This is a genomic window from Colwellia sp. MB02u-10, from assembly GCF_014077185.1.
GTDB lineage: Bacteria > Pseudomonadota > Gammaproteobacteria > Enterobacterales > Alteromonadaceae > Cognaticolwellia.
In genome coordinates this window covers 115,343-173,013 of sequence record NZ_JACGVK010000132.1, presented here as the reverse complement: position 1 = coordinate 173,013, position 57,671 = coordinate 115,343, and the positions used below count along the sequence as shown (strand labels likewise).

The 57,671-nt window shown below is 37.2% G+C and carries 46 protein-coding genes (2 of these 46 running past the window's edge); 43 read left to right on the top strand and 3 right to left on the bottom strand.

Annotated elements, in window-relative coordinates; genetic code table 11:
• Both H4J59_RS14190 and H4J59_RS14185 read right to left on the bottom strand, forming a co-directional pair.
• A protein-coding gene (locus H4J59_RS14190; protein ID WP_259369537.1) for a 5-formyltetrahydrofolate cyclo-ligase crosses the window boundary here: on the bottom strand, positions 1–430 show its 5' portion. Its footprint begins 209 nt before the window's first position; the window shows 430 of its 639 coding nt (coding positions 1–430); it begins with the start codon at positions 428–430; its stop codon lies beyond the left edge, outside the window.
• Between the two features lie 481 nt (positions 431–911).
• A complete protein-coding gene (locus H4J59_RS14185; RefSeq protein ID WP_182240394.1) occupies positions 912–2,447 on the bottom strand; it encodes a peptide MFS transporter in 1,536 nt (511 codons plus the stop codon).
• Between the two features lie 561 nt (positions 2,448–3,008).
• On the opposite strand from H4J59_RS14185, the gene H4J59_RS14180 reads away from it, so the two are divergent.
• From H4J59_RS14180 to rfbB, 42 genes are all read left to right on the top strand, one after another.
• The gene (locus tag H4J59_RS14180) at positions 3,009–5,720 is read left to right on the top strand and encodes an SLBB domain-containing protein (RefSeq protein WP_182240392.1); all 2,712 of its coding nucleotides are present in this window, start codon (positions 3,009–3,011) and stop codon (positions 5,718–5,720) included.
• A 523-nt stretch (positions 5,721–6,243) separates the two neighbouring features.
• Positions 6,244–7,524 (top strand): Vi polysaccharide biosynthesis UDP-N-acetylglucosamine C-6 dehydrogenase TviB, encoded by a 1,281-nt coding sequence (gene tviB / locus H4J59_RS14175; RefSeq protein WP_182240390.1) that lies wholly within the window; start codon positions 6,244–6,246, stop codon positions 7,522–7,524.
• 933 nt (positions 7,525–8,457) lie between these two features.
• Entirely contained in the window at positions 8,458–8,910 is a 453-nt protein-coding gene (locus tag H4J59_RS14170) for an REP-associated tyrosine transposase (protein WP_182240388.1), read from the top strand.
• Between the two features lie 570 nt (positions 8,911–9,480).
• Positions 9,481–10,524 (top strand): NAD-dependent epimerase/dehydratase family protein, encoded by a 1,044-nt coding sequence (locus H4J59_RS14165; RefSeq protein ID WP_182240386.1) that lies wholly within the window; start codon positions 9,481–9,483, stop codon positions 10,522–10,524.
• A 342-nt stretch (positions 10,525–10,866) separates the two neighbouring features.
• On the top strand, positions 10,867–11,916 hold the full coding sequence (locus tag H4J59_RS14160) for a Wzz/FepE/Etk N-terminal domain-containing protein (protein WP_182240384.1): 1,050 nt from the start codon (positions 10,867–10,869) through the stop codon (positions 11,914–11,916).
• Positions 11,917–11,927: 11 nt separating this feature from the next.
• Complete coding sequence (locus H4J59_RS14155) at positions 11,928–12,182, top strand: hypothetical protein (RefSeq protein ID WP_182240383.1); 255 nt, start codon at positions 11,928–11,930, stop codon at positions 12,180–12,182.
• 154 nt (positions 12,183–12,336) lie between these two features.
• Positions 12,337–12,654, top strand: a complete 318-nt coding sequence (locus H4J59_RS14150) for a hypothetical protein (protein WP_182240381.1) — start codon at positions 12,337–12,339, stop codon at positions 12,652–12,654.
• A 154-nt stretch (positions 12,655–12,808) separates the two neighbouring features.
• Positions 12,809–13,933 (top strand): non-hydrolyzing UDP-N-acetylglucosamine 2-epimerase, encoded by a 1,125-nt coding sequence (wecB, locus tag H4J59_RS14145; RefSeq protein WP_182240379.1) that lies wholly within the window; start codon positions 12,809–12,811, stop codon positions 13,931–13,933.
• A gap of 61 nt (positions 13,934–13,994) precedes the next feature.
• Positions 13,995–15,275 (top strand): UDP-N-acetyl-D-mannosamine dehydrogenase, encoded by a 1,281-nt coding sequence (gene wecC / locus H4J59_RS14140; protein ID WP_182240377.1) that lies wholly within the window; start codon positions 13,995–13,997, stop codon positions 15,273–15,275.
• Entirely contained in the window at positions 15,272–16,540 is a 1,269-nt protein-coding gene (tviB, locus tag H4J59_RS14135; protein ID WP_182240375.1) for a Vi polysaccharide biosynthesis UDP-N-acetylglucosamine C-6 dehydrogenase TviB, read from the top strand. The genes wecC and tviB (H4J59_RS14135) overlap by 4 nt, the downstream gene beginning before the upstream one ends.
• A 1-nt stretch (position 16,541) precedes the next feature.
• Positions 16,542–17,576, top strand: coding sequence for an NAD-dependent epimerase/dehydratase family protein (locus H4J59_RS14130; RefSeq protein ID WP_182240373.1), 1,035 nt, complete (start codon positions 16,542–16,544; stop codon positions 17,574–17,576).
• A 108-nt stretch (positions 17,577–17,684) separates the two neighbouring features.
• Positions 17,685–18,722 carry an FAD-dependent oxidoreductase gene (locus H4J59_RS14125; protein ID WP_182240371.1) on the top strand — a complete coding sequence of 346 codons (1,038 nt, stop codon included), beginning with the start codon at positions 17,685–17,687 and terminating at the stop codon, positions 18,720–18,722.
• Positions 18,719–19,375 carry an SDR family NAD(P)-dependent oxidoreductase gene (locus H4J59_RS14120; protein WP_182240370.1) on the top strand — a complete coding sequence of 219 codons (657 nt, stop codon included), beginning with the start codon at positions 18,719–18,721 and terminating at the stop codon, positions 19,373–19,375. Before H4J59_RS14125 ends, H4J59_RS14120 begins: the two co-directional genes overlap by 4 nt.
• Positions 19,376–20,031: 656 nt before the next feature.
• Complete coding sequence (locus H4J59_RS14115; RefSeq protein WP_182240368.1) at positions 20,032–21,330, top strand: lipopolysaccharide biosynthesis protein; 1,299 nt, start codon at positions 20,032–20,034, stop codon at positions 21,328–21,330.
• Entirely contained in the window at positions 21,320–22,303 is a 984-nt protein-coding gene (locus H4J59_RS14110; protein ID WP_182240366.1) for a glycosyltransferase, read from the top strand. Before H4J59_RS14115 ends, H4J59_RS14110 begins: the two co-directional genes overlap by 11 nt.
• An 8-nt stretch (positions 22,304–22,311) precedes the next feature.
• Positions 22,312–23,343: a glycosyltransferase gene (locus H4J59_RS14105; RefSeq protein WP_182240364.1), complete on the top strand. Its 1,032-nt coding sequence runs from the start codon at positions 22,312–22,314 to the stop codon at positions 23,341–23,343.
• The gene (locus H4J59_RS14100; protein ID WP_182240362.1) at positions 23,340–24,629 is read left to right on the top strand and encodes an O-antigen polymerase; all 1,290 of its coding nucleotides are present in this window, start codon (positions 23,340–23,342) and stop codon (positions 24,627–24,629) included. The genes H4J59_RS14105 and H4J59_RS14100 overlap by 4 nt, the downstream gene beginning before the upstream one ends.
• Entirely contained in the window at positions 24,622–25,236 is a 615-nt protein-coding gene (locus H4J59_RS14095) for a CatB-related O-acetyltransferase (RefSeq protein ID WP_182240360.1), read from the top strand. Before H4J59_RS14100 ends, H4J59_RS14095 begins: the two co-directional genes overlap by 8 nt.
• Positions 25,233–26,396, top strand: a complete 1,164-nt coding sequence (locus tag H4J59_RS14090; protein ID WP_182240358.1) for a glycosyltransferase family 4 protein — start codon at positions 25,233–25,235, stop codon at positions 26,394–26,396. Before H4J59_RS14095 ends, H4J59_RS14090 begins: the two co-directional genes overlap by 4 nt.
• 59 nt (positions 26,397–26,455) lie before the next feature.
• Complete coding sequence (locus H4J59_RS14085) at positions 26,456–27,595, top strand: N-acetyl sugar amidotransferase (protein WP_182240356.1); 1,140 nt, start codon at positions 26,456–26,458, stop codon at positions 27,593–27,595.
• Positions 27,592–28,209: an imidazole glycerol phosphate synthase subunit HisH gene (gene hisH, locus H4J59_RS14080; RefSeq protein ID WP_182240354.1), complete on the top strand. Its 618-nt coding sequence runs from the start codon at positions 27,592–27,594 to the stop codon at positions 28,207–28,209. Before H4J59_RS14085 ends, hisH begins: the two co-directional genes overlap by 4 nt.
• On the top strand, positions 28,209–28,982 hold the full coding sequence (locus H4J59_RS14075; RefSeq protein ID WP_182240352.1) for an AglZ/HisF2 family acetamidino modification protein: 774 nt from the start codon (positions 28,209–28,211) through the stop codon (positions 28,980–28,982). The genes hisH and H4J59_RS14075 overlap by 1 nt, the downstream gene beginning before the upstream one ends.
• 15 nt (positions 28,983–28,997) lie before the next feature.
• Positions 28,998–31,136: a bi-domain-containing oxidoreductase gene (locus H4J59_RS14070; protein WP_182240350.1), complete on the top strand. Its 2,139-nt coding sequence runs from the start codon at positions 28,998–29,000 to the stop codon at positions 31,134–31,136.
• Positions 31,133–32,776 carry a heparinase II/III family protein gene (locus H4J59_RS14065; RefSeq protein ID WP_182240348.1) on the top strand — a complete coding sequence of 548 codons (1,644 nt, stop codon included), beginning with the start codon at positions 31,133–31,135 and terminating at the stop codon, positions 32,774–32,776. Before H4J59_RS14070 ends, H4J59_RS14065 begins: the two co-directional genes overlap by 4 nt.
• A 2-nt stretch (positions 32,777–32,778) precedes the next feature.
• The gene (locus tag H4J59_RS14060; protein WP_182240346.1) at positions 32,779–33,945 is read left to right on the top strand and encodes a glycosyltransferase family 4 protein; all 1,167 of its coding nucleotides are present in this window, start codon (positions 32,779–32,781) and stop codon (positions 33,943–33,945) included.
• Positions 33,938–34,906, top strand: coding sequence for an SDR family oxidoreductase (locus H4J59_RS14055; RefSeq protein WP_182240344.1), 969 nt, complete (start codon positions 33,938–33,940; stop codon positions 34,904–34,906). The genes H4J59_RS14060 and H4J59_RS14055 overlap by 8 nt, the downstream gene beginning before the upstream one ends.
• Positions 34,899–35,465 carry a sugar transferase gene (locus tag H4J59_RS14050; protein WP_182240342.1) on the top strand — a complete coding sequence of 189 codons (567 nt, stop codon included), beginning with the start codon at positions 34,899–34,901 and terminating at the stop codon, positions 35,463–35,465. The genes H4J59_RS14055 and H4J59_RS14050 overlap by 8 nt, the downstream gene beginning before the upstream one ends.
• Positions 35,466–35,996: 531 nt before the next feature.
• Complete coding sequence (locus H4J59_RS14045) at positions 35,997–37,919, top strand: nucleoside-diphosphate sugar epimerase/dehydratase (protein WP_182240340.1); 1,923 nt, start codon at positions 35,997–35,999, stop codon at positions 37,917–37,919.
• Positions 37,920–38,160: 241 nt separating this feature from the next.
• Positions 38,161–39,063, top strand: coding sequence for a UTP--glucose-1-phosphate uridylyltransferase GalU (gene galU, locus H4J59_RS14040; protein WP_182240338.1), 903 nt, complete (start codon positions 38,161–38,163; stop codon positions 39,061–39,063).
• Positions 39,064–39,220: 157 nt separating this feature from the next.
• The gene (locus tag H4J59_RS14035) at positions 39,221–39,649 is read left to right on the top strand and encodes a nucleotidyltransferase substrate binding protein (protein WP_182240336.1); all 429 of its coding nucleotides are present in this window, start codon (positions 39,221–39,223) and stop codon (positions 39,647–39,649) included.
• A 2-nt stretch (positions 39,650–39,651) separates the two neighbouring features.
• Positions 39,652–39,975: a nucleotidyltransferase domain-containing protein gene (locus H4J59_RS14030; RefSeq protein ID WP_182240334.1), complete on the top strand. Its 324-nt coding sequence runs from the start codon at positions 39,652–39,654 to the stop codon at positions 39,973–39,975.
• Positions 39,976–40,647: 672 nt separating this feature from the next.
• Positions 40,648–42,294 carry a glucose-6-phosphate isomerase gene (gene pgi, locus H4J59_RS14025; protein ID WP_182240332.1) on the top strand — a complete coding sequence of 549 codons (1,647 nt, stop codon included), beginning with the start codon at positions 40,648–40,650 and terminating at the stop codon, positions 42,292–42,294.
• Positions 42,295–42,754: 460 nt separating this feature from the next.
• Entirely contained in the window at positions 42,755–43,654 is a 900-nt protein-coding gene (cysD, locus tag H4J59_RS14020) for a sulfate adenylyltransferase subunit CysD (RefSeq protein ID WP_182138269.1), read from the top strand.
• Positions 43,655–43,744: 90 nt separating this feature from the next.
• Positions 43,745–45,148, top strand: coding sequence for a sulfate adenylyltransferase subunit CysN (cysN, locus tag H4J59_RS14015; RefSeq protein ID WP_182240330.1), 1,404 nt, complete (start codon positions 43,745–43,747; stop codon positions 45,146–45,148).
• A 1,320-nt stretch (positions 45,149–46,468) separates the two neighbouring features.
• Positions 46,469–48,196: an SLC13 family permease gene (locus tag H4J59_RS14010; protein ID WP_182240328.1), complete on the top strand. Its 1,728-nt coding sequence runs from the start codon at positions 46,469–46,471 to the stop codon at positions 48,194–48,196.
• A 164-nt stretch (positions 48,197–48,360) separates the two neighbouring features.
• Positions 48,361–48,963, top strand: a complete 603-nt coding sequence (cysC, locus tag H4J59_RS14005; protein WP_182240326.1) for an adenylyl-sulfate kinase — start codon at positions 48,361–48,363, stop codon at positions 48,961–48,963.
• A gap of 970 nt (positions 48,964–49,933) precedes the next feature.
• Positions 49,934–50,890 carry a DHHA1 domain-containing protein gene (locus H4J59_RS14000; protein ID WP_182240324.1) on the top strand — a complete coding sequence of 319 codons (957 nt, stop codon included), beginning with the start codon at positions 49,934–49,936 and terminating at the stop codon, positions 50,888–50,890.
• Positions 50,891–50,943: 53 nt separating this feature from the next.
• Positions 50,944–51,954, top strand: coding sequence for a UDP-glucose 4-epimerase GalE (galE, locus tag H4J59_RS13995; RefSeq protein WP_182195151.1), 1,011 nt, complete (start codon positions 50,944–50,946; stop codon positions 51,952–51,954).
• Positions 51,955–52,236: 282 nt separating this feature from the next.
• A complete protein-coding gene (gene rfbA / locus H4J59_RS13990) occupies positions 52,237–53,115 on the top strand; it encodes a glucose-1-phosphate thymidylyltransferase RfbA (protein ID WP_182240322.1) in 879 nt (292 codons plus the stop codon).
• A 355-nt stretch (positions 53,116–53,470) separates the two neighbouring features.
• Positions 53,471–54,043: a dTDP-4-dehydrorhamnose 3,5-epimerase gene (gene rfbC, locus H4J59_RS13985; RefSeq protein WP_182240320.1), complete on the top strand. Its 573-nt coding sequence runs from the start codon at positions 53,471–53,473 to the stop codon at positions 54,041–54,043.
• A gap of 14 nt (positions 54,044–54,057) precedes the next feature.
• Positions 54,058–54,933 carry a dTDP-4-dehydrorhamnose reductase gene (rfbD, locus tag H4J59_RS13980; protein WP_182240318.1) on the top strand — a complete coding sequence of 292 codons (876 nt, stop codon included), beginning with the start codon at positions 54,058–54,060 and terminating at the stop codon, positions 54,931–54,933.
• An 84-nt stretch (positions 54,934–55,017) separates the two neighbouring features.
• Complete coding sequence (gene rfbB / locus H4J59_RS13975) at positions 55,018–56,118, top strand: dTDP-glucose 4,6-dehydratase (protein ID WP_182240315.1); 1,101 nt, start codon at positions 55,018–55,020, stop codon at positions 56,116–56,118.
• Between the two features lie 198 nt (positions 56,119–56,316).
• On the opposite strand, the gene H4J59_RS13970 is transcribed toward rfbB, so the two are convergent.
• Positions 56,317–56,838 carry a hypothetical protein gene (locus tag H4J59_RS13970; protein ID WP_182240313.1) on the bottom strand — a complete coding sequence of 174 codons (522 nt, stop codon included), beginning with the start codon at positions 56,836–56,838 and terminating at the stop codon, positions 56,317–56,319.
• 272 nt (positions 56,839–57,110) lie between these two features.
• Between H4J59_RS13970 and H4J59_RS13965 the strand changes: the two genes are divergently transcribed.
• On the top strand, positions 57,111–57,671 hold the 5' portion of the coding sequence (locus H4J59_RS13965) for a Fic family protein (protein ID WP_182240311.1). Its footprint extends 951 nt past the window's final position; only the first 561 of its 1,512 coding nucleotides appear in the window; it begins with the start codon at positions 57,111–57,113; its stop codon lies off the right edge, out of view.

The window sequence follows — 57,671 nt, the reverse complement described above, 5'->3', positions numbered from 1 at the left end:
AGAATCCGCCGCCCATGCCTAAACGATTACCTAATGGGTCAAACGCAACCAAGGGGGTAAAAATAATATCTATTTCGCCGATAGCTTTAATCAAACGAACGTCAAGTTTTGGTTCTAAAATGCCATAGTTATTTTCTTTCATAACACTGCTTTCATCATAATGGAGAAATAATAACTGCCCATGACTAAAAGGGTGAATAACAGGTAAGTAGGTCTTTTTGTTGTTTTGCCAACACCATTTTATAAAGGGCATAGCATCAAGCTCACTGTCATTGGCTAAATAAAGCGCAATATTTTTTGCCGCTAGCACATCGCTACGGGCACTGAGTTGAATGAGTAATGCAGCGGAGAACTCTTGTTGCTCAACCTCACTAAGACTTTGGCGTTTAGTTCTAAGTGATTTTCTTATTTCATTTCGTGTAGACATCATCAATAGCGTTTTCTTATTAGGTTTTAAAAGACAGCGATCAGCATGAAGTTTTTAGCTGTCAGATTTAAAGAAAAATATTTTTAAGTTTATTTGTCTGTTTGGTTTTATCTTACTAGGTTTTGTATTCGCTGTAAGCTTGACGGACTAAAGTCCGACCTACAAAAACAATCGCTTAAATTTATATATCACCCGTATGCTCGATGTAGGTTGGACTTTAGTCCAACAGGTTTTAAAAGACAGCGCTCAGTTTGAAGTTTTTAGCTGTCAGATTTAAAGAAAAACAGCTTTCAGTTTATTTGTCTGTTTGGTTTTATGCCAGTAGGTTTTGTATTCGCTGTATGGTTGACGGACTAAAGTCCGACCTACAAAAAATTTTATTAACTATAACTCTAATATTTTACTGACAGCTTAAACAATTTTCATAGACAAAAAAATAGCCAACATCTAGTTGGCTATTTTTACTGTTAATTATTCAAAATAATTATGCAGTCGATGTTGTGCTTTTACCTTTAACTGGCGATGAAGTGTCATCTTGTTCTTCTGTTTCTAACGCTTCCCAGAATCTAGATTTCAAGCCAATGAGTAAAATAATAATACCAATACCAATACTAAATAGACTGATTTGAATATATAAGGCTGGAATTTGTTCAACGTTGTTTGGATCGTAATTACCAGCAAGCAAACCAGAAATAATATTACCAATTGAATAGGTTAAAACAAATACACCCATCATTTGGCCAGCAAATCTTCTCGGTGATAATTTACTTACCGCACTTAAGGCGATAGGACTTAAGCATAACTCACCCACTGTGTGTAAAAAGTAAGTGGTAATTAGCCAACCGGGCGCAACTTGTAAGCCACTGGCTGCATATTGTGCGGCAAAAAACATTACAATAAAGCCACTTGCCATAATAATTAAGCCAACAGCACATTTAATGCCGTATGCAGGTGTAACCATTCTTTGACCTAATTTAATCCAAAATGCGGCGAAAAAAGGTGATAGCAAAACAATAAACATAGCATTAGAGAACTGAAACCATGCCGTTGGAATTTCAAACGAACCTATCATACGGTCAGTGTAATCACGAGCGAATAAGTTTAATGATGAGCCGGCTTGTTCAAAGCCAGACCAGAAAAAAGCGGAAGCAATACAAATTAATAGTAGTGCCCAAAGTTTTTTCTTTTCATTACCGGTTAAGTCACTAAAAAAGTAAATAATGGCATAATACACCACAAAAATTAAGGTAAATGCAATCGCAACATATTGTGCTGTGGCAATGGGGTCTATCACCACAATGCCTTCAAAGGTTAAAACAGTGACCACTGCAATGGCAACTAGCGAAGCCGCTATAATTATCCAGCTAGTGCGTTGACCTTTTGCTGATAAAGGTGCAACCGGTTCTGCGCCAACACCTTCTAATTTTGGTGTCGTAATTTTATATTGAATAAGGCCTGCTGCCATGCCTATTGCTGCGGCACCAAAGGCATAATGCCAACCAAAATCTGAAGCTAAATAACCACAAACTAAATAGCCAATGAAAGAGCCTAAGTTAATGCCCATGTAGTAAATAGCATAACCACTATCACGGCGCTTATCATTTTCACTATATAATTGGCCAACCATAGCGCCAATATTAGGCTTTAATAAACCTGTACCTAAAATAACTAAGATCAAACCAATAAAAAATGTTTTGTCATTTGGGATAGCTAAAACTATGTGGCCAAACATGATGATCATGCCGCCATACCAAACCGCTCTTTGCCCACCCAGTAATCTGTCTGCTATCCAACCGCCGGGTAAGCCCATAAAATAGACGGTACCTGTATATAAACCATAAATAGCAGTTGCCGATGCAATAGTTAATGCTAAGCCACCTTCTTGTAAGGTTGCGGTCATAAAAAGAACAAGCAATGCGCGCATGCCGTAATAGCTCATGCGTTCCCACATTTCTGTAACGAAAAGTGTTTTCAACCCGCCCGGATGGCCGTAAAAAGCCTCTGAATTTGGGATACTCATATAAAATCCTCGATAGGTAATACCAAACACGGTTTAAAATTATTCTTGTTTCAACATGAATATATATCGGGTTGAACGTGCTTAGATAAATTAAAAGTTTTATTAATCAACCCGCTTTATACCTTTGCTAGCATCGAAAGGCAAGTAAGCGCGGTTAATCTCTATGTTAATTAATGTAAAGTTATACTAAGTCTATTGAATTTCACACCAAGACACTGAAATCAGCAAGCAAGTTTAAAAGCTAAAGGGCACTTGTAGACCAGACGTCAGCATATCAGCCACACCGATTAAAATAGTCATAAGTTTGAAGAGATAGCTATTTCGTGATCAGTTATAAGCTGTCATTAAAACCAAGCATCATTACCACGCTAGGCAGATAACTGACAGTTATCTCTTATATCTTAATGAGTAACATAAAATGGATTGTACTTAAAAAGTTACTTTAATCAAAGTAAACTTACTGGTAGAATCACTTTTTATTAACCCTTAATTTACTTGAAATTAACTTTTGATTGAGGGTGATTTCTGTCCCATCCGTATAAACAGGAAAAACACGCGCCAATGATTCACTTTATCCGTCTACTGACAAGCCTTTTGGTAGCTTTTACATTCTCTTTTAATGCTATCGCGGCGCAAATTAGCCAGCAGCAAATAGAGCAATTTAAAAACTTACCTAAATCTCAGCAGCAGGCATTAGCGCAAAGCATGGGTGTTGATCTTGATGCGGTTATGGGGCAAATATCGGGTAGTAACCAACAAACACAATTATCATCTACACCCGTTGTGCCAAGATCTACAGTTGAAAATAATGTGGTAGAGCAAGCCGAGGTTATTGAATTTGAAAGTGACACTGAATTATTTAAGCCACTAACAAGGTTTGGTATAGACGTTTTTTCGAATGCGCCCAGCACCTTTACCCCTACTATGGACATCGCTATTCCTAATCACTATATATTAGGCGTTGGCGACCAATTGTCGATACAAATATATGGTAAAGAAAATGCCGAGTACATACTGCCGATAACACGCGAGGGCAATATACTTATTCCGGATGTTGGACCGATAAAAGTGGTTGGTTTAGCGTTTGCTGAAATGAAAAAATTTCTAGCGGAAAGAATTCAACAACGCATTATAGGTGTAAACGTGGTGGTCAGTTTAGCTGAGTTACGTTCTATGCGTATTTTTGTTTTAGGTGATGCCTACAAACCAGGCCCATATATCTTAAGTTCACTTTCAAGTGTTACGCACGCTATTTTTGCTGCTGGTGGGGTTAGCGATATTGGCTCATTACGCAATATTGAAGTCAAACGCGCGGGCAAAATAGTACAAACCGTTGATTTATATGACCTGCTCATACACGGCGACTCTTCAAGCGACATTTTGTTGCAATCTGGCGATGTGGTTTTCATTCCAACTCAAAATAAAAATGTGTCAATACGGGGTGAAGTTAGGCGTCCGGCTATATACGAGTTAAAGGCTGGTGATAACTTCAATCAAATTATTGCAATGGCCGGAGGTTTATTACCGTCTGCCTATCCGCAATCAACCATGGTAGAACGCTATAATCAACACAGCTTACTTAGCATTATTAATATTGACTTAACTGATAGCCAAGCGCGTAAACAATTACTGAAAAGCGGTGACTATATTCGGGTGTTAAAAAGCTCGGGTATGTATGATCAGTCAATTACCGTTATTGGTGCCGTAACACGCCCAGGCAAATATCAATGGCAACAAGGTCTTAAAGTAGCTGATTTATTGCCTAATTTAGACTCTCATATCTTGCCTTCTGCCGATTTAAGTTACGGCTTAATTGTGCGTCAAAAAGACCAAGCCAGAAATATTGAAGTATTACAATTTAATTTAGCCAAGGCGGTTAATAAATCAACACCTAACCCAGTTGATAATCTTGTTTTATTACCTAACGACAAACTGTTGATATTTGCTAATGTGACTAAACAGTTGGATGAAAAAATATCATTAGACCAATTGGCTTTTACCCAAGAGCAACTTTTTGCCAAAGAGCGACAGCAGGCTAAAACGTCACATAAAGAGAAATCGTTTTGGAACAAATATGGTGGCAGTTCATCACAATATGCAACATACACCCGAAAAACAGAGCGTTTCGTCAATCAATCTTTAGTGCAGATGACCAATGATAGTGTAGATCAGGAAGTCGATATTCGTGAAATGGGTTTGTTTTCTCGTCCTCGTTTGTTAGCGCCAGTGCTAACAAAGCTACGTCAACAAGGTGCTTCTGGCCAACCCATTCAACTGATTGAAGTAGATGGCCAAGTTAAATTTCCTGGTGTTTATCCGCTAGCGAAAAATGCAAAAGTGAGTGATTTATTAGCCGCCGCCGGTGGCGTGAAAGAATCTGCTTACTTAGCACGAGCAGAGGTTACTCGCAATAAACTTACCGCGTCAGGTGCGACAAAAATTTCTTTAGATGTCGACCTAGGCTTAGCTTTAAAAAGAGATGAAGTTTTCGATATTGCTTTGCAAAGTAAAGATCGACTGAATGTACATAAAATTCCGGCCTGGAGTGAAAATCATGTGGTTGAATTACGCGGTGAGTTTGTCTTTCCTGGCAAATATACCATTCGTCGTGGTGAAACCTTAGCTGACTTAGTCAGTAAAGCCGGCGGTTTAACCCAATATGCTCACCCTGACGCGTCAGTGTTTACCCGCTTAAAGTTAAAAGAACTTGAAAAGCAAAATCTAGTTAAGCTTGCTGGTGACCTACGTATTGAAATGGCCTCTAAATCGTTAACTGAACAAGGTGCTTCAGCTTCTTACGATGATGCCCAAAAACTACTGGCTGATATTACCAATCTAGATCCAGTCGGGCGTTTAGTGATTAATCTACCCAGTTTAATGGCTTTAAATGATAATGATGTGTTACTAGAGGGCGGAGACGTACTTTATGTGCCAACTAAGAACAACTCAATTAATGTTATTGGCCAAGTTCAGGTGGGCTCATCACACTTATATGACAATGCAATGTCGACTGAAGACTATCTAGCACAAAGTGGTGGTATTAAAAAACGTGCTGACGCCGAGCGTATTTACATTATCTCGGCCAGTGGTAGTATTAAAATGGTTGAAGAAAGTAACTGGTTTGCTGGCGCAGAAGATGCGGGATTAAAGCCAGGCGATACCATTGTAGTGCCATTAGATTCTGAATACATGAATGATTTAACATTATGGTCAACAGCCACACAAATTATTTATAATGCGGCTGTAGCAGTGGCAGCAATAAACGGTATTTAACTTGATGGACTAAAGTCCAACCTACAAGAGCTTACGGGTGATAATGTAAATTTAGGCGATTGTTTTGTAGGTCGGACTTTAGTCCGTCAACCGTACAGCGAATACAAAAAATAGTGGGGTAAAGCCAAACAGACAAACAATCTGAAAGCTATTTTTTATAGCTGACAGCTCAAAACTTTAAACTGACAACTGTTTTTTAAAACCTGATGGACTAAAGTCCAACCTACAAGAGCCCACGGGTGATAATGTAGATATAGGTGATTGTTTTGTAGGTCGGACTTTAGTCCGTCAACCGTACAGCGAATACAAAACGCACTGGGATAAAGCCAAACAAACAAACAATCTGAAAGCTATTTTCTTTAAAACTGACAGCTCAAAACTTCAAACTGACAGCTGCTTTATAAAGCCTGATGATAAAAATATCAACCGACAAGTAAACATTAAACAGAAGGTTTTATTCTACTGACAACTAATAACTTAAAAATTTTTTAATAACCGCGATTAAAGGCAAAGGACTCCCAAAATGACACGTGATTTAAATGATGTAAAAATAGCCGTAATAGGCTTAGGCTATGTTGGTTTACCACTGGCAGTAGAGTTTGGAAAAACATATCAAACCTTAGGTTTCGATATCAATCAAGCACGTATTACCGAATTAAATAATGGCACAGACAGTACCCTTGAAGTTAGCGATGAAGAATTAGCTGAAACAACCAAGCTAAGTTATTCGTGCCAACCCGATGACTTGAAAAACTCCAACGTTTATATCGTTACCGTACCAACGCCTATCGACCAGCATAAACAGCCTGACCTAACACCATTACTTAAAGCTAGCGAAATGTTAGGTAAAGTAATCAGTAAAAACGACATTATTATTTATGAGTCAACGGTTTACCCAGGTGCAACTGAAGAAGCTTGTATTCCCGTAGTCGAAAAAGCATCGGGTTTAGTGTACAACAAAGACTTTTACGCAGGTTACTCACCAGAACGTATTAATCCCGGTGACAAAGAGCACAGAGTGACTAATATTTTAAAAGTTACTTCTGGCTCAACGCCTGAAATAGCGACAATTGTAGACAACCTATACCGCTCTATTATCATTGCAGGCACCTATAAGGCGAGCTCAATCAAAGTTGCAGAAGCCGCAAAAGTAATTGAAAACACACAACGCGACGTTAACATTGCCTTAATTAACGAGCTGTCTATTATATTTAACAAACTCAATATCGACACCTTAGAAGTACTTGAAGCTGCGGGTACCAAATGGAATTTTCTGCCCTTTCGCCCGGGTTTAGTCGGTGGTCACTGTATTGGTGTTGATCCCTACTACTTAACACATAAAGCCCAATCAGTAGGTTATCATCCTGAAATGATACTCGCTGGTCGGCGTTTAAATGACGGCATGGGCGCTTATGTTGTCTCTCAGTTAGTCAAAAACATGCTACACAAACGTATTCAGGTAGAGGGTGCCAATGTGCTAATTATGGGCCTAACCTTTAAAGAAAACTGCCCGGATTTACGCAATACCAAAATTGTTGATATTGTTAGTGAACTCAAAGAATACAACATGAATGTTGATATTACTGACCCCTGGTGTTCAAGCGAACAAGCCCAGCACGAATATAATTTAAGCCTGACAGAAAAACCCGAAACTGGCCACTACGACGCTATTATTTTGGCGGTAGCACATAATCAATTTAAGGGCTTAGGTGTTGACGAAATTCGCAAACTAGGTAAACAACACCATGTACTTTATGACCTAAAATATATACTACCAAAAGAATCAGTAGATATGCGCTTATAACCTAGCAGTTAAATCAGCAATGCAGTCCAAGGCTCAACCTACATCGAACCCAAGGGTGATAATCTAGGTTGAGGCGATTGTTTTGTAGGTTGGACTTTAGTCCGTCAACCGCACAGCAAGCTATTAAAGAGATGGGCCAACAAATATTTACAGCGTATTATTTTTTGCAGTTGGCATTATTTTAAAACAGTTAAATTTTATTTAACCTGATGGACCAAAGTCAAACCGACATAGAGCCCACAGGTGACAATATAAATTTAGGCAATTGTTTTGTAGGTCGGACTTTAGTCCGACAACCGCACAGCAAGCTATTAACGAGGTGGGGTAACAAACATTTGCAGTTGGCATTATTTTTTTAGTTCACATTTATGCGAAAACAGTTAAATTTCATTTAACCTGATGGACTAAAGTCCAACCTACATAAAGCTTACGGGCGATAATGTAGATTTAGGCAATTATTTTGTAGGTCGGACTTTAGTCCGACAACCGGACAGCAAGCTATTAAAGAGATGGGCCAACAAATATTTACAGCGTATTATTTTTTGCAGTTGGCATTATTCTAAAAGAGTTAAATTTCATTTAACCTGATGGACCAAAGTCCAAACGACATAGAGCCCACAGGTGACAATATAAATTTAGGCAATTGTTTTGTAGGTCGGACTTTAGTCCGACAACCGCACAGCAAGCTATTAACAAGATGGGCCAACAAATATTTACAGCGTATTATTTTTTGCAGTTGGCATTATTTTAAAAACAGTTAAATTTCATTTAACCTGATGGACTAAAGTCCAACCTACATAGAGCCCACAGGTGACAATATAAATTTAAACGATTGTTTTGTAGGTCGGACTTTAGTCCGTCAACCGCACAGCAAGCTATTAACTAAATTGGCCAACGCCAAAGCGTCAATAAATGATAAAACATGGAGGTTTTATGTCATGGTCTGATTTGCGTAAAGGCCGTTATTCGCATGAGCAAGGTGAGTATTTTGTTACTTTCAATACCCTGAACAGAGAACCATATTTTCATGACTTTAATTTGGCCTGTTTGTTTTCTCAGCAAATAATTGTTAATGAAACTAAGCATAATTGTGTATGGCTCACTTGGGTATTAATGCCTGATCATTTTCATGGTTTATTGCGTTTAAATGTTAATGGCTCAACACTACCTAATGTTATTAAGGGTTTAAAGGGAAGTGCTAGCTTTATTCTTAATAAAGAATGTAATCAGCAAAAGCAATTTTGGCAATCATCGTTTTATGATCGTGCTTTAAGGGTTGATGAAAATAGAAAGAATCTAGCTAGATATATTCTTGCCAATCCATTGAGAAAAAGATTAGTGAATAATATTGCTAATTATTCTTTTTGGAATTCAGTATATTTGTAGGCCACGGTTTATATAAAGGTTAAATTTCATTTAACCTTGACGGATTAAAGCCCAACCGACATAGAGCCCATAGGCGACAATATAAATTTAAACAATTGTTTTGTAGATCGGACTTTAGTCCGTCAACTGTTAAGCGGGCTATTAACGAGATAGGGTCACAAACATTTGCAGTTGGCATTATTTTTTATCGTTCGCATAAATGCGAAAACAGTTAAATTTCATTTAACCTGACGGACCAAAGTCCAACCGACATAGAGCCCACAGGCGACAATATAAATTTAAACGATTGTCTTGTAGGTCGGACTTTAGTCCGTCAACCATACAACGAATACAAAACGTAGTAGGATAAAGCCAAACAAATAATCTGAAAGCTATTTTTCTTTAGATCTGACAGCTAAAAACTTCAAACTGACAGCTGCTTTTAAAACCTGATGGACCAAAGTCCAACCGACATAGAGCCCACAGGCGACAACATAAATTTAAACGATTGTCTTGTAGGTCGGACTTTAGTCCGTCAACCATACAGCGAATAAAATAAAGCTTAATATTCAAAACTAAATGGAATTAATAATGTCAAAATATGAAGAAGTACAAAAGCAACTTAAACAAGCACCAAAAGTTTGGCTTGTTACCGGAGTCGCAGGTTTCATTGGCTCAAACCTTCTAGAAACATTATTACTATTAAACCAAAAAGTTATAGGTTTAGACAACTTTGCTACCGGCCACCAACATAACTTAGACGAAGTAAAATCTGAGGTGTCAGCACAGCAATGGCAGAACTTTACTTTCATTAAAGGCGACATTAGAAATTTTGATGACTGTCAGCAAGCCTTAACAATTAACAACCTTAACGTTGACTATGTGTTACATCAAGCAGCACTTGGCTCCGTGCCTCGCTCTATAGCAGATCCTGTTTTAACCAACTCTGCCAACATTACAGGTTTTGTTAATATGTTAACCGCAGCAAAAGACGCCAAAGTAGCCACTTTTGTGTATGCCGCATCAAGCTCTACTTATGGCGATCACCCTGCGTTACCAAAAGTTGAAGCAAATATTGGTAAGCCACTATCACCTTATGCCGTGACTAAATATGTTAATGAACTTTATGCCGATGTATTTAATAAAACCTACGGTTTAAATGCCACTGGTTTACGTTACTTTAATGTATTTGGTAAACGCCAAGACCCTGATGGAGCCTACGCTGCTGTTATTCCTAAATGGACGGCAGCGATGATAGACAACCAAGACTTATTTGTTAATGGTGATGGTGAAACCAGTCGTGATTTTTGTTTTATCGAAAATGCCGTACAAGCCAATATATTAGCGGCCACAGCGAATGAGCAAGGCAAAAACCAAATATATAATGTCGCGCTAGGCGATAGAACAACACTTAACGAATTATTTTCAAGCTTAGTTGCTGCATTAAACACCAATGACGTTAGCTATACTAAAACAGCAATATACCAAGAGTTTAGAGTTGGAGACGTACGCCATTCTCAGGCTGATATATCAAAGGCTAAAGAACTTATCGGTTACCAACCAGAATACCGCATTCAGCAAGGTATAAACAAAGCGATGCCCTGGTACATCAAGTTCTTAACCAAACAAACTTAAACTGTTAACTATTTTTTTACTGAAAGCTGACAGCTAATAACTTAAAGCTACTTCTACTCGTAGGTCGGACTTCAGTCCGACAGCCAAAAAATGAACACATAACGAAAAAGGGCAAAAGCGCAACCAGCCAGTAAACTCAAGAAGGTCAAATATTCATTGTAAATAAAACCAATAAACCACTATTAAAAAATACAAAATTCTTGTTATAATGCGCTTCACGTGAGCATTTAATGTATATTTTCGAACTAATTGCCCTGAGGAATAATAATCAAATGAATGTAAATGCGAGCTATTGTGAAAAGTCATAAATTGCAAGGAAGTACTTCCAAAGAAGTCGACGCAATGAATTCAAACGAATATCATCAGCAAAACCACCTTCCCGAAGACGACGAAATTGACCTTGCAGAGCTTTGGCATGCTATATGGTCAGGCAAACTATTAATTATTGCTATTAGTGGCTTGTTCGCCATTTCATCAATTATCTATGCGATTAATCAACCTAACATATATAAAGCCACAACCCTATTAGCACCAGCAAGCGAGCAAGGTGGCGCCAGTGGCTTATCTAAAATGGCTGGCCAGTTTGGTGGTTTAGCAAGCCTTGCCGGTATTAATCTTGGTGGTGGCGGCACAGATAAAACAGGCCTAGCGCTTGAAGTATTAAAGTCTCGAGTATTTATCGAAAAATTCATCAATAAACACCAGTTATTAGTGCCTTTAATGGCAGCTAAAAATTGGAATGCTAAAACGAATACACTGATATTTAATGACGACATGTATAACGCGACAACTAAAACATGGTTACGAGAAGTTGAAGCGCCAAAACAACCAGAGCCTTCGTCATGGGAAGCCTATAAAGCGTTTAAAGATATTTTAGTGGTGGCAACGGATAAAGAAACAGGCATGATCACCCTAACTATTGAGCATTACTCACCAGAAATTGCCACGCAATGGTTATTATGGCTAGTAAGTGATATTAACGCCGCCATGCGCGAACAAGATAAAACCGAAGCGCAACGTAGTATCGACTATTTATCTACTAAACTGCAAGAAACTCAACTAGCAGACATGCAAACGGTGTTCTATCAGTTAATTGAACAACAAACCAAAACCATCATGTTGGCTGAAGTATCACTAGAATATGTGTTAAAAACTATTGATCCCGCCAATGCGCCAGAAGAAAAAGCCAAACCTAAACGAGCTTTAATTGTTGTGCTAGGTACTATGTTAGGTGGCATTTTATCGGTGTTAATTGTGTTAGTGCGTTACTTTTCTAATAAAGGTAATAACAAAGATGGCATTAACCATTCAAATATCGCTAACCAAGTAGCTGAGCCAATACCAGATTCGACTACTTCTGCCCAATTTTCAGCCGAAGTTACAAGTAAATAGGAGTATATATAATGATAATTGCTGCCTTAACTGCCTTCTGCTTTGCTTTTATTGCAATAAAAGTGTTCAAGCCTATTGCCATTGATGTTGGCTTAGTAGACAAACCGAATGCACGTAAACACCTTTACCGCCATTGCGATATTATTTTTAATAAATGGCAATACGAGCTACTTAAGTTATCTACTAATTTTTGCGACAGCAGCCTTACATTATTTGATTTTCAATTTAGGCTTTTTCAAAAATCACAGCAAATTCAAAAGTTATAGCAAAAAAATATTTATGGGCGATGCCGTAGTATGTTTATCGGCCTAAGTGTTATATGGCTATTAACCATTGGTACGCAAGGCGAAAGCGCCTCGTTTAGGCCAGTAAGCGCATTATGGTTATGTGCCACCGTTGATGGATATGTTGGCTATAGTTATGCGCAGATACCGTAAAGGTAAATCTCCTTTCAAGCCAGACCGAGATCACTTACACCACATATTACAACGTGCAGGTTTGTCTTCACGCCAAACATTAGTGGTTATATCAATCGCTTCGGCACTTATGTCGATATTAGGTGTGTTAGGTGAATATTTTCAAGTACCTGAAAGTATTGAGTTGGCTTTATTTGTGCTGATGTTTATTCTGTATAATAAATATGCTCGTCACTTTAGTTCGAAGTACAACGAATATTTTGTGAACGTATTAGCAGAAATTAAAGTGGTATTACGGCAAGACCGCGGTACCAGTATTTAGTGATGATTGTGCGGATTTTGAATGGTCAAAAAAGTGTCTCAATCACAACAGGACTTGTCTCAGGTGATAAAATTACCTGAGTAGAGATGTTGAAAAAATTCAACATCACATAGTTAATAAACGATAGATAATGCTGAGTAGCAGAAAACTTATTATGATGAAAAAACGTATTTTAACCGTATTCGGTACTCGTCCTGAAGCCATAAAAATGGCACCATTGGTTCATGCGTTAGGGGCCGATGAGCGCTTTGAAGCGAAAGTTTGTGTTACAGCTCAACATAGAGAAATGCTGGATCAAGTATTAGAGCTGTTTGAAATCATCCCTGATTACGATTTGAATCTGATGAAGCCAGGGCAAGATCTCACCGATATTACCTGTGGTATCTTACAAGGGCTAAAACCTGTTCTTGGTGAATTTAAACCGGATTATGTTCTAGTCCACGGTGACACCGCAACAACACTTTCAACAACATTAGCTTCTTATTACCAGCAAATTAAAGTGGGCCATATTGAAGCAGGGCTTCGCACTGGCAATATTTACTCACCTTGGCCAGAAGAAGGCAATCGTAAATTAACCGCAGCTATTGCCGAACTACACTTCGCTCCAACTGAAATTTCAAAGCAAAACTTGCTACAAGAAAATATTGATGCAGACAAAATTATTGTCACCGGTAATACCGTGATTGACGCCTTACTCGACGTGATTGAAAAGCTTGATACCAATATTGAGCTAAAGAACTCACTAGCAGCGCAATTTAAATTTCTAGATGAGAATAAACGCCTAGTACTCATCACCGGGCATCGCCGTGAAAGTTTTGGTGGTGGATTTGAACGCATCTGTGAAGCGATTGCCCAACTGGCAAAAGCATTCCCTGAGGTTGAGTTTGTTTATCCAATGCATTTAAACCCCAATGTACGTGAGCCAGTCAATAGATTACTAGCCAACTTAACTAACGTATTCCTTATCGAGCCATTAGATTATTTGCCGTTCGTATTCTTGATGAATAAAGCGTATGTGCTATTAACTGACTCGGGCGGAATACAAGAAGAAGCGCCATCGTTGGGTAAGCCTGTCCTAGTGATGCGTGATACCACTGAACGCCCCGAGGCTTTGGATGCAGGAACTGTGGAATTAGTCGGAACTGATGTCGAAACCATAGTTAACAAACTATCAAACTTACTCGCTAATGAAGATGCTTATAAAAAAATGAGTTTCGCCCATAACCCCTATGGTGATGGACAAGCGTGTGAACGTATTTGTGATGTATTAGCAAAGTAGAATTTAAATTTTAACGTCATTCCTGTAGTTGTTAAACTGGGGATCTGTAGAGAATAATAAAATGTCTTTTGAAACAATTTCAGTTATTGGTCTTGGTTATATCGGTTTGCCTACCGCCGCTATGTTCGCCTCTCGCAAAAAGAAAGTTATCGGTGTTGATGTTAATCAACATGCTGTCGATACAATCAATAAAGGTCAAATTCACATTGTTGAACCTGACTTAGATATGATTGTTCATGCCGCAGTTACCGAAGGCTACTTAAAAGCTACAACGATTCCTGAGCCAGCGGATGCTTTTTTAATTGCAGTACCAACGCCTTTTTTACCTACCGTAAATAAGAACGACATTCCGGCACCTGATCTGAAATATATAGAATCAGCAGCGAAAGCGATTGCGCCAGTTCTTAAAAAAGGTGATTTAGTCATCCTTGAATCAACTTCTCCTGTTGGCGCAACTGAGCAAATGGCAGAATGGTTAGCACAAGCTAGACCTGATTTAACTTTTCCCCAAACTGAGGGGGAGAATTCTGATATTCGCGTTGCTCATTGTCCCGAACGTGTTTTACCAGGCCATGTGGTACGTGAATTAGTCGAAAATGACCGTGTTATCGGTGGCATGACAGCCAAGTGTTCAGAACTTTCTGTAGAGCTATATCGTACCTTTGTGAAAGGTGATTGTGTTATTACCAATTCGCGTACTGCAGAAATGGCAAAGCTCACAGAAAATAGCTGTCGTGATGTGCAAATTGCATTTGCAAACGAACTTTCTATTATATGTGACGAGTTGGACATTGATGTTTGGGAGCTTATATCACTTGCTAACCGGCATCCTCGTATAAATATATTACAACCTGGACCTGGTGTAGGCGGTCACTGTATTGCAGTAGATCCTTGGTTTATTGTGTCAAGAACACCAGAGCAAGCCAGATTAATTCACACAGCACGGAAAGTTAATGATTCTAAACCCGAATGGGTTATTAATAAAGTTAAATTAGCACTTGCCGATTTTTTACAAGCCCATCCAAATAAAACAGCAAGCGAAGTCCGCATCACTTGTTTTGGTTTAGCTTTTAAACCAGATATTGATGATTTAAGGGAGAGTCCGTCACTAGAGATTGCACAAAAAATTGCTAATATGCATTCTTGCATTGTTAATTTTGTAGAGCCTAATATAAAGTGCCTCCCAAACAACGTGTCTGATAATGCTAAGTTGATAAAATTTGATGAAGCAAAATTTCAAACTGATATCGCTGTCATATTGGTCGATCACCATGAATTTAAGAATCAAGAAAAATTTAATAATAATATAATTATTATCGATACAAAAGGTATTTGGAAATGAATCTTATAAATAACAAAATAGCAATTATTGGGCTAGGTTACGTAGGGTTACCTTTAGCTGTTGAGTTTGGTAAAAAATATCAAGTAATAGGCTTTGATATTAATGAAGCTAGAGTTAATGAATTAAGAATAGGTACAGATAGAACACTGGAAGTCAGTGATGATGAATTGGCAGAGAGCGATTTGGTTTTTTCACATACGGTAGAAAGCTTAAAAAGTGCAAATATTTATATAGTTACAGTACCAACACCAATTAATGAACATAAACAACCAGATCTAACACCACTTATAAAAGCGAGTGAAATGTTAGGGAAAGTAATTGGTAAAGGCGATATCATTATTTATGAGTCCACAGTCTATCCTGGTGCTACAGAGGAAGATTGCATTCCAATGGTTGAAAAAACCTCAGGACTCAAATTTAACAAAGATTTTTTTGCTGGCTACTCACCTGAGCGTATTAACCCAGGTGATAAAGAACATCGAGTAACAAATATATTAAAAGTAACGTCTGGTTCAACACCTGAAATAGCTGAAACGGTAGATCAGTTATATAAATCAATTATTATTGCAGGCACACATAAGGCAAGCTCTATTAAAGTAGCTGAAGCAGCTAAAGTTATCGAAAATACTCAAAGAGATGTAAATATAGCGCTGATTAATGAGCTATCAATTATTTTTAACAAGCTAGATATTGATACGTTAGAAGTTTTGGAAGCTGCGGGAACTAAATGGAATTTTTTACCATTTCGTCCAGGGTTGGTCGGCGGACACTGCATTGGTGTAGATCCTTATTATCTTACTCATAAAGCACAAACGGTTGGTTACCATCCTGAAATGATATTGGCAGGACGTCGTTTAAATGATGGAATGGGAGCCTATGTAGTATCACAGCTGATTAAGCGTATGCTGAAGAATAAAATTCAAGTAGAAGGGGCTAACGTGTTGGTGATGGGGTTAACTTTCAAAGAAAATTGTCCTGACCTTCGTAACACCAAAGTAACTGATATTATAAGCGAGTTAAAAGAATATAATATCAAAGTAGATATAACTGATCCTTGGTGCTCAAATGAACAGGCTCAGCATGAATATGGCCTGTCTTTAGAAGAGGGAACGGCTAATAAATATGATGCAATTATTTTAGCTGTTGCTCATGACCAGTTTAAAGAAATGGGGGTTGATAATATTCGAAAACTGGGTAAGAAAAATCACGTGCTATATGATTTGAAATATATATTACCTAAAAACTCAGTAGACATGAGGTTATAAAATGATCCGTTACGAAGAAATAAAAAAAAAATTACTAGATTTTCCTAAAACCTGGCTTGTAACGGGTGCTGCTGGCTTTATTGGTTCTAACCTACTTGAAACCTTATTGCATTTAAATCAGAAGGTGGTAGGGCTAGACAACTTTGCAACAGGCCACCAACATAACCTTGATGAAGTTAAAGGTTTAGTATCAAGTGAGCAATGGTCTAACTTTCGTTTTATTAAAGGTGATATTCGTAATTCTAGTGATTGTGAAAAAGCATTATTGTTTGATGGTAAAGAAGTGGACTATGTTCTTCATCAAGCTGCACTGGGATCTGTGCCGCGTTCGATTGCAGACCCTATCCTAACAAACTCGGCTAATATAACAGGTTTCTTAAATATGTTAACGGCATCTAAAGAAGCAAGAGTATCCAGTTTTACGTATGCAGCATCTAGTTCTACTTATGGCGACCACCCTGCATTACCAAAAGAGGAAGAAAATATTGGTAATCCTCTATCTCCCTATGCAGTGACTAAATATGTAAATGAGTTATACGCAGGTGTATTTGCTAAAACTTATAACTTTAAAACTATCGGATTACGTTACTTTAATGTCTTTGGCAAGCGTCAAGATCCCAATGGTGCATATGCAGCAGTGATTCCAAAATGGACTTCTAGTATGATAAATAATGAAGAATTATTCATAAATGGAGATGGTGAAACCAGTCGCGATTTTTGTTTTATCGAGAATACAGTCCAAATGAATATATTAGCTGCTACTGCTTCTGATGACTGTAAAGATGAAGTATATAATGTTGCAGTAGGTGATAGAACAACATTGAACGAATTGTTCGATACAATTAAGAAAACTCTTTTATCAAATGATATAGCTGTAGAAACAAAACCAACATATCATGACTTTAGAGTTGGAGATGTGAGGCATTCACAAGCAGATATAACAAAGGCTAAAAATGCTTTAGGCTATGTCCCTGAATTTGTCATTTCGCAGGGTATTGATAAAGCAATGCCTTGGTATTTAACGTTTTTTAAATAGACTCTTTGATTTTAGTTGTTTATAAGGTTTTTATTAAAACTGTAAAGAAAATAGAACATATTTAGAGCCAATAAAAAATTCATCTGATTATATAAGGTTTAATATTTAATGAAAATTGCGATTGTTGGGGCTGGTTGGTATGGCTGCCATATAGCCATATCTCTTTTGCAAAAAGGGGATGATGTAACTGTTTTTGAGCGAAGTGATCGAGCCATTTCGGGTGCGTCAAGATATAATCAGAATAGATTACATCAAGGGTTTCATTATCCTCGTGATTATGAAACAAGAAAACAGTCCATTGAGGGGTTTGATTGGTTTGTCGAGCATTATGGGAATTTGGTTGATGATGTTGACAACAATTATTATGCAGTGGCCGATAAGCTAAGTAATATAGATTTAGAAACTTTTAAGCAAATAATGACGGCTTCTGAATTAAAATATACTGTAGAAGATGGCAGTGAGTTATTTAACAAGTTTAATAATATTTCAGGTTTAGTTAAAACGTCAGAAAAACTAGTTCTAAACCATAAAGCAAGTGCTTATTTTGATGATGTTTTATCAAAGCATCTCAAGTATGATAAGGATATTGAGCTTTCGGATAATAGTGTATTGGAAAACCTAAAGTCTGAATACGACTTTGTTATCGATTGCACTTGGGGAACAGCAAGAAAAATTAAAGGCTTAGATTATTACTACGAACCGTGCATATACTTTTATTATAGAAAAAAAGTAAAAGATAGCTTTGCTTTTACTTTGATGGATGGAAATTTTTTTTCAATCTACCCATACGATGATGATATTTATACTGTTACTTCTGTTTTGAATACGCCAATAGCCCAAGTAGAAAATAGAGATGAAATAGGTTCTAAATTCGATTTAGCTAAAGAAGATAAATACGTAGAAAACAAAAAGAAAGCATTTGAAAAGGAAATAAGTAAATACTATCCCAAATTTCAAGATGATTTTGAGTATGTTGAACCAGTATATAGTTTGAAAACTAAGTTGGTAAGTGGTACTGACTTTAGAGGTTGTATGGTAACAAATGAAGATAACTTAATTAGTGTATTTTCAGGGAAAATAGATACTCTGCACATAGCGGAAATGAAAATAAACCAAATAATAAATAGGGTAAGACCGAACTCATGAATATAGCTTTAGTTGGGTCTAGTTCATTGTTATCGAGATGCTTAATAAAGGACTTAAGTAGTGAGTATATTACGACTTATGGTCGACAAAATGCTGATATCATATTCGATGCAGAGAATATTGAAACAGAAATTATAGAGTCGCTATTTGATCTAGATTATGACGTATATGTTTTTAATCTGGGCTATTTACAGCCAAAAAGGATTAAAGATCAAAGTAGTTCAAATATTATTAAGTCTCTGTCTATTAATGCTCTATTTACCATCAAAAGTTGTGAATATATTTTTGATAACAATCCTAAGGCTCGTATTTTTATAATTGGCTCTGAATCGGGTAAAAAAGGAAGTTTTGATACCTCCTATTTTCTTGCTAAGTCCATGCTCAGGTCATACACTAAGGAGCGTAAATTATCCTTTGAAGATCAACAGCTTTTGCTAGTGTCACCTTCTACGATAGAAGATGGTAAAATGACAAGTAGTAGAAGTGATACAGAGACACTCGAAACTTATAAACAAATTCATCCCAAAAGACGATTTTTGGATAGTTCTGAAGTGTCTCAATTACTTTTTGACCTGATTAAAAACCCTAGTACCTATTTATGTAACACAGAAATAGAACTTAATGGTGGTAAGTTTTCACGAATGTCATATTAAATGACTTACATTAGTATTTAGCTCATAATTGTCCTTTCTCGATTTCCCAAATATGCTCTACAGATAAAAAGCAGTTGATAATCAATTATAGTGGTCAGTTATATGTAACTGTATCAGGGCGAAATCGCGTATTTCATAAAAATGATACAGTATAATAAATAAATTTTGAAATTTATTGGTAGGGGATGATCATATCAGAATCAACACTATTTATTTATCATGTTATAATTTCAATAAATTGAAAGTTCTGAAGGTCACCGACTAGGCGAAAATAGAAAATAGAAAATAGGAATTAGCTGATATTATTTTCTTAACAATAGCGGCTTTTCTTTTTGGTACGAAGCAAGGCCGCTATTAGTATCTTTCGGTAAGCTCAACTTGATTGTTTGAAGGTATACAGGGATTTTAACCATGGCATCCCCACTAGGCACTCTATGGAGCATATTATGTCTTTAAGGCTATAGCCTTGACACTTGTCACAAATTTTTCTTGACTTTTTTATAGATTCTGATCAAATCCTTTTATTTGGGATGATGACGATTTATGGCTATTAGGAGTATACAGCGTTCATGAAAACAGCATGAAGTGCCTTGATATATAAGGGCTAGAATTATATAGCGAGAATTGTAATAAAAAATGGATATAATAAATTAGATATGGGTGATTATAATAATTTAAAGAAAGCTTTTTTGGTTTTACTAGGCGGAACACTCACAGCTTCGATTTTAGGATTTATCAGTATAGGGATGGTTGCAAGAGGGTTAGGTTTAGAAAGTTTTGGTATTTTTGCAATTATTACAAGTTATTTGTTAATAATCGATAAATTAGTTAATTTTCAAAGTTGGCAAGCACTAATAAAATTTGGATCTATCGCTCAAGAGTCCTCCCTGGATGAGCCAGAGAAAAAAATGGAAATTCAAAAAGTATCTGCTTTTTGTTTTTCTATTGATATTTTCACTGCCTTGATAGGTTTCTTGTTAGCAATATTTCTAGCGGCACCACTTTGTAGTTATTTTGAATGGAATAATGATATATATTTTATGATATTAATTTATTCATGCTCTATGTTGTTTAAATTTTCATCATTTGGCATAGGGTTGTTTCGTTTGTTAAATAGACATAGCCTTCAAGCTAAGATTATTGTTATTTCAGCAATCGTAAAGTTTATATTAACGTTTATCGCATTCGTGCTAGAGCAAGGTTTGCTCATTTACCTGATTATCTGGGGGGGAACAGATATTTTATTAAACTTGCTGATTACTTTCTACGCTTTTATATTATTAAATAGTGTAACAGGTTCTAAAAAACCATTTTCAGCAGGCCTTGGTTTTAATAAAAAACTTGTGCACTTTGTGCTTTGGACCAATCTTTCAGGGCTTATTGATCTGCCTGCGAAAGAGTTGGATGTTATGTTTGTTGGTATTCTGACAAGTGAAAAAGAAGCTGGCTTATATAAATTGGCTAAACAAGTTATGGCAATGGTAGGCAGGCTTGTAAGCCCTCTTTACCAATCTATTTATCCAATTCAAGCTAGGAATATTTCAAAGGGAACAATTCAGGCCGCAATAACTTTGACAAATAAAGTTAGCATAAAGCTGTTTTCAGCTTCTGCTGTTGTAATTTTATTAGGGTATTTTGCTTTAGGTGATATTGTAATCTTAATTCTAGGGGAAGGTTACAGAGCACTTATCCCAATTGCATTATTGGCTTTGATTGTAAAGTCGCTTGATGCGATATTCACTTCTTATCACTCCCTATTTATTGCCTTTGGTTATGTTAAGCAAAATGTACTAATTCTATTATTTGCTAATACTTTATTGATTATTGGCTTTTATATAACTATCCCTAAGTGGGGAGTCGATGCTGCATTATATTGCATTGCATTCCAAGCCTTTATTACGCTTATTTTAAAATTAATATATATAAAAAAAAGGAATCTTCATTGTGACTGCTAACATTAATTTTGTTATTCCAAAAAATGGAAAATATGCAAATTATCAAAATTTTAAAGGTGACTTGGATAAGGAGTGGGGATTTATATCAAATGGTCAATGGGCTTGGATTATTCAAACATTTGTCCGATTAAGCGAATATAAAAATAACATTAGATTGACTTCTTCTGAAAGCGCTTTAGAAGACGCTATAAATGTTATATTCGTCGATGATTATGTTAACCTGGAAAAAAAATATACATATTATTGCATCGTGATAATTCTAGACCGTTATGTATATTATCCAGGTGATCTAAATATAATTCAAAACGAAGCCCATAAAATACCATTTTCATCTGCATATATACCACTTTGGAGTCAAGCCGGGCTTATACCTAGGAAAGAAAATTTGCTTACTTCGAATAATTCAGTAAATTTGGGATTCTTTGGTTTAGTCGAAAATTCTGTCGATTTAGTAGCTGCATTAGAACGAAATTTTGGCAATAAAGTGAAAGTTCACGTCAAGGGGCCTAACAACTGGAATGACTATAGGGAGATTGATATTGCAGTCGGCATTAGAGACTTCGATAAAAGGAAGCATATACAAAAACCGCCCACTAAGCTGTTGAATGCCTGGAAGGCAGGTGTGCCATTTATTGGTGGGGCTGATTCTTCCTATGAGCAGGTGGGAATTGATGGAGAAAATTACTTAAAAGCTGATTCTGAGGAGCTCTTTATTGCAGCGGTTAGTAGATTGATTTCTGACCCCTTGCTTAATCACACTTTAGTTAAAAATGGAAGAGAAGCTTTTGAAAATTATACTGATGATAAAATATCTGACCGCTGGGTAAAAGCTCTAGAAGAAGAGTTAATCCATTTTAATCAATGGCAATGTAGTCCACACCCGGCCAAAGCTTTGCAAGTTTTTTCTAAGTATTGTTTTTATAACTATTTACGTGTTAAACGAAAAGCCTTAGTTTTGTTAAATTTATATTAGGTAAATAAATGTTGAAAGGTTTTATTCAAAAAGATGATAATAAATCATTAAACTGGAAAGAAAGCTGTGCACCAGAGGTGGATTTGATTCCGTTAGCCGGATCTCAAATTTTATCACCTCTCCAGCTGTTATTGCATATTATTAAAAATAAAAAAACACCTGATTTTTTTGTTTTTAGATATCTAAACGATTACCCATCAGCCTTACGAACTATATTAAGGTTGATAAGCGAAATCAGCGTAATTGTGCTTTGTTTTATTTTCAGAATAAGAGTGTTCTGGGTATGCCATAATGTTGATAAAGAAAGTATTGTAAATTTTAAGTTCATAACAAGAATACGACGGTGGATGGTAATCAAAGCAAGTGATAATATTTTTGTTACCAGCCAGTTATTGCTTCCTTTTGCTAAGCGAATATTAGGCACAACTAAGGTGTGTGGTATATCGTTTGGGCAAGTAAACATAGAACAAGAAATGGACTTAGAGGCAAAAAATACACTTTTAAAGCATCAGCTGTTTAACCAGGAGGGGGTTGTAAAGATAATTATTACGGGCTCACCTGCGGAAAAATCGTTACACTTTGACTATGTTATTAAACTGATTGAAGCTTTCGAGGGGATAGGCAAATTAGTAGTTATTGTAGTGGCAGGAGAATTTGATAATTCATTGCGATCTATAAAGCTGTTAGATAGTTACAGAGAAAATAAAGCAATAATACTGTTCGAGAGATACACATGCTTTTCCTTTGAATTTATAAAGAATAACTTTGATTTTTATTTTCGGGTTTATTCCGATTACTCTGTTCCTTACACTGTGTATGAGTCTAGTAGTTTAAGGATTCCTGTTCTGACTATGAACAAAGGTTTTTTACCCACTTTAATTAATCAATATAACTTAGGGTATGTTTTAAATAAAGAGTTCACTAACCTAGCTTGTGCGATTGAATGTTGTAAAGCTATAGATGAAAAGCAATACCAATCATTTCTCTACGACCACCATTGGGGTACTTTAGGAAATCAATTGATTAGGAATTGTAAGTGATTGCATTAAATTTTAATCTGAGAAAAAAGGTTGAATTCTTTCTGTATTTTAACTTGGTTTTTTTGTATGTTTTTTCCCCTTACTTAATTCTTTCAGGAATTGTAATAAATATACCGTTTTTGATCATATTTTTTCTTTGTTTTAAAAATTTATGCCGCTTTAAGAATAATTATTTCAATTTTGACGAAATAGGTCTTCTTTTAGTATATTTAATACCCTTCATGTACTTTATAACCATTGGTATATTTTTTCAAAACTTTGACTTTGTGGTTTTAATTGAGTTTGTGTTGGCTGTTTTATCTTTTTTTGCAGTTAGAGAGCTTGTTTTTATTTTCAAGGAGAGGTTTGGCAATAATTGCAAGTTATTTTTAATGGTACTATTTCTGGTTGGCGTATTTCACGCTCTAATAATGCTTAGTACTTTTTTTTCAGAAGTTGTGAGAAATATCGTTTATAGCTTTGTTTACATTAACGAAGTAGGAGTAGAGTTTTTAGAGCTGAACTATCGTTCGCCGGGGCTAACTACGGCTGGCGGTGATGGCTTATCGTTTATTCAAGCAAGTGCTTTCGTTATAGGTGTGTATTTATTCCTGCATCAGTCGAAAACTATGACTATTTCCTCATACTTGTTATACATTATTTCATTTGGAGTTCTAGTGTTATCAGTTATGTTATCAGGTAGAACTGGCTTCATAATAATAATTATAGGGTTAATGCTAGTACTTATTTATTCTGGTAATCGAATACATATTATAAATAAAAAATTTACATTAAGAGCTCTAAGCTTGTTAGTATTTGCTATTTTTTTTCTTGTACTTACCTTTTTTATATTAAGCCAAAGTGAATACTCTAAACTCTTTTTTAGAGTATTTGAAATCATACTTAATTTTAGCTCATCTGGAACATTATCATCTACTTCTACTACAGATCTTAGCAGCATGTTTTTTTTACCCGAACTTGAATCGCATTTACTATTTGGAAACGGTAATTATGGCAGAGACCCAGGGTTACCATTTTTGAGTTCTGATATTGGTTATGTCAGGGTTATATTCGGTGGGGGCTTAGTGGGGGGATTTTTAGCGTTCTCTTTGCTGTGCTTTTATTGCTTATATAGCTTTATAAAAAGTTCTGTACATGCAGAAAAATTTGCAACATTGTTTTTATGCTTATCAATCATAGTTATGAATATTAAAGTATTGCATTACTTTCCTTCTTCATTAGGAATAAAATTTTTATTCTTAATTGCTCTATTCATTAATACAAAAGTTAAGGTGAAATATGTATAATAAATTACTATATATTATGCACAAAGCTCTAAAGAAAATTAGGTTATCAGCAATAAAAAACAGTAAAGTTCATTGGACATCAAAGGTAGAATCTGGGACTTCTTTTATTAATAGTGTCATGGGAAAACATTCATTTTGTGGATATAATTGTGAAATAACTAACGCTGATATTGGATCATTTTGTTCTATTGCAAATGGAGTTGTAATCGGTGGTGGGATGCACCCTACTGATTGGCTATCGACTTCCCCTGTTTTTTATTCAGGAAGAGATAGTGTAAAAGCCAAGTTCTCTTCACATGAACGGGTAACACCTAAAAAAGTTTCTATTGGCCATGATGTATGGATCGGTCAAAATGCACTAATTAAGCAAGGTGTTAATATTGGAACGGGAGCAGTTGTTGGAATGGGGAGTGTAGTCACAAAAGATGTCCCTGCTTACTCAATAGTTGCAGGCTGCCCAGCAAAAATTATTAAATCAAGATTTGACGCTGAGCTTAAAACTCTATTATTAAAGAGTGAATGGTGGGATATTGATGAATCTGAACTACAAAATTCAAGTCATTTAGTTAAAAAACCAATTTTATTTTTAGAGTCGTTAAAAAAATGAGAATTATGCATTGTTGCTTAGCTGCATTTTATATTGATAATTATGGGTACCAAGAGAATATATTACCAAAAGCCCATAAAAATCAAGGTCATGATGTTTTTATTGTTGCTTCTACAGAGAATTACCTCGCTGATAAAACTCTTGGTTACTCAAAAGCTGAAAGTTACATAAACGAACATGGTATCCCTGTTTGTCGTTTACCCTATGCCAGTTGGATACCTAAGGTCATAGTACGTAAGTTACGTCTTTATCGCGGGCTTAAAGTAAAACTTGAAGAATTTAAGCCCGATGTTATCTTTCTTCATGATATTCAATTTTTGGATGTTTTAACTATCATCGATTTTGTTAAAAAACATCCCAATACCAAAATATTTTCAGATTGCCATACAGATTTTATAAATAGTGGTAAGAACTGGGTTTCAAAAAATATCTTACACAAAGTAATTTATAAATGGTGTGCAAAAAGAATTGAACCTTATGTTGAAATGTTTTTTGGTGTAACTCCTTTGAGATCTAAGTTTTTAGAGGATGTATATGGAATTGATAAGAAAAAGATTGATTTACTTGTTATGGGCTATGATGACACAAAGCCTTTGAAAGCCAGTCAAACAGAAATAAGAAATAATATTCGCACTAAACTGGGCATTGCTGATAATGACTTCTTAATCGTGACTGGTGGTAAAATTGATGAGCGAAAGAAAATACACAACCTAATTGAAGCCTTTTGTGAGCTTCAATTAAAAAACACAAAACTATTAGTGTTTGGCACTCCTACACCAGATATGAAAATCTTAATTGAAGACTTAAGTAAAAAAACAAATGTTGTATTTGTTGGTTGGTCATCTCAACAAGATATATGCAATTATCTTCTTTCGTCTGATGTTGCTTTTTTTCCAGGGACCCATTCTGTTTTATGGGAACAAACAGTGGGTTTAGGGGTTCCCTCTGTCTTTAAAAAATGGGATGGAATGACGCATGTGGATGTAGGTGGAAACTGTATCCTATTAGATAAAGGGGATAATGAAGAAATTAAGGCAACTCTCATGTCTTTAGTATCAAATAAAGAATTATTAAATAGGATGTTAGCTGTTGCTACTACAAAAGGAAAATTAGTTTTTTCTTATAATGAGATTGCTAAAAAAGCCATAGGTCTAAATTAATCAATGAATAGGCGCAAGATATTATTTGGACTTGCGCTTAATAATTAAGAGTATTTTTTATGAATATCAAACAACAAACAGTCTGTAAAAATTGTGTTATGGATACCACAGACAGTAAAATAACTTTTGATGAAAATGGAGTTTGTGACCACTGTAATACATTCTATAAAGATATAGAGCCTGAATGGAACCCTAATGATAAAGGTTGGGCTGAGATATCAAAAATTGCAGATGACATAAAGAAAGAAGGCGAAGGTAAAGACTTTGATTGCATTATTGGTATGAGTGGTGGTATCGACAGTTCATATTTAGTTTATCTTGCAAAAGAGAAGCTAGGTTTAAGACCTTTAGTCTTTCATGTCGATGCTGGTTGGAACTCTCAACAAGCTGTGCATAATATCGAACAAATAGTAGATCGTCTCGAGCTTGATCTTTATACAGAGGTCATTGATTGGGAAGAAATGAAAGACTTGCAGTTGTCATTTTTTAAGGCTGGAGTGTCACATACAGATACCCCACAAGATCATTCTTTTTTCGCAACCATGTATAAATTTGCAGCTAAACATAAAATTAAGCATATCTTAACGGGTGGTAATTATTCAACTGAGTGTATTAGGAATCCACTTGAGTGGATGTATTTTCAATCCGATGCACGTCAAATTAAAGATATACAGAAAAAATTTGGTACAAAAAAGCTGAATAATTTTCCTTTAACCAATATTCTTTGGCATAAAATTTATTTACCTTATATTAAAGGCATTAAGCTTTATAGACCCTTGGATTTTATGCCGTATGACAAAGAAGAAGCGACTCAATTTTTAGTAGATAATCTCGGCTATCAAAGATATGCGCAAAAGCATTTTGAATCGCGCTTTACTCGGTTCTATGAGGCTTATTGGTTATATAAAAAATTCGGCTATGATACTCGCAAAGTACAATACTCTAGTTTAATTGTAACTGGGCAAATGAAGCGTGAAGAAGCCTTAGAAAAACTGAAAAGCCCGGCATATGATCCCGAAACAATTGATGATGACTTTAATTATATCGCGAACAAATTAGGTATAACATCAGCTGAATTAAAAGGGTATTTAGATGCGCCGAATAAAACCTATAAAGATTATAAAAACCAGCAGTCTATCTATGACTGGGGCGCTAAGATCATGCGTAAGCTTGGCTTAGAAAAAGGTGGTAAACGATGATCGCTATTGTTGATTATGGCTCAGGTAATATACAGGCGATAAAAAACATTTATGATAAATTAAAAGTAGAGTCTTTTTTTGCTAAGTACCCTGAAGATTTACTTAAAGCAGATAAGATAATACTGCCAGGTGTCGGTGCATTTGATGAAGCAATGACTCAATTGAATGAGTCTGGAATGCGCAGTGAACTAGATCGCTTGGTTTTAAAAAACAATATACCGGTTTTTGGCGTTTGTGTCGGAATGCAGATAATGTCAGCAAGCAGTGATGAAGGTGAATTGGCAGGGTTAGGTTGGTTCGATGCCACAGTTAAAAAATTTGATGAACATGATATTAAACTTAAGCCAAAATTGCCTCATATGGGGTGGAATGAAATTGAAACACAGCGTTCACACTCAATTTTGAGTAATATAGATAATGATAAAGGGTTTTACTTTTTACACTCTTATTATTTTGATTGTAATGTAGCTGACGATATTCTAATAAAGGCAACTTACGGTAAAGAATTTACTTGTGCGGTAAGTAAAGGAAATATATTTGGCTTCCAATTTCATCCTGAAAAAAGTCATTCTAATGGTATAAACCTTTTTAGAAATTTTGCGGAATTAGTATAATGTTAAGATCCCGAGTATCTCCTTGTTTATTAGTTCATAACAAAGGCTTAGTTAAAACGGTTAAGTTTAAAGAGCCTAAATACGTAGGTGATCCAATTAATGCTGTCAAAATCTTTAATGAAAAGGAAGTTGATGAATTAATTGTCTTAGATATCGATGCAAGTATAACTGGCTCTGAGCCAGATTATAAAATGATCGAAAACTTGGCAAACGAAAGCAGGATGCCTTTATGTTATGGTGGGGGAATCACTACAGCAGAGCAAGCTAAAAAAATTATAAAGCTTGGTGTTGAAAAGGTTGCAGTGTCGAGTTCAGCATTAACTAATTCAAAACTCCTGATAGAGATGGCTGAAATTATTGGAAGGCAAAGTGTTGTTGTTGTGCTGGATGTAAAGAAAAGCATGTTTGGAAGTTATGAGGTTTATACCCATAACGGTAAGAAGAAGGTTAAGAAAAAACTAGATATTATTATTCAAGAACTAGAAGAGGTCGGCATTGGTGAACTAGTGATTAACTCTATAGATAATGATGGCGTTATGAAAGGCTATGATATGAATCTGGCCGAAAAGGTTCGTCATTTATCGAATGTCCCATTAACGATACTAGGAGGAGCTGGTAGCTCGGATGATATATTGAAACTAGTTGAAAAATTCAAAGTTATTGGGGCTTCTGCAGGGAGCCTTTTCGTATTCAAAGGACGATATAAAGCAGTGTTAATTAATTACTTACCTCAAACCATTCTTCAAAAAATTAGAGAAATAGCAAAAATTTAAATTGGACTTAAAATAATGAAACAAATTCTTCAAGACATGGCTAAAGGTGGCTCAAGTATTGTTGAGGCTCCTTCTCCTCAAGCCTCGAAAGGTCATTTAGTTATTAATACAACTACAACACTTATTTCTGCTGGTACAGAGCGAATGTTAGTTGACTTCGGTAAAGCAAATTTTATTGATAAAGCGCGTCAACAACCTGATAAGGTGAAAATGGTACTTGAAAAAGTACAAACAGATGGTTTGATGACAACGATTGATACCGTTAAGAGTAAGTTAGCACAGCCTTTACCATTAGGTTACTGTAATGTTGGAATTATTGAGTCTTTAGGGAAAAACACCAATGATTTTAAAATTGGTGACCGCGTCGTTTCAAATGGACCACATGCTGATGTCGTGCGTGTGGCTAAAAATTTATGTGCAAAAATTCCAGAGAACGTCTCCGATGAAGAGGCTGCTTTTACCGTTGTTGCAAGTATTGGTTTGCAAGGTATACGACTTGCTAAGCCAACGATGGGTGAATGCTTTGTTGTGACGGGTGTAGGATTGATTGGTCTATTAACGGTACAAATGCTACGAGCACAAGGCTGTAGAGTATTGGCCATTGATTTTGACCAATCTAAACTAGACATGGCTAAAACATTTGGTGCTGAAACCTGTAACCCTGGGGAAGGTGAAGACCCTGTATCTGTTGGTATGGCGTTTAGCCGTGGTGTGGGAGTTGATGGTGTTATTATCACAGCTTCTACTAAATCGAATGACCCGGTTACACAGGCTGCACGTATGAGTCGTAAACGTGGCCGAATTATTTTGGTTGGTGTGGTCGGCTTAGAATTAAGCCGCGCTGACTTTTATGAAAAAGAATTAACTTTTCAGGTTTCATGTTCTTATGGCCCAGGCCGTTATGATACTAGTTACGAAGAGCAAGGTAATGATTACCCTCTTGCTTTTGTTCGCTGGACGGAACAACGGAACTTTGAAGCGATTCTAGATATGATGTCAGGTGGTCAGCTTGATGTTAAGCCGCTTATTACTCATAGATTTGAATTTGAAAAAGCTGCAGACGCTTATGAGTTACTCACAACTGACAAAACTGCATTAGGTATATTATTGCAGTTTACCTCCGAGCCACAAACACGCCATTTAAGTGTAGTGAAATTAAACAAAGCACCCAGTTATAGCAAATCTGAGCCAGTTGTTGGTTTTGTTGGGGCTGGTAATTATGCTTCACGTGTATTAATCCCCGCTTTTAAAAATGCGGGAGCACAACTGCATAGTATCGCGACCTCTGGTGGCGTGAATGGTGTAATTCATGGTGATAAGTCAGGCTTTGCCGAAGCCACTACAGACACACTAGCAATGATTAATGACGATAAAGTTAATACTATTGCTATTGTGACGCGACATAATAGCCATAGCTACTTTGTTAATGAAGCATTGAAAGCGAATAAAAATGTTTTTGTTGAAAAACCTCTCGCTATTAGTTTAGAAGAGCTATCTGAGGTTAAGTCTACTTATGAAAAAGCTCAGGAATCGACCAATCCACCAAAGTTAATGCTTGGTTTTAATCGTCGTTTTTCCCCTCAAATACAAAAAATGAAAGCGTTATTAACGCCTATAAAAGAGCCGAAATCTTTTGTTATGACAATGAACGCAGGAAATATACCTAGTGATCATTGGACTCAAGACAATGAAGTTGGGGGCGGTCGTATTATTGGTGAAGCTTGCCATTTTATTGATTTGATGCGTTATTTGGCAGGTAGTGAAATTATATCAGTACAAGCAAGAAGAATGGGCGATACTGATGCTGTTGAGGTAACAGAGGATAAAGCTGCCATTATTTTAGGTTTTGAAGATGGGTCTTTCGGAACCATTCATTATTTTGCAAATGGCGCTGCAAGCTTTCCAAAAGAGCGCGTAGAGGTTTTTGCCGCGGGTAAAATTCTGCAATTAGATAACTTTGTAAAATTAAAAGGCTTTGGTTGGAAAGGGTTTAAGAAAATGAACCTTTGGAAGCAAGACAAGGGTCAAACCCTTTGTTCGAAGCTTTTTTTAGACTCAATAAAAAATGGTACTCCAGCACCTATTTCCGCAGAAGAAATTTTTGAAGTCGCTAAAGTTTCAATTGAGATTGCAGAGCAACTTAGAAAACAATGATAGCTAAAGTAAGAAAAACACTTCAAATATTTCATACCTTGAAATATTTGAAGTTTGAACAGTTTTGGTTTCGTTTTTTATACCGTTTTAAAAAGCCTAATGCACCATTAGTTATCGTGCCACTTTCAAAACTCATATGGAATTGGAATGGCCCTGCTATTTATAATCAAAGCATTTTAGATGATCGCAGTGTTAGGTTCTTATCTCTTGATGGAACAGTAACTTCTATATTAAGTTGGAATGACCCCGCGAAAGAAAAGCTCTGGTTATATAACCTTCACTATTTTGATGACTTAAACTCAAGTGATTACGTTAAGCGTGAACACATTCATTACAACTTTATTAATAAGTGGATAGTAGAAAATCCTGCTTGTTCTGGTAATGGATGGGAGCCGTACCCGCTTTCCTTAAGGTTGGTAAATTGGGTTAAATGGTTTAGTAAGCAAGATAATGTTGACCAGAAACATCTCTCCAGTATGTTACAACAAGCAAATGCTCTATCGCAGCAGCTTGAATATCATATATTAGGCAATCATCTTTTTGCTAATGCTAAAGCGTTAACTTTTGTTAGTTGTTATATTCCCAATGGAGATGCTGAACAATACCTAGATTTAGGTTTGAAGCTTCTTGATAGAGAAATACCTGAGCAGTTTTTAGAAGACGGTGCACATTTTGAACTCTCGCCAATGTACCATGAAATATTATTATGGGATTTACTTGAGTTAATCGACTTGGCTAATACAAGTCAAAATGAAAAGCTCATGCAGCGATTACCATACTGGCAGAAAGTAGCGACTAAAGCACTAGACTGGTTAAAAAGCATGATCCACCCTGATGGCGAAGTGAGTTTTTTTAACGACTCAGCCATAGGTATTGCTGCTAAGCCTCAACAAATTTTTGATTATGCTAAATCCATTGGTTTAAACGTTGTTGATATTTTACCTAAGGTGATCACAAATAAGCAAAGTGGTTATAGTAGAGTATCTTCACCTCTTTATACTTTGATAATTGATCATGCAAATGTAGGCCCTGATTATTTGCCGGGTCATGCACATGCTGATACGTTAAGTTTTGAATTATCGGTTGGAAATGAACGTGTATTTGTTAACTCAGGAACCTCTTTATATGGTGTGAGTAAAGAGCGATTGAGGCAGCGTAAAACAGCAGCTCATAATACTGTTGCTGTAGATGATGAAGACTCTTCAGAAGTATGGTCAGGCTTTAGAGTTGCCCGTCGAGCTTATGCAAAGTTATTAAACGTTAGTCAAAGTGCTAACGAGGTGTGCTTGCAAGCTCAACATGACGGTTATAAACGTTTAAAAGGTAAAGTTACTCACTCACGAAGTTTTACTGCAAATAATAATGAGATCCAGGTTAAAGATGAGTTAACTGGTCAATTTAATCAGGCTGATGCTTTTTTTCATATTCATCCAAGTATTGAAGTTGAAAGAGTTTCTGATCATGTAGTGAGTTTAATAACTAAAAACAAAGTTGAGTTAACTATTCACAGTACAAGCAGTATTCAAATATCAGATGGTACATATCACCCTGAGTTTGGTGTCAGCATTAATAATAAACAATTTAAAATGGATTTAGTTGATAGCCAATTAAATACTGTTATTCGTATAATAGAGGATTGATTTTGCGTATTTTGGTTTTGTCTTTTTATTACCAACCTGATTTATGTGCAGGTTCGTTTAGAGCTACTTCTTTAATTGAACAGTTAAAACAATATGATGATGTAGAAATTGAAATAGTAACAACGATGCCAAATCGTTATGCTTCTTTTTCTGCTTCAGCAAATAGTTTTGAGCAGGTAGGTAATGTCACGCTTAATCGAATTGACTTACCCTCTCATAACAGTGGCATGTTAGATCAAATAAAGTCATTTACACGATTTTATATTGAAGCAGTAAAACTAACCAAGGATAAAGAATATGATTTGGTTTTTGCTACAAGTTCGCGATTATTTACTGCATTTTTAGGGGCGTGTGTAGCTAAAAAGAAGAAATTACCGTTGTATTTAGATATTCGTGATATTTTTGTTGATACTATAAAAGATGTTATTAGTCCAAAAATAAACTTTTTTGCAAAACCTATTTTGTCATTGATTGAAAGTTATACTTTTAAATCTGCAAAGCATATAAACCTAGTTTCTAAGGGGTTTGAAAATTACTTTATTCATCGATTTAAGCAAGCTGAATTTAGTTACTTTACTAATGGTATCGATGATGAGTTTTTAGGTTTAGCTGCAAATGTTGAAGGATCTTCAGAACAACAAATAATTCTCTATGCAGGGAATATTGGTGAAGGGCAAGGTTTACATACAATACTACCTGAATTAGCTAAAAACCTAGACGAAACATTTAAAATTGATGTGATAGGTGACGGCGGGAGAAAACCTATTTTAGAAAGTACTTTGCTTGGTATTGAAAATGTTAGTTTACATCCTCCTATGCAGAGAAAGGAGTTGTCAGATCAATATATGAATGCTGATGTGTTATTTTTACACTTAAATGATTATCCTGCTTTTGAAAAGGTACTGCCGTCAAAGATCTTCGAGTATGCAGCAACAGGTAAGCCCATATTAGCTGGTGTAAGTGGTTATGCTGCTGAATTTATCACCAAGGAAGTATCTAATGCTGAAGTGTTTTACCCAGGAGATGGTAAAGGTGCATTATCTGCACTTAGTAAACTAAAGTTTGGGCACTCAGATAGAAGTGATTTTATAAATAACTATACACGTACAAATATAATGAAAAAAATGGCTCAATCTATTATTAATTTAAGAAGTACTAATAATGCATAAGATATTACTGACAGGATATTCTGGTTTTATTGGATCACATTTGTTGAACACTATTAATTCAGCTTATGCAGTATCTTTATTAGGACGAACTCCTCCTAAAAATATGGATTTTTATTTTAATCAATCTCAACTAGATGATCACTCAGATTTTAGTAAACCGCTTGCTGATATAAATACTGTTATTCATTGCGCTGCTAGAGCGCATATAATGAATGATAATTCACAAGATCCTTTAACTGAATTTAGAAAGATCAATACGCATGGTACAATGAATTTAGCTACGCAAGCAGCTTCAACTGGCGTAAAGCGTTTTATATTCATTAGCTCGATTAAGGTCAATGGAGAGTTTACTGAAGCTGGCTTAGCATTTAAGGAAGATGATATTTTTATACCAACTGACCCTTATGGGTTAAGTAAATACGAAGCAGAGGTCGGTTTACGGAGAATAGCCGATGAAACTGGGATGGAAGTGGTAATCATCCGTCCTGTCTTAGTTTATGGTCCTGGGGTAAAAGCGAATTTTTCTTCTATGATGAAGTGGGTAAAAAAAGGGTTACCATTGCCCTTAGGTGGAATTAAACAGAACAAGCGTAGCTTAGTGTCGATAGATAACCTAGTCGATTTTATTGTTACTTGTATTGAGCACCCTAGCGCAGCTAACCAAACTTTTTTAGTTTCTGATAATGAAGACGTTTCCACTACTGGTTTACTAAAAAGCATGGCAACAGCACTAAATGTACCTAATCGATTAATACCTATTCCTGCTTCATGGTTTAATTTTTCGGCCCAACTAATTGGTAAGCCTGCAATAGCTCAACGCCTATGTGGTTCTTTACAAGTTGATATATCTAAAGCAAAAGAGCTGTTAAACTGGACTCCTCCATATAGCAATGCTGAATGTATGATAAAAACAGCGGATTTTTTTCTAGAAAACCTCAACAAAAGAAATGATTATGAATAATTTATTAATTCGCACACTCGATTTTTTAATAGCTTTTTTCGGTCTAATTGTTACCTTTCCTATTATATCAATAGTTACAATTATCGGTTTTTTTGATACAGGATCTCCAATATTTATTCAGAAACGCGTTGGTAAAAACAAGAAACCATTTAATCTTATTAAGTTTCGTACTATGTCCGTTGATACAAAGTCAGTAGCGAGTCATTTAGCTAGCACTGCTTCAATCACTAAACTTGGTGCCTTTTTACGTAAAACTAAAATCGACGAATTACCACAATTGATAAACGTGCTAAAAGGTGAAATGAGTTTTGTTGGGCCTCGACCAAACCTTTTTAATCAAGAAGAGTTGATTCAAAAAAGAGATAGCTTAGGTGTTTATAATGTTCTTCCTGGCATTACGGGATTAGCGCAAGTAAATAATATTGATATGTCTACCCCCCAATTACTGGCAGAAACAGATAAAAAGATGATTACCACACTTACAGCCATAGATTATTTCAAATATATTATTATGACGGCGACAGGAAGTGGGAAAGGCGATGCGGTTAAAACTAAGTAATATTGTTATTAGTTAATCTTAATTGTTTTATTTGGTGTTTTTTCAAAATTGTCGATAAACGATAAACGATAAACGATAAAAACTAAGTTTGTGAGTGAAAAATTAGTTTGGTCAGCTTATAGGGGGTGGTACTTAGCTGTGCTCAATATTCCATGGTAACCATCGTTCAAGGTTGTCTGGTTGCTTGGTATGCTGCAAGCATTTTGAGATGTAGTCATACACAACAAGGCTATTAGCCTTAGCTGTTTCAACAAAAATACAGAGAATAGCACTCGGATGAGCGCCATTGCAGGGCGTGGCGCAATAAATACCTTGTTTGCCAATAGTTCCGCATATTAGCCATATTTCAATTTCAGTTATATATCTACTCTGCTAAGCCAATAAAAGCAGGTGAAAATAAAATTCAAAGCAAAAATGCATCTAAGAATTTAGATTCGTGTATAATACTTATTTATCTGCCTATATCTGCTTTCTATAATAAGCCATGAAGTAGTTAAAATTTCCCTATAGAATTAGGATTAAATAACGTATATGAACGCATCTTCTTCTCCAATAGATTTTTTGTTTAAAGCCCCTCGTTTAGTAAAACGTTTAATTAGCATATTAGCAGATTTAATTTTCGTTGGAACTGCCTTTTGGGCTGCAATGATAGTAAGATTAGATTCCTTTGCCATTTTTAGTAATTCACAATATTGGTTGTTACTTTCTTGTTTGATACCTATAAGTCTTTTAATTAATATAAAGCTTGGCTTGTATCGTGCTGTAATTCGTTTTATTAGTAGTAGAGTTGCTTCATCAATCGGAATAGCGGTTGTATTATCTACAATTAGTTTAATATTATTATCCGTTTATTTATCTGTCGACTTACCTCGTACGGTACCTGTTGTTTTCGCCGCCTTTTTGATAATATTAGTCGGTGGCAGTCGATTGTTCGTTAGATCTTTATTATCCAAAAAAAGCAAATTCAAAGAACCCGTTATTATTTATGGTGCAGGGTCTTCTGGGCGACAGCTCGCGTATTCATTGGTTCAAGGTAACGAATATTTTCCTGTTGCCTTTATTGACGACGATAGGCGTATTCAAAAAAGTACTATTCAAGGGCTCACTGTTTTTAATCGTAGCGATATAAATAACTTAATTAGTAAATATGCGGTTAAACGTATTTTATTAGCAATGCCTAGAGAAAATAAAAAGCGTATTGCTAGAGTATTAGATAAATTAGAGACTTTACCTGTTGAAATTTTATCTATTCCGGGCTCCGCTGATTTAGTGAGTGGTAATGCCAAAATTGATGAGTTACATGAAGTATCAATAGATGACTTACTTGGCCGAGATCCAGTTCAACCTAATAAAGATTTATTACAAGCTGACATACGAAATAAAGTTATTATGATAACAGGTGCAGGGGGTTCTATTGGCTCTGAACTTTGTCGTCAAATTTTAAATCAACGTCCTAAAAAAATAGTGTTGATGGAATTGTCAGAATTTGCTTTATATAAAATTAATGGTGAATTACAGAGACTGGCTGACAACTTGGATTATGATCTAACGATTGTGCCTTTATTGGGTTCTGTACAAAACAAAAATAGATTGTTAATTGTTATGCGCACCTTTGGTGTGCAAACTATTTATCATGCTGCAGCCTATAAACACGTTCCAGTAGTAGAGCATAATGTTATAGAAGGTGTACGGAATAATATTTTTGGCACCTTGTTTGTAGCAGAGGCCGCAATTGAAGCACAAGTAGAAACGTTTGTTTTAATATCTACTGATAAAGCTGTCCGTCCAACTAACGTGATGGGCACAACTAAGCGCATGGCAGAATTAGTTTTACAGGCATTAGCAGATGAAACGGCTAAAGCTAAAGGAAAAACTCGTTTTTGTATGGTTCGTTTCGGTAATGTATTAGGCTCTTCAGGCTCAGTTGTTCCCTTGTTTAGAGAACAAATTAAAATGGGTGGACCTATTACAGTAACTCACCCAGAAATAATTCGATATTTTATGAGCATTCCTGAAGCCTCTCAATTGGTAATTCAAGCGGGAGCAATGGGAAAAGGTGGCGATGTATTCGTTTTGGATATGGGTGATCCTGTAAATATTTCAGACTTAGCAGCGAAGATGATCCGATTGTCTGGATTAACTGTTTTAGACAAGCTTAACCCTGATGGCGATATTGCTATTGAATACACTGGCTTGCGCCAAGGTGAAAAGTTATTTGAAGAATTATTAATTGGTGACGACATAACCCAAACAGACCATCGTCGCATTATGTCAGCTCATGAGCTTTCGATACCTTGGCCTGAGCTTGAAAAAATATTAGTTAAACTTGATGAAGCTTGTCATGAGTTTGCTCATGAAGATATAAGAAGGTTATTGCTGCAAGCACCCACTGGTTTTGTTCCTAAAGATGGAATTTGTGATTTGGTTTGGAATGCTAAAGAGAAAAACGTTTGATGCTACTCAATTTAGTCATTAAGAGACACCTTAAGGTGTTTGACTTATATCTCCGTAAAATACGTGGACTTCCCCTCTAAATATAAATTTATCGGTAAGTACATACTCGTCCCTATCGATCTGTACTTATCAATTTTCTTTGTGAAATCCTTCCTTATTCTATATAAAACATGACATGTCATGATTAAATATTTAAACTACAGGTATTGATATATATAGTTTAAATACATTAAGGATGAAAATGTCGAACAAAATAAAAAAAGCCGTTATACCTGTAGCCGGTTTAGGTACACGGATGTTGCCAGCCACAAAAGCTATTCCAAAAGAAATGCTACCCATTGTTGATAAACCACTTATTCAATACATAGTAAATGAATGTATTGCGGCTGGTATTAAAGAAATTGTTTTAGTAACGCACTCTTCTAAAAACGCCATTGAAAACCATTTTGATAAATCATTTGAGCTTGAAACTACCTTAGAAAAACGGGTTAAGCGTCAGTTACTTGATGAAATTCAAGCGATTTGCCCGAAAGACGTCACCATTTTGCATGTGCGCCAAGGCGAAGCCAAAGGCTTAGGTCATGCGGTATTAAAAGCTCGCCCTATTATCGGCAACGAGCCATTTGTTGTTGTGCTACCTGATGTTATTTTAGATGATGCTACAGCAGATTTGAAAACTGAAAATTTAGCTGCCATGTTAACCCGTTATAACGAAGTTGGTGGCTACAGCCAGATTATGGTTGAGCCTGTGCCTATGGAACAAGTTAGTAGTTATGGAGTGGTTGATTGTGGCGGTGTTGAGCTTGCCCCTGGCGAGTCAAAAACTATGACGGCTATTGTTGAAAAACCAACGATGGAAGACGCGCCGTCAAACTTAGCAGTGGTTGGTCGTTATGTGTTGTCTGAAAAAATTTGGGATTTATTGAAAATTACCCCTCCGGGTGCGGGTGATGAAATTCAATTAACCGATGCTATTGCGATGTTAATGGAAAAAGAAACCGTTGAAGCCTTTCATATGACGGGTAAGTCTCATGATTGTGGTTCTAAGTTAGGTTATATGAAGGCCAATGTTGAATATGGTTTGCGTCATCCTGAATTGGCTGATGACTTTAGAAGTTATTTAACTGAATTGATGAATAGTTAAATTCAGCTTTCAGCTTTCAGTTTTAAGCTTTCAGTTTAAAGAAAAGACAAGAGAGAGCTGTCAGCTTTCAGTTTTCAGTTTAAAGAAAAGAAAAAAGAATAGCAGTCAGCTTAAAGCTAAGCAGGTTTACTGCATTCTTAACACTCAAAGGTTATATATGTCTTTAGATGTTCGATGGCAACAAAGGTTGAGTAATTTTAATTTAGCCCTTAATGGGTTATCTGAGGCTGTCAATTTAAATAAAGAACGCCCACTCAGTAAACTGGAAGAGCAAGGCTTAATTCAGGCCTTTGAATATAACTATGAGTTAGCCTGGAATGTTATTAAAGATTTTTATGAAGCGCAGGCGGAAGTTGGTATTCAAGGTAGCCGTGATGCTATTCGTATGGCCTTTAAACGCGGTCTAATTGATAATGGCAGTTTATGGATGGAAATGATTAAAAGTAGAGTGCTAACTTCACATACTTATAATCGTGAAACTGCTGCTAAAATATCTGCACAAATTATTAATGAGTATTACGATGCTTTTGTCTTGCTGAATACCAAATTAAATGATCTTCAAACAAAAGATCAGAGCTTACTTTAATAATGTTTGGCTTAGAACCTGATGCTATTGATGCCATTAAAGCTATATTTAGAAAATACTCAACTATTGATACGGTAATACTTTATGGCTCGAGAGCAAAGGGAAATTTTAAAATAGGGTCTGATATTGATATAACGCTTTTAGGTGAAAAATTGACTTATAAAGACCTAATTAATATTAGTATTGAGTTAGATGATTTACTCTTACCTTATGAGTTTGACTTGTCGATTTATGAAGATATAGACAGTAATAGTTTACTTGAACATATTAAGCGAGTTGGTGTAGAGTTTTATCGTAAAGCGGGAAAAGAAAAGAGATATAGCTAAGAAAAATCTGTCAGCTATCAGTTTTAAGCTTTTAGAAAAACATAGCTGTAAGCTTTTAGTTTTGAGATGTCAGATCTCAGCGGTCAGCTGTCAGCTGTCAGAGAAAAGAAAAACGTATAGCTGTTAGTCAACTTGTTGGTTGGTTTTCTTGTTTATTTATTTTTGTGGTTGTCGGACTAAAGTCCAACCTACAAAAGGTAAGCTGAAAGTTTTGTGCTGTGATCTGTCGGCTCTATGTAGGTTGGACTTTAGTCCATCGGGTTTTATGCCTCTTTGGTCAATGGCTGGCATTAGTGCTTATTCTTTGGGTTTTAGCCATCACAGTCATTGCTTGCTGGGCGGTTGACGGACTAAAGTCCGACCTACAAAAGATAAACTTCAAAATTTTATAGTGTTATTTGTCTGCTCTATGTAGGTCCTATGTAGGTTGGACTTTAGTCCATCGGGTTTTATGGCTTTTTGGCCAATGGTTGGCATTAGTGCTTATTTTTTGGGTTTTAGCTATCATAGTCATTGCTTGCTGGGCGGTTGACGGACTAAAGTCCGACCTACAAAAGATAAGTTGCAAAATTTTATGGTGTTATCTGTCGGCCCTATGTAGGTTGGACTTTAGTCCATCAGGTGCATTGGCATTTTTCTTTATTAACACTCATTTATTAAAAGTATAGGTATATGGACGTAACTAATTTATCGCAGTTTACTGAACTGGCATTAACGCGTAATATTTTTTCACTATTTTCCGACCCTGAGCGCAGTGAAAATTATACGATTTCGGCGGCGGGCTTGTTCTTAGATTATGCTAAGCAAAACATTGTTGATAGTGAGTTTACGCCATTATTTACTTTGGCTGAACAGGCTGATCTTGCGGGTAAAATAGCTGCACAGTTTTCGGGTGAAAAAATTAACACTACCGAACAGCGTGCTGTTTTGCATACGGTATTACGTGCGCCTGACTCGGTTAAGCTTGATGTGTTAGGGGCGCAAGCCGATGAGGTTATTAACACTGAAGCCAAAATGGCCGCCATTGTTGATGATGTGCATTCGGGTAAGGTGTGTTCGGTTACGGGTGAAAAGTTTACTGATATTCTCGCTATTGGCATTGGCGGCTCTTATTACGGTGTTAAGGTGGCCTTGTCGGCACTTGTGCCTTACCACCAGCCAGGTTTGAAAGCGCATGTGCTGGCGAATGTTGATGGTGATGCCGCGCAAGAAAAATTTGCTAAACTTAATGCCACAACCACGCTCGTGGTGGTAGTTTCTAAAACCTTTACTACGCAAGAAACCCTGCTGAATGCCACTATTGTTAAAGCTTGGATGCTTAATGCTTTGGCTGATCATCATTCGTCTGCAGAGGTTATTGCTCAACATTGGTATGCGGTTAGCAGTAATATTGAGGCGGCAACAGCGTTTGGACTTAATGCGGATAATATTTTGCCGATGTGGGATTGGGTGGGTGGTCGGTTTTCTTTATGGTCAGCGGTGGGTTTGCCACTGGCATTGATTATTGGTAATAGCCATTTCAACGCGTTAAAAGCCGGTGCTTATGCCATGGACGAGCATTTTAAAAGTGCACCGTTTGAGCAGAATATGCCGGTAATGATGGCTTTGCTCGGTATTTGGAATCGAAATGCTTTAGGTTACCCTAGCTTAGCTATTTTACCTTATAACCATGCGCTGAGAGCTTTGCCAGGTTATTTGCAGCAAACTGATATGGAAAGTAATGGTAAGTCGGTTTCTATTACCGGTAAAACGCTTAATTATTTAACCGCTCCCGTGGTTTTTGGTCAGGAAGGTACAAATGGCCAACATGCCTTTATGCAATTAATGCATCAAAGTGCCGATATTATTCCAACAGATTTTATTCTCTCTCTTGCCCCAACGAGCAAACATTTGGCTAATCATGACGCTTTAGTGGCTAATTGTTTCGCTCAGAGTGAAGCCTTAATGCAAGGTAAAACCTTAGCTCAAGCGAAAGCAGAAATGTTGGATGCTGGCGTTAGTGAGGCTGAAGCGAATAGGCTAGCTGCCCATAAAACTATGAAAGGTAATACCCCAAGTAATACTATTTTAATGCAGCAGTTAGATCCCCACTCCCTTGGCGCTTTATTAGCGCTGTATGAGCATAAAATATTTGTTCAAGGCGTAATTTGGCAGATAAACTCATACGACCAATGGGGCGTTGAATTAGGTAAGCAACTTGGCAAAGAAGTATTAAACGTGATGGCGCAGCCGATGGGCGATATTGACAGTGAAAAGCTTTCTGCCTCGTCACTGGCATTAATTCGTCGTTATAAGCGTAACTTAACTACTGCTATTTGAAATAACTAATCGATCATCTTAAGTTGGTTTAAATTGGCAATATCTGCTTTGCCTACAGGGATGTAGGTACTTATATTTAGTCTGGAACAATAAACCTGTGCTTACAGGGATGTTCCTAGCCACCTCGGTAATTGCTCCGGCATTACTCTAATAATTACACTCATGTAATAACATTGCTCCACGGCATTAGTAAATCCTTTTACGTCGATTTAGCTATTTATGTTTAGTTTGAAACAATAAACATGTGCGCTGGATTATTGTTCCTTCCTTACCATTAGGTTGTCACTTAGCTCAGTGACTTAATTGCATTGGCGTAGGTTTAATTTTTAGAATAAGAAGTTTAATCTTCCTTTCTCTTTATACCTTTTTGGTATAACCAAGCTTTTACTCATATGGATAATACTTTATTCTTGTGCCATGATATTCATCAATAATATCATGCCAACATTAGTGGTCAGCAATGCAATTAACCCATTTACAAAAGTTAGAAGCCGAATCTATTCATATCATGCGCGAAGTTGCCGCAGAATTTGATAATCCTGTGATGCTTTACTCAGTTGGTAAAGACTCCGCCGTGTTACTTCATCTTGCGCGAAAAGCCTTTGCTCCTGGAAAAATACCTTTTCCGCTATTACATGTTGATACCAACTGGAAATTCAAAGAAATGATTGCCTTTCGCGATGAAATGGCGAAAGAACATGGCTTTGATTTACTCGTGCATAAAAATGCCGAAGGTATGGCGATGAATATTAGTCCGTTTGAGCACGGTAGTGCTAAGCATACCGATATCATGAAAACTCAAGGCTTAAAGCAAGCCCTTGATAAATATGGTTTTGATGCGGCTTTTGGTGGCGCTCGACGTGACGAAGAAAAATCGCGTGCGAAAGAACGTGTGTATTCATTTCGTGATAAAAATCATCGCTGGGATCCTAAAAGCCAACGCCCTGAGCTGTGGAACATTTACAACGGTAAAGTGAATAAAGGCGAAAGCATCCGAGTTTTTCCATTATCGAATTGGACCGAGCTTGATATTTGGCAATACATCTATTTAGAAGGCATTAAAATTGTGCCACTTTATTTAGCCGAAAAACGCCCAGTAGTTGAACGCGATGGCACTTTAATTATGGTTGACGACGACCGTATGCCTATTGGTAAAGACGAAGTGGTGCAAATGAAAAGTGTGCGCTTTAGAACCTTAGGTTGTTATCCGTTAACCGGCGCTGTTGAGTCAACCGCAACAACCTTACCTGAAATTATTCAAGAAATGCTATTAACCAAAACCTCTGAGCGCCAAGGCCGTGTGATTGATCACGACTCGGCAGGCTCAATGGAGAAGAAAAAGATGGAAGGTTATTTTTAAAACTTTGTCATCTTATTCCAGTTTATTTTACGGTGTTAGCATTTTAATTAAATCGACAATTTGTCGAGTAGAGATTTCCAAGGAAAAAACATGAGTCATACAGAAGACTTACTTGAAACCGATATTGAAGCTTATTTGAAGCAGCATGAAAACAAAGAAATGGTGCGCTTTTTTACTTGTGGTAGCGTTGATGATGGCAAAAGCACATTAATTGGCCGGTTATTACACGATTCAAAAATGATCTTTGAAGATCAATTAGCGGCGATTAAAAACGACAGTAAAAAGTCGGGCACTACTGGTGAAGCTATTGACTTAGCCTTGCTCGTTGACGGCTTGCAGTCAGAGCGAGAGCAGGGCATTACTATTGATGTTGCTTATCGCTATTTCGCTACTGACAAACGTAAGTTTATTATTGCCGATACACCAGGCCATGAACAATACACCCGCAATATGGCTACGGGCGCTTCAACCTGTGACCTGGCCATTATTTTGATTGATGCTCGTCACGGCGTGCAAGTGCAAACTCGTCGTCATTCCTATATATGTTCTTTGTTAGGCATTAAGCATGTTTTAGTAGCGGTTAACAAAATGGACTTGGTTGATTATAGCCAAGACCGTTATCAAGAAATTAAAAAAGATTACCGCAAATTTGCCGATGACTTAGCTTTTGAAGATGTACGTTTTGTGCCAATTTCAGCCCTTAATGGTGACAATGTTGTTGACGAAAGTACTAAGATGCCTTGGTATCCCGGTGCTACGTTAATGAAGTTATTGAATACTATTAAGGTAGATGATCAAAAACACTTTACTCAATTTCGTTTGCAAGTACAGTATGTTAATCGTCCTAATCTTGATTTTAGAGGTTTTGCTGGCACAGTGGGCTCAGGACATATTCGCGTTGGTGATGAAATTGTTGCTTTGCCATCAGGTAAGGAAAGTAAGATCAAATCGATTGTAACTTTTGAAGGTAACATTGATCGCGCCGATCACGGTATGGCGGTTACTTTGACCCTTGAAGATGAAATTGACATCAGTCGTGGTGAAATGATTGTTAAAAAGGGCAGTATTCCTACTTCAGCTAAAGAGCTAAGTGCGACTATTGTTTGGATGCATGAAGACGAATTAGAACCAGGGCGTGAATACTACATTAAGCACGGCAGTAAGCTCACCACAGGGCACGCAATAAAAATTGACCACCGCATTGATGTTAATACCTTAGAGAAATTTCCGGTTGACCAATTAGCCTTAAATGAAATCGGTGTTGCTCAACTTGAAGTAGCGGAAGCGTTACATTTTGATGCTTATGGTGATAATCCAGCGACCGGTGCTTTTATTATTATTGACCGATTGAGTAATGTTACTGTCGGTGCGGGTATGATTAACGGCGCACTTGAAGCGAAGCAAGATCATCAGTACTCAGCGTTTGAGCAAGAACTTAACACCTTAGTTCGCAAGCACTTCCCACATTGGGGCGCACGCGATTTATTGAAGTAGGAATAGCAGGTTAGCTGTCAGTTTTAAGCTGTCAGCTTTCAGTTAAGATTTAGTTATAAGTTAAAAAATAAGTTAAGGCATAGTGATCACTGTAGGTTAGTTTTTTTTGTGATTTTTGTAGGTCGGACTTTAGTCCGACAATTGTATAGCGGGCTATTAACGTAATGGGCCACAAACCATCTGCAACGGGCATTATATTTTCGTTCGCATTGATGCGAAGACGGTTAAATTTCATTTAACTTGTTGGACTGAAGTCCAACCTACAAGGGCCTACGGGTGCTAATGTAGTGTTGGGCAACTGTTTTTGTAGGTCGGACTTTAGTCCGACAATTGTATAGCGGGCTATTAACGTAATGGGCCAGATAACATCTGCAACGGGCATTATATTTTCGTTCGCATTGATGCGAAGACGGTTAAATTTTATTTAACTTGTTGGACTAAAGTCCAACCTACAAGGGCCTGAGCTGACAATGTAGCCTTGGGCAACTGTTGATGTAGGTCGGACTTTAGTCCGTCAACTGTACAGCGGGCTATTAACGTAATGGGCCACAAATCATCTGCAACAGGCATTATTTTGTTGTTTGCATTTATGCGAAGACGGTTAAATTTTATTTAACTTGTTGGACTAAAGTCCAACCTACATAGAGCCTACGGGTGATGATGTAGCGTTGGGCGTTTGGTTTTTTTTGTGATTTTTGTAGGTCGGACTTTAGTCCGACAATTGTATAGCGGGCTATTAACGTAATGGGCCACAAATCATCTGCAACGAAAATTATATTGTTGTTCGCATGTATGCGAAGACGGTTAAATTTCATTTAACTTGTTGGACTAAAGTCCAACCTACAAGGGCTTACAGGTGACAGTTTAGTGTTGGGCAACTGTTTTTGTAGGTCGGACTTTAGTCCGTCAACTGTATAGCGGGCTATTAACGTAATGGGCCACAAATCATCTGCAACGAGAATTATTTTGTCGTTCGCATATATGCGAAGACGGTTAAATTTCATTTAACTTGTTGGACTAAAGTCCAACCTACAAGAGCTTACGGGTGACAGTGTATTGTTCGGTAATTGTTTATGTAGGTCGGACTTTAGTCCGACAATTGTATAGCGGGCTATTAACGTAATGGGCCACAAATCATCTGCAACGAGAATTATTTTGTCGTTCGCATGTATGCGAAGACGGTTAAATTTCATTTAACCTGATGGACTAAAGTCCAACCTACAAGAGCCTACGGGCGATAATGTAGTGTTGGGTGATTTTTTATAATTTTACGATATTTACTTTTCGAACAGTAGTTAGAACTTGGATTAGGTTTACATTATGTTGTACACGCAGTGGCTACTGGTCGCAATATTTGCATTGACGCTTATTGGGCTGGTTTTTTTTCCAAACAAACCCGAGCGCGTTTTTGGTAGTACAACGTTACTGTGTTTAGCGGCGTCATTTGTTAGCACTGATGATATTCTCAGTAATGCGGTAAATCCTGGTTTAGTGACGTTATTATTATTGGTGTTATGTTCTTTTGCTTACGAACGCACCAGTATATTAAGGCGTATATCAGCGTTAATGCTCAATGGTAAAGCATCTACGGCAAGTTTTAGAACGCTTGTATTTACCGCTTTGAGTTCGGCATTAATCAGTAATACGGCGGTGGTCGCTACGTTAATTTCGGTAGTGAAAAAAAATACTGTGGTCAATCCTGGTAAGTTGCTCTTACCCTTGTCATTCGCCGCTATTCTTGGTGGCACTTTAACCCTAATTGGTACTTCAACTAACTTAATTGTTAATTCGTTATGGCTAGAACAAGGTCAACAAAGTTTAGGTTTTTTTGACTTTACGCTAGTGGGTGGAGCTGCACTTGTTACTTGTTTGTTGATTATATTATTGCGTCAACATACGTTAGCTGACATGCCAAACGAGCAGTTAGGTGATAAGGAATATCTGGTTGAAGCACAAGTGAAACCTAGCTCAAAATTGATTGGAAAAAGCATTGAAGATAATGGCTTAAGAAATTTAGACACGTTATTTTTGGTCGAGTTAGTACGCTGCGGGCGGCTAATTTCTCCGGTAACGCCAGATGAAGTCATAGAACCGAATGACAGACTGATATTCAGTGGTGACATCAGCAAAGTTTTAGTTTTACAGCAATTTGATGGCTTAACCTTATTTGCTGAGCAAAAGGGTTTGTTACGGGAAAACTTAACCGAAGTATTGATTAAACCTGATTCTGCTATTGTAGGTAAAACCTTAAAAACAGCAGGGTTTAGGGCAAGATTTGATGCCGCCGTTGTCGCTATTCGCCGAGAGGGTACGTCGCTTTCTGGCAAACTCGGTGATATAAAAGTGCAAGCGGGTGACTTTTTAGTCTTAGCGGTGGGCTCAGATTTTTGCGCGCGCACTAATTTAACGAAAAACTTTTTTATTCTTTCCGGTCATAAACCCGACGATATGCTGTCAGGCTGGCGTGACTCTTTAGCTATTTTTGGCTTTATTATTGCTATTGCGCTGACCATGGTGACTACGATAAGTTTGTTGTCGAGCCTAATGTTTTATCTAGCGTTATTGATTTTAACTGGTTGTTTAACGGTGAATGAAATTAAGCGCCGATTCCCGATTGAAATTTGGCTCATTGTGCTGGGTGCATTAACCTTAGCGCAAGCGTTTGAACATAGCGGTGTCGCAGGAATTTTTGCCCATGAAATTGAGCAATTACTGGCAGGTGAAAGTGCCTTAATCGCTATGGTGGTGATATTTTTTATTACCTTAGTGTTGACCGAAGTTATTACCAACAGCGCCGCGGCGGCTTTAGTGTTTCCGGTAGCTTATAATATTGCCATTGGCTTAGGTGTTAGCCCTTTACCCTTAGTGATGGCGGTAGCCTTTGGCGCTAGTGGCAGCTTTATTAGCCCGTATGGTTATCAAACCAATATTATGGTGTTTAATGCCGGTAACTATAAAATCACTGATTTTATTAAATTTGGTTGGCCGATAACACTGACTTATAGTGTAGTGGTGTTAATCTTGATACCGGTGGTTTTTCCGTTTTAGAGCAAAATAAAAGAGAAGCGTTTAGTTTTAAGCTGCCAGCTGTCAGTAAAAAACAAAGATCAGAGATTAGTTGAGAGTTTTGTTGTGTTTTTACTGACAGCTTTGAACTGATAGCTTAAAGCTTCTTTAGCTTACAGCTATGTAAATAATTTAACTGGAATAATATGAAAACTGAAAATACCGTTTGGCACACTCAACAAGTAAGCAAAACACAACGCGCTGATATCAAAAAGCAAAAAGCTTGTTTGTTATGGTACACAGGCCTTAGTGGCTCAGGTAAATCAACCATTGCCAATGCGGTCGATGCTTTACTTTTTCAACGCCATTGTCATAGTTATTTACTTGATGGTGACAATGTTCGCCATGGCTTAAATGGTGACTTGGGTTTTAGTGATGAAGAGAGAGTTGAAAACATTCGCCGTATTAGCGAAGTGGCAAAACTGTTTGTAGATGCCGGTTTAATTGTCTCAACCGCATTTATATCTCCTTTTTCCGCTGATCGCGCCATGGCAGCCAACAAGCTTGAGAACGGAGAATTTATTGAAGTATTTATCGATACTCCGATTGCTGTTTGCGAACAACGTGACCCAAAAGGCTTATATAAAAAAGCTCGAGCAGGTGAGATTAAAGATTTTACCGGTATAGACTCTACTTACGAAGCGCCTGAAAACCCAACCATTCATATCGACACGGCTAATAAAAGTATTGAACAATGTGCTCAACAAGTGGTTGATTATCTGATCACGCAAGGCTTGATCACTGATTGAGTTGGCGGGTGACAATGTAACGTTGGGCGATTGTTGATGTAGGTCGGACTTTAGTCCGTCAACCATTAGCCGGCGACTAACGCGATGGGTTAGTAAACACTTGCAGCGGGTATTATTTTTTCAATTGGCATTGATGCAAAGACGGTTAAATTTCATTTAACTTGTTGGACTAAAGTCCAACCTACAAAGGCCCACATAAAGCTTATGGGTGATAATGTAGCTTTTGGCGATTGTTGATGTAGGTCGGACTTTAGTCCGTTAACCATTAGCCGGCGATTAACGTGATTGGCTAGCAAACACTTGCAGCGAGTATTATTTTTTCAATTGGCATTGATGCCAAAGACGGTTAAATTTCATTTAACTTGATGTACTAAAGTCCAACCTACAAAGGCCCACATAAAGCTTATGGGTGATAATGTAGCTTTTGGCGATTGTTGATGTAGGTCGGACTTTAGTCCGTCAACTATTAGCAGGCGATTAACGCGATGGGCTAGCAAACACTTGCAGCGGGTATTATTTTTTCAATTGGCATTGATGCCGAAGACGGTTAAATTTCATTTAACTTGTTGGACTAAAGTCCAACCTACAAAGGCCCACATAAAGCTTATGGGTGATAATGTAGCTTTTGGCGATTGTTGATGTAGGTCGGACTTTAGTCCGTCAACTATTAGCCGGCGATTAACGTGATTGGCCATAAAATACCTGTAGCGAGTATTATTTTGTCGTTCGCATTGATGCCGAAGACGGTTAAATTTCATTTAACTTGATGGACTAAAGTCCAACCTACAAAGGCCCACATAAAACTTACGGGTGCTAACGTAGCTTTTGGCGATTGTTGATGTAGGTTGGACTTTAGTCCGACAACTCTCAGCAGGCGATTAACCCGATGGACTAAAGTCCAAGCTAGATTAAACTTACAAGTAACTTATGCTAACTTTATCGGTAAACAATTTATATAGGAGATTTTTGCATGCATTATGATGTTTTTAATGGCGATGCTGACGGCATTATTGCCCTGTTACAACTGCGCTTGGCTCAACCGAAAGCCTCAACACTGATCACTGGCGTTAAACGCGACATTCAATTATTACAGCAAGTACCTGTCAGACAGGCAACTTCTGTTACTGTGCTTGATATTTCTATGGAAAAAAACATTGTCGCTTTAGAGGCCTTGCTCGCCCATAATGTTGAGGTGTTTTATGTTGATCATCATCGCACGGGTGAAATACCGACCTCTGCACATTTAGATAAAATTATAGATATTGACGCCAATACTTGCACCAGTTTATTGGTAAATCAATATTTAACTGGCAAATATGCTTTATGGGCTATTGTTGGGGCTTTTGGCGATAATATGTTACGAGCGGCCGAGCAGTTAGCGCAGCAAGCTGGCTTGTTAGATAGCGAACAAGCTCAGCTGAAAAATTTAGGGATTTATATTAACTATAACGGCTACGGTCGCACGGTTGATGATTTACATATTGCCCCTGATGTTTTATTTACTACTTTATTGGGCTATCCAGACCCCTTTACTTTGATTAATGAAGCCAACTCTATTTTTGCCATTCTTGAGCAAGCCTACTTAAGTGATATGGCACAAGCTAAACAGGCGAGCGTATTGCATGATGATACGGCTTTGCAACTCATTGAGCTTGAAGATGCCGCTTGGTCGCGCAGAGTCAGTGGGGTTTATGGTAATGCATTAGCCAATCAGGAGCCTGATAAAGCGCATGCGGTGATCACCTTAAATATTGATGCTAGTTACACGGTAAGCCTGCGTGCCCCTATTAATAATAAAGTGGGCGCTGGTGAACTTTGTGCGCAGTTTGACACCGGTGGTGGTCGAGCTGCCGCGGCGGGCATCAATCAACTACCGAAAGAAAAACTTGGTAAATTCATTGCGTTGGTGTCAAAATATTATCAATAGTTTACTTTCGGGTATTCAATAATAAATAGCATTAACCTTATAAGGATTTAAAGATGAGTTTGTTGATCACAGGCGGAACGGGCTTTATTGGTAGCCATACCGTTATTGAATTGCTGGCGCTAGATAAAGACATTGTTATTGTTGATAATTTATCTAACTCTTCAACATTAGTGCTGGACCGTATTAAACAAATAACAGACAAGTCGGTAACCTTTATTCAAGCTGATATTTGTGATCGCCAAGCACTAAAGCAAGTATTTGAGCAACATAACATTGAAGCTGTAGTGCACTTTGCCGGTTTAAAAGCTGTGGGTGAGTCGAGTGTTAAGCCATTAAGTTATTATCATAATAATGTCTCTGGTTCGGTAACACTGTTGCAAGTTATGGCAGAGCATAACGTTAAAAATTTAGTGTTTAGTTCATCAGCAACTGTGTATGGTGAAAATAATCCCTCGCCACTTGATGAAACTATGCCAACGTCTGCGACCAATCCTTATGGTCAAACCAAACTGATGATCGAAAATATTCTCTTTGATCTCGCACGCAGTGATGAGCAATGGTCAATCGCCTGTTTACGTTATTTTAATCCGATTGGCGCACACGAATCGGGTCTTATTGGTGAAAACCCTAATGGTATTCCGAATAATTTATTGCCTTACGTGTCACAAGTGGCTGTTGGCCGATTAGCGCAATTACAAGTGTTTGGTGACGATTATCAGACCCCCGATGGCACAGGCGTTAGAGATTATATTCATGTAGTAGACTTGGCCCAAGGGCATGTTAAAGCGTTAGAAGCATTAAGTGATATTAAAGGCTGTGTACCGATTAACTTAGGCACAGGTAATGGTACCTCGGTGTTAGAGATTGTTAACACTTTTCAAGAGATTTCAGGACAAGATATCCCTTATAACATTGCGCCACGCCGAGCCGGTGATATTGGCACCGTTTACGCTGATGCAAGTGTTGCGAAGACCTTACTCGACTGGCATGCAAAACTTGATTTAGCTACTATGATTACAGATACTTGGCGCTGGCAGTCTAAAAACCCTAATGGTTTTGAATAGTTAATTTTTAATAGCTAAGCTACTGATTTTAATTCGTAGTGAAGCTGTTAGCTAGAAGTGAAGCTGTTAGTTAGAAGTGAAGCTCTTAGCTATCAGCTGTCAGCTTTCAGTAAAACCAAGTAGGTATTAGCATGCTTGGCGGATAAATAATTGACAGCTGTATTTAAGCTTGATGGACTAAAGTCAAGCTAGATGTAGCCTATGGGTGATAATGCAACTTTAGGTCATGTTTTCTAAGCACAATAATTACTGTACTGAATTTATTATAAACAAGGACGATTTATGCATAAAGGAATAATTTTAGCCGGCGGCAGTGGCACACGACTTTACCCACTCACGAAAGTTGTTAGTAAGCAGCTGATGCCTGTTTACGATAAACCTATGGTTTATTATCCACTTGCGACACTAATGCAAGCAGGTATCCAAGAAATACTCATCATATCAACACCAGAAGAAATCCACCGTTTTGAAGAACTATTAGGTGATGGCTCAAATTTTGGTATTACCCTCTCTTATAAAATTCAACCTAGCCCAGATGGTTTAGCCCAAGCCTTTATATTAGCTGAAGATTTTCTTAATGGCTCTGCGGCGGCTTTAGTGCTTGGTGACAATATGTTTTATGGCCACGACTTGGTCAAGTCACTTAAAAATGCTAATGCACAATTAAGTGGTGGTACTGTCTTTGGCTACCATGTGTCGAATCCAAGATCATATGGTGTGGTGGAGTTTGACGCGAACGGTACGGCAATATCTGTTGAAGAAAAACCTCAAGTGGCTAAGTCAAATTATGCGGTACCTGGTTTGTACTTTTTTGATGCTCGCGTAGTGCAATTAGCTAAAAATGTTAAGCCTTCAGCGCGCGGTGAATTAGAGATTACTGATGTGATTGAGCAGTATTTGCAAGCGGGTGAATTGAAGGTTGAAATTATGGGCCGTGGCACGGCTTGGCTTGATACCGGTACTCATGACGACTTACTCGCTGCAGCACAGTTTATTGCCACTATTGATAAGCGCCAGGGATTAAAGGTTAACTGCCCTGAAGAGGTTGCCTTTCGCAATGGTTGGTTAACTGAAGCAAAGCTGTGTGAAATTGCCCAGCCTTTACTTAAAAGTGGCTATGGCGAATATTTGATTAAGCTGATTGAAGAACGGGTGTTTTAAAGCGTTTTCTCCTGCTGTCCTCCTTTATTTCTCCCTGTGAGATATGCTTTTATTTTTTACAGGGAGGAAACAATAAGAAGGGAATGAGGTGGGACTTTAAACATTTAAAAGTGCTTTGTTTTTTAGTTTTACCTCCTGCAGTCCTCCTTGTTTTTTCCCTGTGAGATATGGTCTTATTTTTTTACAGGAGGAAACAATGAGAAGGGAATGAGGTTTTTAACAAAAGAGCTTTTGGTTTTTATTTTATCTCCTTGTAGGGGCGACTTTAGTCGCTTTTTGGATTCATAATTAGGTTTTGCCACGGCGAATGAATTCGCCCCTACATAAGTTGATTTTGAAGTTTTGATGGGATTTTATGAATTATATTGATACTAAAATAGCCGACGTTAAAATTATTGAACCAAAAGTATTTGGTGATGAACGTGGTTTTTTTATGGAAACCTTCCGTGTTGATACGTTTAATGAGCATTGCTCTGAACATGCTTTCGTACAAGACAACCACAGTAAATCAAGCCATGGTATTTTGCGCGGCTTGCATTACCAACTGAAAAATACTCAAGGTAAGTTAGTACGTGTTACCTCAGGTGAGGTTTATGATGTTGCGGTTGATATGCGTAAATCGTCGGCTACTTTCGGTCAGCATGTCGCCGTGGTGCTTTCGGGTGAAAATAAGCGACAACTATGGGTGCCTGAAGGTTTTGCCCATGGTTTCTATGTCATGAGTGAGTCAGCAGAATTTGTTTATAAATGCACAGATTATTATGCGCCAGAGCATGAAGTGTCACTATTGTGGAATGATCCAGCGTTAAATATTCAGTGGCCGCTGGTTAATGGTCAAGCGCCTGTTTTAGCCGTAAAAGATGAAGTGGGGTTGTTGTTTAAAGATGCCCCCGCGTTTACTGCTTCGCTTACTTCCTTGTATACGTAAAGTCAGATAAAACCATGAAAATAATTGTTATAGGCAAGTCGGGTCAATTAGCTTGGGAGTTAAGTCAGTTTTCATCTCCCGAGCATGAAATACTCTGTTTAGGGCGCAATGATATTAACCTGCAAAATATTGCAGCAATCACTCATAGTTTACAGCTGCATAAAGCTGCAGGTGTTATAAATGCTGCTGCCTACACCGGCGTAGATAAGGCTGAAAGTGATGTTGAAAATGCCTATGCCCTTAATGCCAAAGCGGTAGGTAATTTAGCGCAGGCGTGTAAAAATTTATCTGTGTCTTTTGTGCATATATCGACAGACTTTGTTTTTCATGGTGATAAAGGCGCGCCTTATTTACCTGAGGATGAAATACGACCTTTAGGGATTTATGGTGCGAGTAAAGCCCAAGGTGAGCAGTTAATTACCCAGGTTTACCCAGAGCGAAGTACTATTATTCGCACGTCTTGGGTGTATTCAACGCACGGTAATAATTTTGTAAAAACTATGCTGAACTTAATGAATACCAAGCCTGAGCTTGGCATTATTAGTGACCAGATAGGGTCGCCTACTTACGCGAAGGGCTTGGCTGCAGCTTGTATTGCAAGCTTAACGCACAATATCACAGGTATTCATCACTATACCGATACAGGTGTTGCTAGCTGGTTTGATTTTGCAGTCGCTATTCAAAATATGGGCTATGAACTGGGTTTATTAATTAAAAAAACACCCATCAAACCGATAACTACTGCCCAATACCCAACGCCGGCCAAACGGCCACATTATAGTGTGTTAGATAAGAGCAGTTTAATGCTTGCCTTGCCTGAGCTTTCGTTTGTTCACTGGCAAACACAGTTGGCCACTATGATGCATGCGTTAAAAGCAGAGCAGTCTTAATTTATTTATTGTTTATTTATTGTTTATTTATTATGTATTGCTCAGTGTTGATCGCTTATATATCAAATTTTTTAGAGAGTTGTTATGAAAAAATTATTAGTTACAGGTGGTGCAGGTTTTATAGGGGCTAACTTCGTACACTACTGGATGGCAAAGTATCCAGCCGATAAAGTTGTTGTACTTGATGCACTAACGTATGCAGGCAATATGGCTAATTTAGATAGTGTAAAGGATGAAGGAAACTTCACTTTTGTGCATGGCAATATTTGCGACCAAGCGTTAGTTGAAGCATTACTGATTGAACAGGGTATTGATACCTTGGTGCATTTTGCGGCAGAATCTCACGTTGACCGCTCAATTACTGGCCCTGATGCTTTTATTGAAACCAATATTATTGGTACCTATAGCTTACTTAAAGCGGCGAAAAAAGTTTGGTTAGACGGTGACGGTGTACTTGCCGAGCATCGTTTTCATCATGTGTCCACAGACGAAGTGTACGGCACGCTTTTAGCGACCGACCCTGCTTTTACAGAAGATACTGCTTACGCCCCCAATTCGCCTTATTCTGCCAGTAAAGCGGCAAGTGATCATTTGGTACGTGCTTATCACCATACTTATGGTTTAAATGTTACCACGAGTAACTGTTCAAACAATTATGGGCCGTTTCATTTTCCTGAAAAGCTTATTCCTTTAGTGGTTACTAATATTTTGCATAATAAATCTTTGCCAATATATGGTGATGGCCAACAAATTCGTGACTGGCTATACGTTGAAGACCACGCTTACGGCATTGATTTAGTCTTACAAAGTGGCCGAGTGGGTGAAAACTATAATATTGGTGGCGATAATGAATGGGCTAACATTGATATTGTTAAAACCATTTCAAAACTGGTTGAACAAGAATTTATTAAAAATAAAGATTTAGCAACACGTTTTCCGAATGCAAAAGCAGCGATTGAGCAAAATACTGAATCACTTATTACTTATGTCAAAGACAGGCCTGGCCATGACCGTCGTTATGCTATTGACGCGACTAAAACCAATAATGAGTTAGGCTATCAACCGAAAGAATCATTTGAAACCGGTATCGCTAAAACGGTTGCTTGGTATTTAGAGAATGAATCGTGGTGGCAGTCGGTAATGGACGGCTCATATCAAGATTGGGTTGATAAGCAATACTCTTAAAGATATAAATTAGTTAAGGATTTTTACGCAGACAATTAATTTATCTAATAATTTACAATAACTAAGTTTGTTAGTGCAAACTTAGTTATTGTAAATTCACATCTCTATTCATTAGCTTTTTATCGCAATCAACTTATAGAACTTTTTAAGTTGTTTACCTTCCTGTTTGATCAGCAAGTGGCCTATATCGTCAACAGCTTACTGGCAAGAAATATCCGTTGAGGTAAATGCTGACACTGCGTTATCAAAAGCTGTGAGATTATAACTGTAAGTCTGTGAAGTTTTGAACGGTGATGGGCTTATTAGCACAACTTCTGATTCTGGTGTACTGGCATTATTAAAGCTGCAGTTATATTGAGTAGTCACTTTTAAAGGGAGTATTTGAGTTGATGGCTCATGTGTAGATTCAAATACTATCATGCTGTGTTTTTTATCATCACTAATAAATTGAGTGAGCATTTGCTTCACATTTTTAATTTCACAATCGGCGTGATGGTTGGCGATGTTAAGTTGTGACACGATTGCAGACACTTCTTTTTTTGGTGAAATAGTACTTACTTTCAATAAAGCACTGTCAATTTTAAACAGTAGTTGGTTGTGGTCTCGCGCAATTGTTATCTGGTGTGCATCACCGCACAGTTTTAGTAGCGTTGACGCGGTTTTAATACCAAGGGAGACAAGAAACGCTTCATAAACTTCCCCTTGTGATAAATGTAACACTTCAACGCCTAAACAAACGCTACTTAGAGCGTATAGTAACTTGAGTGGGTAGTTCAACATAGATTTTTCTGTCTATTTGTTTTACTTTTGAAGATAATAGATTCTGCATACCTATGCTTATTTAAGGACTTTAAATAAGCATAGGTAAAGATTGTTAGGCTGTAAATACCATCAAATTTACATTAAAAGCTAATTATTGCTTTCATTAAAAGCTAAAATTAAACCACACTAAAAGCTAATTAAAAAATTCAACAAAAGCTAATGGTGTAAATATGAATCAGGTATCAGAAAAGCTCGCATATTCGCTAGAGCAATTAAAGCAATTGCAAGATAGCGGTATTATTGCTGTGCAATCGAAAATGCTTGAGCGCACCGATAGAGAAAGATTGACCAAACATGGCTTTATCAAAGAAGTGATGCGAGGTTGGTATATTCCTTCAAGCCCTGATGAACAACAAGGCGATATTACCGCTTGGTATACGTCTTTTTGGGATTTTTGTGGTGCTTATTTAGATGAACGTCTTGAACAGAATTGGTGTTTGTCACCTGAGCAATCGATACAAATTCATATTGGTGATAAAACCATTCCACCTCAGTTATTAGTACGTTCCCCTAAAGGACGAAATAAGCCAACGGCTTTGCTTCACAATACTTCTGTATTTGATATTCGCTCTGCTATGCCACATCAAACACAGTTAACGATAGTCGATGGTTTGAGAGTCTATAACTTGGCAGCAAGTTTAGTGCATTGTGCAAAAAATACGTTTGCGCAAAAGCCAATACAAATGCGAACACTACTTTCAATGGTGACAGATGCCTCAGAAGTGCTAAGT

Coding starts and splice junctions, on each gene's coding strand:
- H4J59_RS14185 (WP_182240394.1), bottom strand. CDS start 2,447: ATGAGTATCCCAAATTCAGAGGCTTTTTACGGCCATCCGGGCGGGTTG.
- H4J59_RS14180 (WP_182240392.1), top strand. CDS start 3,009: ATGATTCACTTTATCCGTCTACTGACAAGCCTTTTGGTAGCTTTTACA.
- tviB (WP_182240390.1), top strand. CDS start 6,244: ATGACACGTGATTTAAATGATGTAAAAATAGCCGTAATAGGCTTAGGC.
- H4J59_RS14170 (WP_182240388.1), top strand. CDS start 8,458: ATGTCATGGTCTGATTTGCGTAAAGGCCGTTATTCGCATGAGCAAGGT.
- H4J59_RS14165 (WP_182240386.1), top strand. CDS start 9,481: ATGTCAAAATATGAAGAAGTACAAAAGCAACTTAAACAAGCACCAAAA.
- H4J59_RS14160 (WP_182240384.1), top strand. CDS start 10,867: ATGAATTCAAACGAATATCATCAGCAAAACCACCTTCCCGAAGACGAC.
- H4J59_RS14155 (WP_182240383.1), top strand. CDS start 11,928: ATGATAATTGCTGCCTTAACTGCCTTCTGCTTTGCTTTTATTGCAATA.
- H4J59_RS14150 (WP_182240381.1), top strand. CDS start 12,337: ATGCGCAGATACCGTAAAGGTAAATCTCCTTTCAAGCCAGACCGAGAT.
- wecB (WP_182240379.1), top strand. CDS start 12,809: ATGATGAAAAAACGTATTTTAACCGTATTCGGTACTCGTCCTGAAGCC.
- wecC (WP_182240377.1), top strand. CDS start 13,995: ATGTCTTTTGAAACAATTTCAGTTATTGGTCTTGGTTATATCGGTTTG.
- tviB (WP_182240375.1), top strand. CDS start 15,272: ATGAATCTTATAAATAACAAAATAGCAATTATTGGGCTAGGTTACGTA.
- H4J59_RS14130 (WP_182240373.1), top strand. CDS start 16,542: ATGATCCGTTACGAAGAAATAAAAAAAAAATTACTAGATTTTCCTAAA.
- H4J59_RS14125 (WP_182240371.1), top strand. CDS start 17,685: ATGAAAATTGCGATTGTTGGGGCTGGTTGGTATGGCTGCCATATAGCC.
- H4J59_RS14120 (WP_182240370.1), top strand. CDS start 18,719: ATGAATATAGCTTTAGTTGGGTCTAGTTCATTGTTATCGAGATGCTTA.
- H4J59_RS14115 (WP_182240368.1), top strand. CDS start 20,032: ATGGGTGATTATAATAATTTAAAGAAAGCTTTTTTGGTTTTACTAGGC.
- H4J59_RS14105 (WP_182240364.1), top strand. CDS start 22,312: ATGTTGAAAGGTTTTATTCAAAAAGATGATAATAAATCATTAAACTGG.
- H4J59_RS14095 (WP_182240360.1), top strand. CDS start 24,622: ATGTATAATAAATTACTATATATTATGCACAAAGCTCTAAAGAAAATT.
- H4J59_RS14090 (WP_182240358.1), top strand. CDS start 25,233: ATGAGAATTATGCATTGTTGCTTAGCTGCATTTTATATTGATAATTAT.
- H4J59_RS14085 (WP_182240356.1), top strand. CDS start 26,456: ATGAATATCAAACAACAAACAGTCTGTAAAAATTGTGTTATGGATACC.
- hisH (WP_182240354.1), top strand. CDS start 27,592: ATGATCGCTATTGTTGATTATGGCTCAGGTAATATACAGGCGATAAAA.
- H4J59_RS14075 (WP_182240352.1), top strand. CDS start 28,209: ATGTTAAGATCCCGAGTATCTCCTTGTTTATTAGTTCATAACAAAGGC.
- H4J59_RS14070 (WP_182240350.1), top strand. CDS start 28,998: ATGAAACAAATTCTTCAAGACATGGCTAAAGGTGGCTCAAGTATTGTT.
- H4J59_RS14065 (WP_182240348.1), top strand. CDS start 31,133: ATGATAGCTAAAGTAAGAAAAACACTTCAAATATTTCATACCTTGAAA.
- H4J59_RS14055 (WP_182240344.1), top strand. CDS start 33,938: ATGCATAAGATATTACTGACAGGATATTCTGGTTTTATTGGATCACAT.
- H4J59_RS14050 (WP_182240342.1), top strand. CDS start 34,899: ATGAATAATTTATTAATTCGCACACTCGATTTTTTAATAGCTTTTTTC.
- H4J59_RS14045 (WP_182240340.1), top strand. CDS start 35,997: ATGAACGCATCTTCTTCTCCAATAGATTTTTTGTTTAAAGCCCCTCGT.
- galU (WP_182240338.1), top strand. CDS start 38,161: ATGTCGAACAAAATAAAAAAAGCCGTTATACCTGTAGCCGGTTTAGGT.
- H4J59_RS14035 (WP_182240336.1), top strand. CDS start 39,221: ATGTCTTTAGATGTTCGATGGCAACAAAGGTTGAGTAATTTTAATTTA.
- H4J59_RS14030 (WP_182240334.1), top strand. CDS start 39,652: ATGTTTGGCTTAGAACCTGATGCTATTGATGCCATTAAAGCTATATTT.
- pgi (WP_182240332.1), top strand. CDS start 40,648: ATGGACGTAACTAATTTATCGCAGTTTACTGAACTGGCATTAACGCGT.
- cysD (WP_182138269.1), top strand. CDS start 42,755: ATGCAATTAACCCATTTACAAAAGTTAGAAGCCGAATCTATTCATATC.
- cysN (WP_182240330.1), top strand. CDS start 43,745: ATGAGTCATACAGAAGACTTACTTGAAACCGATATTGAAGCTTATTTG.
- H4J59_RS14010 (WP_182240328.1), top strand. CDS start 46,469: ATGTTGTACACGCAGTGGCTACTGGTCGCAATATTTGCATTGACGCTT.
- cysC (WP_182240326.1), top strand. CDS start 48,361: ATGAAAACTGAAAATACCGTTTGGCACACTCAACAAGTAAGCAAAACA.
- H4J59_RS14000 (WP_182240324.1), top strand. CDS start 49,934: ATGCATTATGATGTTTTTAATGGCGATGCTGACGGCATTATTGCCCTG.
- galE (WP_182195151.1), top strand. CDS start 50,944: ATGAGTTTGTTGATCACAGGCGGAACGGGCTTTATTGGTAGCCATACC.
- rfbA (WP_182240322.1), top strand. CDS start 52,237: ATGCATAAAGGAATAATTTTAGCCGGCGGCAGTGGCACACGACTTTAC.
- rfbC (WP_182240320.1), top strand. CDS start 53,471: ATGAATTATATTGATACTAAAATAGCCGACGTTAAAATTATTGAACCA.
- rfbD (WP_182240318.1), top strand. CDS start 54,058: ATGAAAATAATTGTTATAGGCAAGTCGGGTCAATTAGCTTGGGAGTTA.
- rfbB (WP_182240315.1), top strand. CDS start 55,018: ATGAAAAAATTATTAGTTACAGGTGGTGCAGGTTTTATAGGGGCTAAC.